This window comes from Streptomyces sindenensis (genome assembly GCF_014649035.1).
Lineage (GTDB): Bacteria > Actinomycetota > Actinomycetes > Streptomycetales > Streptomycetaceae > Streptomyces > Streptomyces sindenensis.
In genome coordinates this window covers 113877-169732 of record NZ_BMSG01000011.1, presented here as the reverse complement: position 1 = coordinate 169732, position 55856 = coordinate 113877, and the positions used below count along the sequence as shown (strand labels likewise).

Sequence of the window (55856 nt, the reverse complement as noted above, 5' to 3'; positions counted from 1 at the left end):
GGCGCAACGGCGTACGCCGGGTCACGTACGCGGTCCGGACCGTCAACGGCGTCCGGCAGAAGCCGCGGCGGGCCGCCGAGGAGCTGGTCCACCGGCCGGTCAGCCGCGTCGTGCGCACCGGCACCCGGGAGCGGCCCGACTCCGTCGCCGGGGCGGACGGGCTGAACTGGCCGGCGCTCGCCGCCTGCGAGTCCGGCGGTCGCGCCGACGCGGTCGACCCGAGCGGCACGTACGGCGGGCTGTACCAGTTCGACACGCAGACCTGGCAGTCCCTCGGCGGCAGCGGACGGCCCCAGGACGCGCCCGCCGCCGAGCAGACGTACCGGGCGAAGAAGCTGTACGCGCAGCGGGGGGCGAGTCCGTGGCCCCACTGCGGCCGTAGGCTTACCGGGTGAGCAGCACAGAGCCCGACGCCCTCCTGGGGCCCGCAGACATCCGCGACCTGGCCGCGACGCTGGGCGTACGCCCCACGAAGCAGCGCGGTCAGAACTTCGTCATCGACGCCAACACCGTCCGCCGTATCGTGCGCACGGCCGAGGTCCGCCCGGACGACGTGGTCGTCGAGGTCGGCCCCGGGCTCGGCTCGCTGACCCTGGCGCTGCTGGAGGCGGCGGACCGGGTGGTCGCCGTCGAGATCGACGACGTGCTGGCGGCCGCGCTGCCCGCCACGGTGAACGCCCGGATGCCGGAGCGCGCCGACCGCTTCGCCCTCGTCCACTCCGACGCGATGCTGGTCACCGAGCTGCCGGGCCCCGCGCCCACCGCGCTCGTGGCGAACCTCCCGTACAACGTGGCCGTGCCCGTCCTGCTCACCATGCTGGAGCGCTTCCCCGGCATCGAGCGGACCCTCGTCATGGTCCAGTCCGAGGTCGCCGACCGCCTCGCCGCCCGCCCGGGCAACAAGGTCTACGGCGTGCCGTCGGTGAAGGCCAACTGGTACGCGGACGTCAAGCGCGCCGGAGCGATCGGCCGCAACGTCTTCTGGCCCGCCCCGAACGTCGACTCCGGGCTCGTCTCGCTCGTCCGCCGCACCGAGCCGCTCGCCACCAAGGCGTCCCGCGCCGAGGTCTTCGCGGTCGTGGACGCGGCGTTCGCCCAGCGCCGCAAGACGCTGCGCGCGGCCCTGGCCGGCTGGGCCGGATCCGCGCCCGCCGCCGAGGCCGCGCTCGTCGCCGCCGGGATCTCGCCGCAGGCACGCGGGGAGGCGCTGACGGTGGAGGAGTTCGCCGCGATCGCGGAACACAAGCCGGAGGTGTCGGCATGAGCCGCTCCCAAGCCGGAGGCGCCGGAACGAGCCGTGCCGAAGCCGGAGGTGCCGGAATGAGTCGCTCCCAAGCCGGAGGTGCCGGAATGAGCCGCGCCCAAGCCGGGGGCGTCCCCGCGGGTCCTGTGCGTACGGCGGTCACCGTCCGCGTCCCCGCCAAGGTCAACGTCCAGCTCGCCGTGGGCGCCGCCCGCGCGGACGGCTTCCACGACCTGGCCAACGTCTTCCTCGCCGTCGGCCTGTACGACGAGGTCACCGCGACCCCCGCCGACGAGCTGCGCATCACCTGCTCGGGCCCGGACGCCGCGCAGGTCCCGCTGGACACCACCAACCTGGCCGCCCGCGCCGCCGTAGCGCTGGCCGAGCGGTACGGCATCGACCCCGCCGTCCACCTCCACATCGCCAAGGACATCCCGGTCGCGGGCGGCATGGCGGGCGGCAGCGCCGACGGGGCGGCCGCCCTGGTCGCCTGCGACGCGCTGTGGGGGACGGGCGCGAGCCGCGACGAGCTGCTGGCCATCTGCGCCGAACTGGGCAGCGACGTGCCGTTCAGCCTCGTGGGCGGGGCCGCGCTCGGTACGGGACGCGGCGAGAAGCTGTCCCCGGTCGAGGTCGGCGGCACATTCCACTGGGTCTTCGCCGTGGCGGACGGCGGCCTCTCCACCCCCGCCGTCTACGGCGAGTTCGACCGCCTCACGGCGGGCACGGAGGTCCCCGGACCGACCGCGTCGCCCGCCCTCCTGGCCGCCCTGCGCTCCGGCGACCCCGCCGCACTCGCGGGCGCGCTGAGCAACGACCTCCAGCCCGCCGCGCTCTCCCTGCGCCCGTCCCTCGCTCAGACGCTGACGGCGGGCACGGAGGCCGGAGCCCTGGCCGCCCTGGTCTCCGGCTCCGGGCCGACGACGGCGTTCCTGGTCCCGGACGGGGAGACGGCCGAGAAGGTGGCGGCCGCGCTGCTGACGTCGGGGACCTGCCGCAACGCGCGCGTCGCGGTGTCGCCGGCGCCGGGGGCGCACGTCATCTGAGCCTCCTGCCGGGCGTACTCACCCCGGATCTGAGTACGGTCGCGCTGCCGCGCCCCGCCCGCATCGCGCGACCGTACGCCCATGGGATCAAGCGTTCGTGAACTGGCCGGGGCGACGCCCGCCACCCGGGACCGTTACGTCGACCTCCTCCGGGTCGCCTCGCTCGGCGCGGTCGTGCTCGGCCACTGGCTGATGGCCGCCGTCACCCCGGACGGGGTGGGCAATCTGCTCGCCGTCGTCCCGGCGCTCCAGCCGCTGACCTGGCTGCTCCAGGTCATGCCGGTGTTCTTCTTCGTCGGGGGCTTCTCGCACGCGCTGTCCTACCGTTCCCTGCTCCGCAAGCGCCCGGAGGCCGCTTCGGGGGCCGCGGCGGACTCCGTCTACTCCGCCTTCCTGCGCGCCCGTCTCCAGCGGCTGCTGCGCCCGACCATGGTCTTCGTCCTCGTCTGGGGAGCTGCTGCGCTGCTGGTCCAGCTCCTCGGCGGGGGCGGCGGGCTGACCGGCGTCACCCTGCGGATGGTGACCCAGCCGCTGTGGTTCATCGGGATCTACCTGGCGATGGTCGCCTTCACCCCGCCGCTGCTGCGGCTGCACGAGCGGTACGGCTGGGGTGCGTTCGCCGGTCTCGCGGGCGCGGCGGTCGCGGTGGATGTCCTCCGGTTCGCCGCCGGAGTCCCGTACGTCGAGTTCCTCAACTTCGCGTTCGTCTGGCTCGCCGTCCATCAGCTCGGCTTCCTGCGCGCCGACGGCCGCATCCACCCGCGCCGCGCCGCCCTGCTCGCCGGGGGCGGCCTGGTCGCCGCCTGCGTGCTGGTGGCGTTCGGGCCGTACCCGCTGTCCATGGTCGGGATGCCCGGCGAGAAGGTCAGCAACATGGCCCCGCCCACCCTCGCCCTGCTGGCCCACGGCCTCTGGCTCGTCGGCGCGGTCGAGCTGCTCCGCGCCCCGGCGGCCCGCCTGCTGGAGCGCCCGCGCGTCTGGCGCACGGTGGTGGCGGCCAACGGGGTGGCGATGACCGCGTTCCTCTGGCACCTCACGGCGATGTTCGGGGTGTACGGGGCGCTCCTCGCCCTGGACGTCGACCTGCCCGAGCCCGCGTCGGCCGCCTGGTGGGCCCAGGTCCCGCTGCGCCTCGCCCTCGCGGCGGCCCTGACCGCGGCCCTGGTCGCCGCCTTCCGCACCTTCGAACGCCCGGCGACGCCTGCGCCGGGCACGGGCCGCGGCCCCCTCGCGGCGTCCGGAGCCCCCGGGGCCGGCCCCCTCGCGGCGCTCGGCGCGACGCTCTGCCTGCTCGGCGTCCTCGGCCTGTCCATGGTCGGCTTCGGCGGCCTGCTGGACGGCCGCACGGCCCTGCTGATCGCGATCCCGGTCAGCGCCCCGGCCGCCGTCGCGATGACCCTGGGCGGCTGGCTGCTGGTGGAACGGGCGGGGCGGGGCCCGGACCGGCGGTAGGGGCAGGGGCCCAAGTGGCCGAGACGGGCGGCGAGACCTCCGTGCGCCTCGCCGCCGCAAGCCCGGCTCATCGGCCTCCCGGCCCCGCCCTCACCAGCCCGTCATCACACCGCCCAGAAGCGGTGGCGCGGCCAGCAGGGCGAGCAGCTTCACCAGGAACGTCCTGCCGTCCCGGTCCGCGTCCTCCTTGCCGCCCGCGCCCCCGCCCGTACGGCAGACGACGAACGCGGCGACGATGCCCAGCGGGAACAGCACCGGCACCGACTCCAGGAGCGGCGGACGGGCCCCGCCCACCCAGCCCGCGGCCCAGGACCCGGCGAGGCCCGCCAGTACGGCGAAGAACACCTGGCCCGGGGCGAACCACCGCTTCTCCAGTGCGTCGACCAGTTCACCGAAGCGGGTGCCGGTGGTACGGGCCCGGGCGGCGCTGACGAGGAAGGCGGCCAGGACGGCCACTCCGGCCACGAGGAAGGCCCAGCGCAGCGCGGTCGCGACGACGGTCATCGGCAGAAAACCCCTCTCCTGATTCCCCGGCTACCAGCAGTTCTTGACGACGCCGTCGATGCCGAGGATCTCGGCGGCGATGGCGCCGATGCCGCCGCCCGCCTCCTCGAAGACCTCCATGAGCCCCTTCTTGAAGGTCTTGCCCTTCTTCTTCTTGGACTGGATCTTCTTGATCACCTTGTTCACGCCGCCGAGCTTGTCGATGGCCTTCTTCACCTTGTAGACCTTGGCGATGGCGAAGATGTTGGAGCCGACCGCCAGGGCGATGCCCCGCGCGCAGCCGCCCAGGTTGAACGCGTAGAGGACCGGCGTGCCGTCCGCCGTCACCGTGCTCCGGCCGTGCTCCTCCAGCCACCGCACCGTGGCCTCCTCGCCCTCGGCCAGGACCTCCTCGGGGATCGCGTCGATGATTCGCAGCGCCTCCTCGAAGGCGCGGGCCACCGCGTCGTCGTCCGCCGTAGCGCTTACCGGCGCCCCGTGGGCGGCCCGTTCTGCGGGAGCGGCCTGCGCCGAGGTCGCGGTGAGCAGAACGCTCGTCGCGGTCAGGCCCGCGACGGCGACGGCCGTACGGCGGAGGGAGGTGCGGCTGAGTATCGAGACAGACACGTGAGGTGTTTCCTTCTGGTGGTGCTCGGGAATGGTTGACGCCCGGTCGGACGGACCCCGGTCGGACGGACCCCGGTCGGGCGAACGCCGGTTGGACAGACCCCGGCCGTGCGAACGCCGGTCGGGCGAACGCCGTTCGGTGCGGGTCGAGTTGTAACGAACCGTCCTGAACGCCCGCAAGATCGATGGGAGGGGCGTGTCGCACCTGTCGCTTTTCGTGCGGATTCTCCGTCCTGGTGTCGGGGGAGTGCCCCCGACACCTGTCGGGGAGGGGCGAGCAGTCCCCTCCATCCCCTCGACCGCCCCCTCGGCCTCCCCAGCCTCCTCAGCCTCCTCAGCCGCCGGGGGCCGTTGCGGACCGGGGCAGTCGTGCCCTGACCCGGAAGCCGTCGCCGTCCGGACCCGCCTCCAGCGAACCGCCGAGCAGCGCCGCGCGCTCCCGCAGCCCCACCAGCCCGAGGCCCGGCCCCTCCCCGGGGACGGGCGCACCCGTCACGGTGGCCCCGTCGGTCGGCGGGCCGTTGGCGACCTCGACCAGCAGGGCGTCGTCCCCGAGCGCCAGCACCACCTCCGCCCGAGCCCCCGGAGCGTGCCGCACGATGTTCGTCAGCGCCTCCTGCACCGTGCGGTAGGCCGCGTACTCCGTCTCGGCCCCGAGCTCGGTGGAGGCCGGAACCCGGTCCGTGACCGACGCGTCGACGCCGCTCCCCGCGACCAGGGACGGCAGGTCCGCCAGGGCCCCGGGGCCGCCGCCCGCCGCCTCCTGCGCGCGCAGCACCCCCAGGGTGTCGCGCAGCTCGGTCATGGCGAGGGAACTGATCCTGCCGATCCGGACCCCGGCCCGGCGCGCCTCGGGCGTGTCCGCCGTGACGCTCAGCGCCCCCGCCTCGACGGCGATCCGGCTCACATGGTGCGAGACGATGTCGTGCATCTCGCGGGCCAGCCGGGCCCGCTCCGCCATCGCCGCCCGCTCCTCGGCCATCCGGTGCTCCCGGGCCAGCGCGGCCCGCGCCTCGGTCAGCCGGTCGGCCAGGGCCCGGCGGCTGCGGGCGACCCGCCCCAGCAGCGTCGGCCCGGCGGCCAGCAGCGCCGGCCCCAGCAGGCCCGCCGCGAGGACGGCCGGGGAGCCGGCCCGGCCCGCGCACCGGATCTCGTACGCCAACGGCGCGGCGGCGGCGACGAAAACCGCGGCGGCGGCCCCGCCGGCCAGCGCTCCACTGCGCACCAGCCGGGCCGCCGTGCCGAGCGCGAACATCGGGGCGAGCCAGAGGTAGCCGGTCATCGCCGCGGGCACCGTCGCCAGCACGACGAGCAGGGGGCGCCGACGCCGCACGACCAGGGCGCCCACCGCCAGCACGTAACCGGCCAGCGTCAGCCGGCCGACCTCGCCCACGACGGTCAGCAGCTCGGCCCCGGCGGCGGCGACCAGCGCCCCGTCCGTCAGGACCTGCCCGTTCCTGACCCGCCCGGCCCACCTGCCCTGCCGCAGACGCCGGAGCGGCCGCGGCCGGGCTATGGCCGGGCTCACCGGCCGGCCGCGTCCCGGCCGGCCGCGTCCCGGCCGGCCGCGTCCCGGGCGGCGGCCACATCCGTACGCCGCCCCCGGCGCATCCCGGACGCGATGACGGCGGCCTGAACCCGGTTGGCCGCACCCAGCTTGGCGAGCAGCGAACTCACGTGGTCGCGGACCGTGGTCCGGCTCAGGAAGAGCCGGCGGCCGATCTCCTCGTTGGACATCCCCGACGGCAGCAGCTCCAGCACCTCCCGCTCCCGCGCGGTCAGCAGCCGGGCCCCCGGCGGGTCCGCGGGCGCGGTCCCCTCCCCGGCGCTGCCCGGCAGCGAACGGACGACCCGCTCCGACAGCGCGCTGCCCCCCGCGGCCAGCAGCCGCACACCGGGGATCAGCTCGTCCACCGCCGCGTCCTTGAGCAGGAACCCGGCGGCCCCCGCCCGCAGGGCCCGCCGCACGTGTTCGTCCTCGCCGAAGCCCGTCAGCACCGCCACCCTCGGCGGCCGGTCCGCCGCCCGCAGACCGCGCAGCACCTCGATGCCGTCCGTGCCGGGCATGTGCAGATCCACCAGCGCCACGTCCGGCCGGTGCCGGCGCGCCAGCTCCAACGCCTCCCCGGGGCCGCAGACCGCCGGCACCCGGATGTCGTCGGCCGACTCCAGGATGCGCCTCAGGCCGTCGCGTACCAGCGCGTCGTCGTTCACCACCAGAACGGTCACCGGGACCGAACCCATAGATTTCCCCCGTCGATCGGCAAAAGAGCCCGCACGAGGCTATCCCGGCATCCGGTCGGTCCCGGACCGGGCCTGATCGGCAGGACGCCCCTGGACCGCACGACCGGGCCCCCTCCGCCGCGCCGTACCCTGGGAAGGTCGATCGATCCCCCGGACAGGAGTGAAATGGCCGTCAATCTGGTCAATGTCGAGCAGGTCAGCAAGGTGTACGGCACCCGTGCCCTGCTCGACGGTGTGTCTCTCGGGGTGTCCGAGGGCGACCGGATCGGTGTCGTGGGCCGCAACGGCGACGGCAAGACCACCCTCATCCGGATGCTCGCCAAGCTGGAGGAGGCGGACACCGGCCGCGTCACCCACAACGGCGGGCTGCGCCTCGGCGTCCTCACCCAGCACGACTCCCTCGACCCCAAGGCGACCATCCGCCACGAGGTCATCGGCGATCTCGCCGACCACGAGTGGGCGGGCAGCGCCAAGATCCGCGACGTGCTGACCGGGCTCTTCGGCGGGCTGGCCCTCCCCGGTTTCGAGCACGGCCTCGACACCGTCATCGCCCCGCTCTCCGGCGGTGAGCGCCGCCGTATCGCACTGGCGAAGCTGCTCATCGAGGAGCAGGACCTGATCGTCCTCGACGAGCCCACCAACCACCTCGACGTCGAGGGCATCTCCTGGCTGGCCGGCCATCTGCGCGCCCGCCGCTCCGCCCTCGTCTGCGTCACCCACGACCGGTGGTTCCTCGACCAGGTCTGCACCCGCATGTGGGACGTCCAGCGCGGCGTCGTCCACGAGTACGAGGGCGGCTACAGCGACTACGTGTTCGCCCGCGCCGAGCGCGAACGCATCGCCGCCACCGAAGAGGCCAAGCGGCAGAACCTCATGCGCAAGGAGCTGGCCTGGCTGCGCCGCGGCGCCCCCGCCCGGACCTCCAAGCCGCGCTACCGCATCGAGGCCGCCAACGAGCTCATCGCGGACGTGCCGCCGCCGCGCGACACCAGCGAGCTGATGAAGTTCGCCAACGCCCGCCTCGGCAAGACCGTGTTCGACCTGGAGGACGTGACCGTCCAGGCCGGGCCCAAGACCCTCCTCACCCACCTCACCTGGCAGCTCGGCCCCGGCGACCGTATCGGCCTCGTCGGTGTCAACGGCGCCGGAAAGACCTCCCTGCTGCGCGCCCTCGCCGAGGCCGCCCGCACCCAGGGCGAGGAGCAGCCCGCCGCCGGGAAGGTCGTCGTCGGCAAGACCGTCAGGCTCGCCTACCTCTCCCAGGAGGTCCACGAGCTGAACCCGAACCTGCGCGTCCTGGAGGCCGTCCAGCAGGTCCGCGACCGGGTCGACCTCGGCAAGGGCCGCGAGATGACCGCCGGTCAGCTCTGCGAGCAGTTCGGCTTCACCAAGGAGAAGCAGTGGACGCCCGTCGGCGACCTCTCCGGCGGTGAGCGCCGCCGGCTCCAGATCCTGCGGCTGCTGATGGACGAGCCCAACGTCCTCTTCCTCGACGAGCCCACCAACGACCTCGACATCGAGACCCTCACCCAGCTGGAGGACCTCCTCGACGGCTGGCCCGGATCGATGATCGTGATCTCCCACGACCGGTTCTTCATCGAGCGGACCACCGACAAGGTCATGGCCCTCCTCGGCGACCGCGCCCTGCGGATGCTGCCGCGCGGGATCGACGAGTACCTGGAGCGCCGGCAGAGGATGGAGGAGGCGGCGACCCCGTCCGCCGCCGCGCCCCGCTCCTCCGCGGCGCCCGCCGCCCCGGCGGTCTCCGCGCAGGCGTCCCGCGCCGCGAAGAAGGAGCTCCAGAAGGTCGAGCGGCAGCTCGACAAGCTCTCCACCCGCGAGACCACGCTGCACAAGCAGATCGCGGACAACGCCACCGACTTCGAGAAGGTCGCCAAGCTGGACGCCGAGCTCCGCGAACTCGTCACCGAGCGGGACGAGTTGGAAATGCGCTGGCTGGAACTGGCCGAGGACGCCTGACCGGACCCGTGGGGCCGGTGTGACGGGTGGTAGAACGGGGCGGCAGAGGCCGTACATTCGAGGGGGACCACACCGATGTCGCAGCCGCCACCACAGCAGGGCTTCGGTGCTCCGTACGAACCGCGGCCGGGTGTGTACGGCGATCCGGGGCAGCCGCAGCCCGGCCCGTACGGCCAGCAGTCCGGTCCGTACGGGCAGCCTCCGCAGTCCTCGTACGGCTGTCCGCCGCAGCCGCCCCCCGTCCCGTACGGCCGACCGCAGCCTCAGCCTCCGAACCGGCCTTCCGGCCGGCGCTCCCGTGGCCGGCTCGCCGGGCTCGTCGCCGCCGTGCTCGCCGGGGCCCTCGTGATTGGGGCGGGTGTCTGGTTCGTCGTCGGTGGCGATGACGCATCAGACGGCAGGAAGCCCGTCGCGAAGGAGAGCATCGCCCCGAAGCAGCCCGGCGCGGGGCCGAGCCGGAAGAAGACGCCCGCCGCGGAGGCCGCGGAGATCAACAAGGGGCGCAAGGAGGGCGAGGCGAAGGTCCGCTGGATCCAGAAGAACGGGGTGGACCTGCCGTTGGGGGCAGCCGCCCTCGGCCCCTGGGTCACCGGCGACACCGTGGTCAAGGCCATGCACCGCACGGTCTCCGGCTATTCCCTGGAGGACGGATCGCAGGAGTGGAGCCTGCGCCTGCCCACCGACGTCTGCGCGGCACCCACCGGGCCGACCGCCGACGGGAAGATCGTCATCGGGCTCCTGACCGACACCTCTGCGGATCGGACCTGCGACAAGCTTCAGATGATCGATCTGGCCACCGGTGAGGCCGGCTGGTCCGCGACCATCGATCGCGCGGTGCACAATGACGATCTTCGGTATGTGATCATGGCGATCAGCGGCGACGTCGTGACGATCGGGGGCCTCGGCCGTGCCGAGGCCTATCGGGTCAGTGACGGCAAGCACTTGTGGGGCAAGCTGCCCGGCCCCTGCAAGGTCGAGGGTTTCGCCGGCGGGGCTGTCATGCTCGCCTCTGTCATCTGCCCCGCGCAGTCGAAGGGCGCGATCGACACGGAGGTGCGGCGCATCGACCCGGTCACCGGCCGGACCCTGTGGACGTACAAGGTCAGGAAGGACTGGAACGTCGACGCGGTCTACTCCGTCGACCCGCCGGTGATCTTCCTGCGGAACGGCCCGTTGGTGGGTGGCACGTCGGCGATCGCCGTCCTGAACGACGACGGGACCGCCCGCTTCCGGCCGGTCTCCGGAGGCGACACCCTGGAGGGTCTGTGCCCCGGCAAGGAGCGCGAAGTGGGCTGGAACCTCGACATCTGCATGGGCGTGGCCGTCGACACCGACACGGACACGCTCTACGTCACCACGAAGCGCCGGCCCGTGGGCCGCACGAAGCGCCGGCCCGTGGGCCGCACGAAGAGCCGGCCTGTGGTCCGGTGGTTCACCAACGACGTCGTCGCCTTCGACATGAGCACCGGCAAGAGGAAGTGGAAGGTCCCGTCGCCGCCCACGCAGACCCTGATGCCGCTGCGGGTCGAGGGCGGCAAGGTGCTGATGTACCTGAGCCCGCCCGACCCGAAGACCAAGGACGTGGGGGGCGGCATCATGACCCTCGGTCCGCAGGGCGGCACCCCTCGACCGGTCCTGCGGCACCCGGCGTCGGCTGCGGCGACCGAGCGCACCTTCGACGAGCCGATCGTCCTCCATGCCGACGGACGCTCCCTCCTCATGATTCCCCAGGTCTACGGAGAGACCGACGAGGAGGAGATGGAGAGGCGGACGATGATCGCCTTCGGTGACTGACCATCACCTCCGCCAAGGCGTAACGACGGCATCACGAGGCGGTTCTCCCTTGGGAACAGGGGTTGGCCCGAATCGGTGCCCGATGCTTCGCGGGTGGTAGAAAGAAGCCCCGCCCGACTGTCGTAACACCGCGGAAGCCATGCCCGATTCGCTCCTTTCCGAGGGGGATTGACCCTCTTAGGAAATGCGGGGGAGACCGGATCGCGCACCGGGCCGCACGAAGGGGGACGTGCTGATATGAGCCAGCCGCCCAGCCAGCAACCGCCGCAGGGAGGCTTCGGGGCTCCGCAGGAGCCGCCGAACGGAGCTGCTCAGCCGCCGCAGGACCAGCCGTCCCCCGGCCAGCCGGACCTGGCCAAGCCGCCGCAGACGCCGCCTGCCCAGCCGCCCGCGCCCCCGGCCGGCCCGCCGCAGACGCCCCCGCCGGGCGCCCCGGCGTACGGCTACCCCCAGCAGCCCCCGGCGCAGCCCGGCTACGGCTATCCGCAGCAGCCCGGCCAGGCCCCCGGCCCGTACGGCCAGCAGGCTCCCGGCCCGTACGGCCAGCAGGCCCCCGGTCCGTACGGCCAGCAGTCCGGGCCCTACGGTCAGCAGGCCCCCGGCCCGTACGGGCAGCAGCCGCAGGCCGGGTACGGCTATCCGCAGCAGCAGTACCCCGGCGCCCCCGCCCCCGGCGGACCGGGCTCCGGTGGCGGGTTCCTCAAGGGGAAGACCGGCATCGTGGTCGCGGCGGCGCTCGCCGTGGTCCTGGCGGCCGGGGCGGGCACCTGGTTCCTCGTGAGCGACAGCGGCGACGAGGACCCGAAGAAGCCCGTCGCCACCGGCAGCAACGACCCCAAGGGCCCCAGCGAGTCGCCCACGGTCGACGAGGGCGACGGCAGCGGTGACGGGCGCGAGGCCGGCGACGACCTCAACGCCGGGCGCAAGCCGGGCGAGGCCAAGGTCGCCTGGCTCCAGAAGAACGACGTCGACCTGCCGCGCAACGGCTCGGCCGTCCAGGGCCCCTGGTTCGCCGGCGACGTGGTCGCCAAGGCCATGTACCGGGGCGTGTCCGGCTACTCCGTGGCCGACGGCAAGCAGAAGTGGAAGCTCGACCTCCCCGCCGACGTGTGCGCCACCCCCAACACCCCGACCGCCGACGGCAAGATCGTCATCGGGGTGAAGAACGGCACCACGGACCGGGCCAACTGCTCCGTCCTCCAGATGGTCGACCTCAACACCGGCAAGGCCGGCTGGAAGAAGGAGATCAAGAAGAACGGGACCTGGGACTTCCTGTCGGACATCGGTCTGGCGATCAGCGGGGACACCGTCGCCGTGGGACGCACCGGCAACTCCAACGCCTACCGGGTCAGCGACGGCAAGGAGCTGTTCGGCAACCCCGAGGGCAACTGCAAGCCCTTCGCCTTCTCCGGGGGCGACAAGCTGATCGCCGCGGCCAGCTGCCGCACCGACGACGTGAAGAACCCGCAGCACCAGGTCCAGGAGCTGGACCCGGCCACCGGCAAGCCCCGGTGGACGTACGCGCCGCCGCGCGGCTGGGAAGTCAGCAGGGTCTACTCCTCCACCCCGCTCGTCGTCCGGCTGGAGCACGAGGAGAAGAAGCAGTACACCATCGTCGCGCTCACCGAGAGCGGCAAGCTCCGCTCCCAGCTCGTGCCCGCCAAGGGCGCCAAGCTCACCGCCGACTGCGGCAGCCGCTTCGCGATCTTCGGCCAGAAGCTCGAAGGGTGCAGCGGCGTCGCCGCCGACGCCAACACCTTCTACATCGCGACCGAGGACGATTCGAGCGGCACCGGCCGGACGAACAAGGTCATCGCCTTCAACCTGAACACCGGGAAGCCCAAGTGGGAGGCGCCCGCCCCGGCCGAGCGCGTTCTCAAGCCGCTGGGCATGGAGGGCGGCAACGTCCTGCTCTACATGCGGCCGAAGTACGACACCGCGGGCGCCATCGTGACCCTTCCGCCGACCGGTGGCACCCCCAAGACGCTGCTCCAGCACCCGGCGGGCGCCGGCCGGGTCGAGAACGGCTTCTTCTCGGCCAAGGTCCTCTACCGGGACGGCCGTTCCTTCATCTTCAGCGAGCGTGTGAGCGCGAGCAACGACAAGGAAGAGCTGGAGCAGACGACGATGCTGGTGTTCGAGAAGTGACGGTCCGCCGGACATCTCCCTGCCCCGGCGCCCGGACATCGCCCGGCCCCGGCCCCGGCCCCGGCACCCGAACGCCGTCGGCCGCCCCCGGACTCCGAACGCCGCCGGCCGTCCCCTGCCACACGCGCCCCCACACCCACTCGTCCCCCGAGGTACGCACGCCATGACCCAGCCGCCGCAGCAGCCACCCAACCCCGACGAGCCGTCGAACACGCCCCCGGCGCCGCCCGCCGGTCCGCCCTCGGGCGGGTTCGGCGCGCCGCAGGACCCGCCGCCCGGCGGCTTCGGCCAGCCGACGCCGCCCGCGGACCCCTTCGGCAAGCAGCCCCAGCAGCCGCCCGCCGCCCCGCCGCAGCCGCCCGCCGCGCCCCAGCAGCCGCAGGACGCGCCCGCCGGGGGCTACGGCACCCCGCCGCCCCCGGCGCCGGGCGGCTACCCCACCCCGCCCGCGCCGCAGCCCAACGGCTACGGCTACCCCCAGGCCCCGCAGCCGGGGTACGGCTACCCGCAGGGACCCGGCGGCCAGCCCGGCCAGCCCGGCCAGCCCGGGATGCCGCAGCAGGCGTACGGCTACCCGACCCAGCCGATGCAGCCGCAGTTCGGGGCCCCGCAGCCGGGCGGCAACGGCGGCAAGAAGTTCTCCACCCAGATGCAGATCATCGTCGCCGCGGCCGTCGCCGTGGTGCTGATCATCGGCGCCGGGGTCATCTACTCCGCCACCAGCGGTGACGACGGCGGCAAGGGCGAGGCGTCCTCCTCCGGCTCCACCGGCGGCGAGAGCAAGGGCGGCAAGGGCAGCGGACTGGCCGGCGGCAGCGAGAAGGTGCCCGCCAACACCAAGTCCAAGGTCGCCTTCCAGGTGCCGCAGCCGGTGGTCAAGGACCTCGTCACGGTCGAGGGCTCCTGGCTCACCGACAAGACGTACGTGAAGTCCGGCATCAACGAGATCAACGGCTACGACCGCGACAAGGGCACCAAGCTCTGGTCCTTCCCGCTGGCCGGCGAGATCTGCTCCACGTCCCGGCACGTGAGCAAGGACTACAAGACGGCCATCGTCTTCCAGGAGTCGAAGCCGACCAAGGAGAAGAAGTACCCGGCGTGCAACCAGGTCGGCGTGATCGACCTGGCCGCGGGGAAGCTCCTGTGGAGCAAGAGCGTCACCTCCTCCACCGGCGGTGACCGGCCGGTCAGCTTCGACGAGGTCACGCTCAGCGGTACCACCGTCGCCGCGGGCGGCACCTCGGGCGGCGCGGCCTTCAAGCTGGACACCGGCGCCGAACTCTGGAAGCCGAAGACCGGCGCGGACGGCTGCTACGACCGCGGCTACGCGGGCGGCGAGGCCCTCGCCGTGGTCCGCAAGTGCGGTACGTACGACAGCCCGCAGCTCACCGTGCAGGCGCTGAACCCGACGTCCGGCGCTCCCCTGTCCTCGTACCAGATGCCCGCCGGCGTCGAGTACGCGCACATCGTCTCCACCAAGCCGCTGGTGGTCGCGGCCGACGTCGGCGACACCGCCGGCGACGGCAGCGGCATCTCCGACTTCTTCTCGATCGACGCGGCGACCGGCAAGCTGAAGGTCCGTATCCCCGCCGACGCGGAGAAGTACGCGGGCGACTGCGACTCCACCGAGGTCGAGAGGTGCCGGAACATGGCCGTCGGCAACAACCGGCTCTACCTGCCGACCGAGCGCCACGACGGAACCAGCGAGTACGGCGACACGAACGAGGTCGTCGCCTTCGACCTGGACACCGGCAAGCTCCTCGGCGGCCGGGCGGACGCGGGCGACCGCCACATCCTGACCCCGCTCCGGATGGACGGCACCAGCATCATCGCCTACAAGGAGGCCCCCTACGACAAGGGCGGCCAGGTTGTCTCCATCGACGGCGAGACCTTCAAGCAGACCACGCTGATGGAGAACCCGGACGACGAGGCGATCCGCAAGGCGGAGAAGCGCTTCAACATCAACTCGGCCGAACTGCTCTACTCCGACGGGCAGTTCTACATGGCCGCCAGGTCGGTCCACAAGCCCAGCACCGTCACCCCCGACGAGAAGGTCTACCTGGTCGTCGCCTACGGCACCGACTGATCACCCCGCCCCTCCCGGGGCGTCAACAGGCCCCGCCGGTCGATTTCCCGACCGGCGGGGCCGATCATTTTCCGCCCCGCTCGCTCGCGAGGTGATCACCGGCCGCAGGTCAACGAGGGCCGAAGGGCGCAGAATTCGGCATTCCCCGGATCTTCTGCCACGTAAGCGCCGCGCGGCGTCGGGCGAGCGTGTACCTTGCCGGGTCAGGAGTCCGGGGGGCCGGGCGTACAGGGCTTATAGGGGCTGAGGACCGATGGGCGTGCGGCTCATGGTGGTCGACGATCACCGTCTGCTCGCCGAGGCACTCGCCTCGGCGCTGAAACTTCGCGGGCACCGGGTGCTCGCGGCCGCCGCGCCGACCTCCGGTGCGGCGGAACTGGTCGTCAGCCGGGCCCCGGAGGTCTGCCTGTTCGGTACGGCCTCGCCCGCCGCCCCCGGCGCCTTCGACCCGATCGCGCGCATCGGCCAGGAGCGCCCGCAGGTGGCGGTGGTGGTCCTCGGGCCGGTGCCCAGCCCGCGCGGGATCGCCGCGGCGTTCGCCGCCGGGGCCGCGGGGTACGTCCGGCACGACGAGCGCATCGAGGGCGTCGAGCGGGCCATGCTCAAGGCGCGGGCGGGGGAGAGCGCCATCGCCCCGCAGCTGCTGCGGGGGGCCTTCGCCGAGCTGCTCAACCCGGCGGCCCAGCCCGACGACGAGGGGCGGCGGCTGCTGCGGATGCTCACCCCGCGCGAGGCCGAGGTGCTGGTGCGGGTCGCCGAGGGCGAGGGCACCCGGCTGATCGCGGCCGGCATGGACATCGCCCCGAGCACCGCCCGCACCCATGTCCAGCGGGTCCTGATGAAGCTCGGGGTCGGCTCCCGGCTGGAGGCGGCCGCCCTCGCCGCCCGTACGGGACTGCTGGAGCGCGCCGCGGCGACCGGGGGCGTGCCGTCACAGGGCTCCTACGCCTCCGACGGCCCGTCGCCGCAGGGCTCGTACGCCCCCGACGGCGCGCCCGGCGGAACGCGGCGGGGGCCGTACGTTCCCGGACAGCGTGGGTGACGTACGGCCCCTGAGCGCGGCGAGGGCGGCGACGGCGGCGGGTCAGCCCGCGTCGGGCCCCGGCTCCCGCTCCCGCGCTCGCTCCGGCTCCGCTTCCGGGGCCGCCGGGGCCTCGGCCGGGCGCAGCTTCATCCAGACCAGGAAGAACAGGCCGAGCGCCAGCATGGCGAGGCCGGTCCACAGGTTGATGTGGACGCCCTCGGCCTTCTTCAGATCGGCGTCGGACGGACTGAGCCCGGCGATGGTGACGATCACTCCGTAGACCACGAACAGGCCGCCGATGATCCGCCGGATGTCGAAGAGACGGGCCGCGGTCGCGGACTTGCGCTCCAGCTCGGAGACTTCCTTGTGCAGGTCGGACATGGTGAGTGCCTCCGATCAGAACGAGTAGGGGATGTAGCACGCGGCGGCGAGCACGATCGCGCCCCAGCCGAGCAGGGCCGGCTTGCGGTACCAGGCCCGGTCGGCCTCCTCCAGCTCCTCGTCGGGGCTCGGCGACTCGGTCCCGTACACCAGACCGGCCAGCTCCGCCTCCGGCTTCGGCGCGGTGAAGAGGGTGACGACGACCATGACGACCGCTCCGGCGACGAAGCCGACGATCGCGGAGACGAAGTTGGCGCCCTGGTCGGAGGGGATGTCGATGATCCCGCCCCGGTAGATCCAGAAGTAGTTGACCATCGCGGCGGCGGTACCGGCCACCAGGCCCCAGACACCGGACTTCATGGAAGCGCGCTTCCAGAACATGCCGATGATGAAGACGACGAACATCGGGACGTTGAAGAACGAGAACAGCGTCTGCAAGTAGCTCATGATGTTCGAGAAGCTGGCGGCGATGAACGCCGTGCCGATCGAGGCCAGCACGCCGATCGCGGTGATCAGCCGCCCGAAGCGCAGGTAGTACGTGTCCGGCTTGTCCTTCACCACGTACCGCTGCCAGATGTCGGTGGTGAACACCGTGTTGAACGAGGACACGTTGGCCGCCATGCCCGCCATGAACGCGGCGAGCAGACCGGTCACGGCGATGCCGAGGACACCGTTGGGCAGCAGTTCCTGCATCAGCAGGGGTATCGCGTCGTTGTAGGTCAGATCGGAGTCCGGGGTGCCGATCCGGGGCACGATCACGGCGGCGACCAGGCCCGGGATCATCACGGCGAAGACGATGAAGATCTTGGGGAAGGCGGCGATCAGCGGGGTGCGCTTGGCGGCGGAGAGGTTCTTCGCGGACAGCGCGCGCTGCACCTCGGCGAAGTTCGTCGTCCAGTAGCCGAAGGACAGCACGAAGCCGAGGCCGAGGATGATCGTCAGCCAGTTGGCGCCCAGCGGGTTGGCGTCACCGATGCCGGTGCCGCCCCAGGCGGTCATGAAGTCGCCGCCGTGCTGCCGCGTCAGCGAGTCGCTCATCGCGTCCCAGCCGCCGACCCGCTTCAGGCCGAGGACGGTGAGGGGGATCAGCGCGGCGAGGATGACGAAGAACTGGAGCACCTCGTTGTAGATCGCCGAGGAGAGCCCGCCGATCGTGATGTAGACCAGCACGAACAGGCCCGCGACGACGATCGCGACCCACTGCGGCCAGCCGAGGAGCGCCTCCACGACGATCGACAGGGCGTAGAGGTTGACGCCCGCGATGAGGATCGCCGCGAACGCGAAGAGCACGGAGCTCAGCAGGTGCGCGGACCTGTCGAACCGCTGGAGCAGGAACTCCGGCACGGAGCGCACCTTGGAGCGGTAGTAGAACGGCATCATCACCAGACCGAGGAAGACCATGGCGGGGATCGCGCCGATCCAGTACCAGTGCACCACCGCGACGCCGTACTGCGCGCCGGTGGCCGCCATCCCGAGGATCTCGGTGGCGCCGAGGTTCGCCGCGACGAAGGCGAGCCCGGTCACCCAGGCGGGCAGGGACCGTCCGGAGAGGAAGAAGTCGAGGCTCGTCTTCACGCTGGCACGGGCCATGAAGCCGATGCCGAGTACGACGGCGAAGTAGATCGCCAGGATGGCGTAGTCGAGCCCGTTCGTGGGGAGCCGAAGCCCTTCGGCCAGTGTCTGCATGGGGGGTACTCGCTTCGTATCGCGAACGTAACCCGACGGAACTTACGCCGCCATGTTCAAGAAATGAACAGTTTCGTTGGGGTTCTTTGTTCGATCGTGATCGAGCGCGGTCGAATGTCCGCGTATGCGACCCGCGCCCGCACGGAACCACTCGTGATCTACCGCACCTTCGACATTGACCGGACGTGTTTGCTCGTGATTTGTTATGTGCGATTATGTTGGAGGGATTGGGTGGAGGACCCTGGTGAAGAAGACAGTGACGACCCTGGCCGACGGGCGTGAGCTGATCTACTACGACGCCGCGGAGGACACCGTCCGCGACGCGGTCGACCGGCGCCCCCTGGGCCCCGTCTCGACCTCGTCCGAGATCCGCCGCGACCCGCTGCTCGGTGACGCGGTCGCCATCGCCTCGCACCGCCAGGCCCGCACCTACCACCCGCCGGCCGACGCCTGCCCGCTCTGCCCCACCCGGGAGGGCCGGCCCAGCGAGATCCCCGACGGCCACTACGACGTGGCGGTCTTCGAGAACCGCTTCCCGTCGCTCGCCGGTGACTCCGGCCGCTGCGAGGTCGTCTGCTTCACCTCCGACCACGACGCGTCCTTCGCCGACCTCACCGAGGAGCAGGCCGCACTCGTCCTTGCCGCCTGGACCGACCGCACCGCCGCCCTGGCCGCCCTCGACCAGGTCACCCAGGTCTTCTGCTTCGAGAACCGCGGCGCCGAGATCGGCGTCACCCTCGGCCATCCGCACGGCCAGATCTACGGCTACCCCTTCGTCACCCCGCGCACCGAGCTGATGCTCCGCTCGGCCGCCCGGCACCGCGAGGAGACCGGCTCCAACCTCTTCGACGACGTGGTCGCCCGCGAGGAGAAGGACGGCTCACGCGTCGTCCTCGCCACCGGTCACTGGATCGCCTTCGTCCCCTACGCGGCGCACTGGCCCTACGAGGTCCACCTGTACCCCCGCCGCCGCGTCCCCGATCTGCGGGAGCTGGACGAGGGCGCGCGGACAGAGTTCCCCCAGGTCTATCTGGAACTCTTGAGGCGCTTCGACCGGATCTTCGGCCCCGGTGAGCCGCCGACCCCGTACATCTCCGCCTGGCACCAGGCGCCGTTCGGGGGCGACGGCCGGGAGGACTTCGCCCTGCACCTGGAGCTTTTCACCATTCGCCGGACCTCCGGCAAGCTGAAGTTCCTCGCGGGGTCCGAGTCCGGCATGAGCGTGTTCATCAACGACGTGCCGCCGGAGGCCGCGGCCGAGCGACTGCGAGAGGTAGCGAGCCAGTGAGCAACCCCCAGAGCGTGTCCCACCCGTCCAAGAAGTACCTGGTCACCGGCGGTGCCGGATACGTCGGCAGCGTCGTCGCCCAGCATCTGCTGGAGGCCGGGCACACCGTGACCGTCCTCGACGACCTGTCCACCGGCTTCCGTGAGGGCGTCCCGGACGGGGCCGCGTTCATCGAGGGCCGCATCCAGGACGCCGCCCGCCATCTGGACCCCTCCTACGACGGCGTCCTGCACTTCGCCGCCTTCTCCCAGGTCGGCGAGTCCGTCGTGAACCCCGAGAAGTACTGGGTCAACAACGTCGGCGGCACCACAGCCCTGCTCGCCGCCATGCGCGAACACGGCGTCCGCACCCTCGTCTTCTCCTCCACCGCCGCCACCTACGGCGAACCGGTCTCCAGCCCCATCACCGAGGCCGACCCCACCGCCCCCACCAGCCCCTACGGCGCGTCCAAGCTCGCCGTCGACCACATGATCAGCGGCGAGGCCACCGCCCACGGGCTGGCCGCCGTCTCGCTGCGCTACTTCAACGTGGCCGGAGCGTACGGCAGTTGCGGCGAGCGGCACGAACCCGAGTCGCATCTCATCCCGCTGGTCCTCCAAGTCGCCCTCGGCAGGCGCGAGTCGATCAACGTCTACGGCGACGACTACCCCACCCCCGACGGCACCTGCGTCCGCGACTACATCCACGTCGCCGACCTCGCCGAGGCCCACCTGCTGGCCCTCACCGCCGCCGCCCCGGGCGAGCACCTGATCTGCAACCTCGGCAACGGCAACGGCTTCTCGGTCCGCGAGGTCATCGAGACCGTCCGCAAGGTCACCGGCCACCCGGTCCCCGAGACCGCCGCCCCCCGCCGCGGCGGCGACCCGGCCGTCCTCGTCGCCTCCGCCGCCACCGCGATCGAGCGCCTCGGCTGGCAGCCGTCCCGCGCCGACCTGGCCGGAATCATCGCCGACGCCTGGCAGTTCGCCCGCCGAGAGGACACGACCACCCCATGACCCAGCACGCCGAACCGACCGCGGCCGCCGCCGAAGGGCACCGGACCGACCCCGCCGCCACCTTCACCGAGTTGTACGGGGGCGTGCCCGAGGGCATCTGGGCCGCACCCGGACGAGTGAACCTGATCGGCGAGTACACCGACTTCAACGACGGCTTCGTCATGCCGCTCGCCCTCCCGCACACCGCCGTCGCCGCCGTCTCCCGCCGCGACGACGGCGTGCTGCGCCTCTACTCCACCGACGTCCCCGGTGGTGTCGTCTCGCTGCGCGTCGACGAACTCGCCCCGCACTCCGGCCACGGCTGGGCCGCCTACCCCGCCGGGGTCCTCTGGGCGCTGCGCGAGGCCGGGCACCCGGTCACCGGGGCGGACATCGCGCTGACCTCCACCGTGCCCACCGGCGCCGGGCTCTCCTCCTCCGCCGCCCTGGAAGTCGTCACCGCGCTCGCTGTGAGCGACCTCTTCCAACTCGGCCTGAGCGCCGCCGAACTCGCCGTCATCGGCCGCCGTGCCGAGAACGCCTTCGTCGGTGTGCCCTGCGGGATCATGGACCAGATGGCCTCGGCCTGCTGCACCGAGGGCCACGCCCTCCATCTGGACACCCGCGACCTCTCGCTGCGCCAGGTCCCCTTCGACCTGGCCGCCCAGGGCCTGACCCTCCTGGTCGTCGACACCCGGGTCAAGCACGCGCTCGGCGACGGGGCGTACGCGGAGCGCCGGGCCGGCTGCGAGGAGGGCGCCCGGCTGCTCGGCATACCGATGCTGCGCGATCTGCCGTACGCCGGTCTCGACGCGGCGCTCACCACGCTCGCCGACGCCGGGGCGGACGAGTCGGTCATCCGCTACGTACGCCATGTCGTCAGCGACAACCGCCGGGTCGAGCAGGTCATCTCCCTGCTCGACACGGGTGACGTCCGCGCCGCGGGCCCCGTCCTGAACGCGGGCCACGCCTCGCTCCGCGACGATCTCCGCGTCTCCTGCCCCGAGTTGGACCTGGTGGTCGAGGCGGCGAACGCGGCCGGGGCGCTCGGTGCGCGGATGACCGGGGGCGGCTTCGGCGGCTCGGCGGTCGTCCTGGTGGAGGAGGCGGCGGCCGGCACGGTGGCCAAGGCGGTCAGCGAGGCGTTCGCGGCGGCCGGACACGCGGCCCCGGGGATCTTCGACGCGGTCCCGTCCGCCGGAGCGCGCCGGCTGCGCTGAGCCCGGGGGCCCGGAAGCCGGCCGGGCCGGGCCCGAGGGCCTTCGTCCCGTCTCCGCGGCCCGGATCACAACTCCTTGACCAGGATGAACTCGGTGACGCCGGGCGGGTAGTCGGCGACCCGGCCGATCTCCACGTACCCCTGGCGGCGGTAGAAACCGGGGGCCTGGAAATCCCAGGTCTCCAGTCGCGAGCGAGTGCAGGCGCGTTCCGTGCGGGCGGTCCGTTCGGCCTCGGCGAGCAGTCGCGCGCCGAGGCCGAGGCCCCGGTGCGGGGTGTCGACCCAGAGCAGATCGACGTGCAGCCAGTACGCCCAGGTCCGCCCGGTCAGCCCGCCCGCCAGGGCCCCGTGCTCGTCCAACGCCCACACCTCCAGCGGAACTTCGTGCTCGGCGGAGGTGGAGAGCAGCGCCCGCAGCTCGGCCGACGCGGCGACGTTTTCCTCGTGCAGACGCCCGCTCAGCAGAATGCGACGTTCTTTGTCCACTTCTGTCTCAAGACGGAACATGAACACACCCTAAGACCCACCGGCAACGGCGGGTCCGGACACCGGGGGCGACCAGTTCGGCGAATCGCCTTCACCCCGTGGCCCCCGCCCGTACGCTGATGCACAGCACCGGTGGGGGCCGGTGTCGATTCAGGGGAGCGAGAAAGCCGGGTACGGCGTCCGGGGCAGGGCGGCAGGCGGTTCGACGACGGCGGTCGTCGGCGTGGCAGGCCGCAGTGGAGCCCCGGGCGCCGTACCCGCAGCTTTCCGACCCACCGATGGGGGTTCTGTGGCGCGTATCCGGGTTCTCGTGGTGGACGACCACCGCATCTTCGCCGAGTCGCTCGCGGCCGCCCTCGCGGCCGAACCGGACGTGGATGTCCTGGCGGCGGGCAGCGGCCCGGCCGCGCTGCGCGCACTGGAGCGCGCGGCCGCCGAGGGGCGGGGCTACGACGTGCTCCTGGTCGACGCCGAGCTGGGCGCCCAGTCGGGTGGCGGCGAGCCTCCCGCCGTCCCCGCGCCCCGGCAGGAGGAGACGGCCGCCGTCGACGGCATCGCCCTGGTCGCCGGGGTCCGTGCGGCCCGGCCGGGCGTGCGGTCGGTGGTGCTGGCCGAGAAGGACGACCCGCGCGCCGCCGCCCGGGCGCTCCAGGCGGGGGCCTCGGGCTGGGTGGCCAAGGACTGCTCGCTGCAACGGCTGCTGTCGGTGATCCGAGGCGTGCTGCGCGACGAGACGCATCTGCCGCCCGCCCTGCTCACCGGCGTCCTGCGGGAGCTGACCGCCGCCCGCAAGCACCGCTCCGAGAGCGAGCGGCTGGTGGAGTCGCTGACGCCCCGGGAGCGCGAGGTGCTGCGCTGCATGGTGGCCGGCCTGGGCCGCAAAGCGGTCGCGGAGCGGTTGTTCCTGTCCCCGCACACGGTGCGTACCCACATGCAGAACGTGCTGGGCAAGCTCGGCGTGCACTCGACGCTGGCGGCGGTGGCGCTGGCCCGTCGGGCGGGGGTCGGCCCCGTGGGCCCGGACCCGGCTGGGTCAGGTCGGGATGTTGTCGAACGGGGCGGTCAACTGGCGCAGTAGACCGGCCAGTTCGCCGCGCTGGGCGCGGGAGAGCTCGCCGAGGATGGCGCGCTCCTGGTCGAGGAGTCCGGCCAGCGACTGGTCGGCCTTGTCGCGCCCCTCGGCCGTGAGCCGGACGAGGACGCCGCGCCGGTCGTTGGGGTCGGGCAGCCGCTCGACGAGGTTCTTCTTGGTGAGCCGGTCGATGCGGTTGGTCATCGTGCCCGAGGTGACCAGGGTCTGAGTGAGGAGCTGCCCGGGGGAGAGCTGGTACGGGGGACCGGCCCGGCGCAGCGACGTGAGCACGTCGAACTCCCACGGCTCCAGGTTGTGCTCGGAGAAGGCTATGCGGCGGGCCCGGTCGAGGTGGCGTGCCAGGCGGGAGACGCGACTGAGCACCTCGAGTGGTTCCACGTCGAGGTCGGGGCGCTCGCGGCGCCATGCAGCGACCAGTCGGTCGACCTCGTCCTCCATGTCGATCAGTGTAGAGGGTCCCTCGACATGAAGTCTCTTGAATTCAAGTGTCTTGACATCAAGAGATATCGGCCGTGATCCTGTTCCCATGACCGCACCTGACCGGCCCTCCTGGGATCCGCAGCAGTACCTGCGTCACGCGGACCACCGGACCCGCCCCTTCCACGACCTCCTGGCCCGTATCGGCGACGGCCTCCCCGGCCGGCCCGCACCCCGCATCGCCGACCTCGGCTGCGGCGCGGGCAACGTCACCACGCTCCTCGCCGACCGCTGGCCGGGTGCCCGGATCACCGGCTACGACACCTCGCCCGAGATGCTCGCCGAGGCCGCCGCCCACGCCCGGCCGCCCCTCCTCGACTTCGCCGAGGCCGACGCCACGACCTGGGAGCCCACCGAGACGTACGGCCTGATCGTCTCCACCTCCGCACTCCAGTGGATCCCCGGCCACGCCGACCACTTCCCCCGCTGGCTCGACGCCCTCGCCCCCGGCGGCACGCTCGCCTTCCAGGTCCCCGGCAACTTCACCGCCCCCAGCCACACGCTCCTGGCCGGCCTCCGCGAGTCCGACCGCTGGCGCCCCCGGCTCCACGGCGTCGGCGACCGCACCGCCTCGGTCCTGGAACCCGTCGACTACCTCACCCGCCTGCGCGACCTCGGCTGTACGGCCGATGTCTGGGAGACCACCTACCTCCAGACCCTGCACGGCGACGACGCGGTCCTCGACTGGGTCAAGGGCACGGCCCTGCGCCCCGTCCTCACCGCGCTCGCCGACGACCCGGCCGCCCGCGAGGCGTTCCTCGCCGAATACCGCGACCTGCTCCGCGAGGCGTACCCGCCGGGCCCGTACGGCACGGTCTTCCCGTTCCGCCGCATCTTCGCCGTAGCCCGCAAGGAGAAGTGATGACCGCCCCCGCCTGCGGCCTCGCCGCCGTCGACCACGTCCAGCTCGCCGCCCCGCCCGGCTCCGAGGGCGCCCTGCGCACCTTCTACGCCGACGCCCTGGGCATGACCGAGATCCCGAAACCCCCGGTGCTGGCCGCCCGCGGCGGCTGCTGGTTCGCCGCCGGGCCGGTCCAGCTCCACCTGGGCGTCGAGGAGGACTTCCGCCCCGCGAAGAAGGCCCACCCGGGCCTGCGCGTCACCGGCATCGAGGGGTACGCCGCCCGCCTGGAGTCCCACGGGGTCCACGTCGCCTGGGACGACAACCTCCCCGGCCACCGCCGCTTCTACGCCCACGACCCGGCCGGCAACCGCCTGGAGTTCCTGGAGCCGGAGGCGTAACGGGGCCCGCTCTACAGCGCTGCGAGCGCCTCCGCCGAGATGTCGATGTCCACCGGGAACGGCACGCCCGTCTTCAGCCGGTCGTGATGGATCCCGGTCAGCGCGTACGCCTTCGTCACCGGGTCCAGCTCATAGACCCGCACGACGGGGTGCTGGTCGGTGCCGGTCATCTCGACCAGCCAGAAGTGCGGGATGCCGGCGGTCGCGTACTTGTGCGGCTTGGCCTCACGGTCGCGGGCCTCGGAGTCGGGGGAGACGACCTCGACGGCAAGGAGGACGTCGGCGGCCTGGTACCGCGTCACGTCGAGCCCGGTGACCGCCTCGGTCCGCACGACGGAGACGTCCGGCTCCGGAGCGTTCCGCCGATCCAGGACTACGGTCATCTCCCGGCGCACCCTCACCTCCGGGGACGCCGTGCTGCGCAGTCCTGTCATCAGCAGATCGATCATCGTGCTGTGAAAGTCTCGCCGCGGACTCACGAAAACCAGGCTCCCGTCGATCAGCTCGGTGTGCGGCGGGAGATCGGGCAGCGTGAACAGATCGTCCACGGTGTATCCGTCCTGCGGGGGCACCGGCCAGCGGGAGCTGTGCGCAGTGGTCGGCTCGGCGGTCATGGTTCCTTCCATGGACGCATCCTCTGCCCTCCCGACCACACTACGGCGGGAAATCCGCACGTGTCATCGCAACGGGTGACGACGTGCGGAAGGGTTACGTGATCAGCCGTGATCAGCTCTTCCGGTGCCCTATCAGCCGCGGCTTCGACTCCAGGTTCTCCAGCCCGTGCCAGCACAGGTTCACCAGGTGGGCGGCCACCTCGGCCTTCTTGGGCTTGCGTACGTCCAGCCACCACTGGCCCGTCAGCGCCACCATTCCCACCAGCGCCTGCGCGTACAGCGGGGCCAGCTTCGGGTCGAAGCCGCGGGCCTTGAACTCCAGGCCGAGGATGTCCTCCACCTGCGTGGCGATATCGCTGATCAGCGACGCGAACGTGCCCGTCGACTGCGCCACCGGCGAATCCCGCACCAGGATCCGGAAACCGTCCGTGTACGACTCGATGTAGTCCAGCAGCGCGAACGCGGCCTGCTCCAGCAGCTCGCGCGGGTGGCCCGCCGTGAGCGCCCCGGTCACCATGTCCAGCAGCTGGCGCATCTCGCGGTCGACCACCACCGCGTACAGGCCCTCCTTGCCGCCGAAGTGCTCGTACACCACCGGCTTGGACACCCCGGCGCGCGCCGCGATCTCCTCCACCGACGTGCCCTCGAAGCCCTTGTCGGCGAACAGGGCGCGCCCGATGTCCAGCAACTGCTCGCGGCGCTCCTTGCCCGTCATCCGGACCCGCCGGGCCCGGCGGGAGGGGGCGGAGGGCCTGCTCTTGTCGCTGCTCGTGCTGGGGTCGGTGGCCACGTCGTCAATCATGCCGCGTCGGCGGGGGCGGGCGTGCGCCGGGAGTCGATACGCGCGGCATCCGGCCACCGCACGTCATGGGCCCAGCCGAGCTTCTCGAACCAGCGGATCAGCCGGGCGCTGGAGTCGATCTGCCCCCGCATCACCCCGTGCCGGGCGCTCGTCGGGTCCGCGTGGTGCAGGTTGTGCCAGGACTCGCCGCACGACAGCACCGCCAGCCACCACACGTTCCCCGACCGGTCGCGCGACTTGAACGGCCGCTTGCCCACCGCGTGGCAGATCGAGTTGATCGACCAGGTCACGTGGTGCAGCAGCGCGACCCGTACCAGCGAACCCCAGAAGAACGCCGTCGCCGCGCCCCACCACGACATCGTCACCAGACCGCCCACCAGCGGCGGGATCGCCAGCGAGACGATCGTGAAGGTCAGGAAGTGGCGCGAGACCGCCCGGATCGCCGGGTCCTTGACCAGGTCGGGGGCGTACTTCTGCTGCGGCGTCTGCTCCTCGTCGAACATCCACGCGATGTGCGCCCACCACAGCCCCTTCATCAGAGCCGGCAGGCTCTCGCCGAACCGCCACGGCGAATGCGGGTCGCCCTCCGCGTCCGAGAAGCGGTGGTGCTTGCGGTGATCGGCCACCCACCGCACCAGCGGCCCCTCCACCGCCAGCGAGCCCATCACGGCCAGCGCGATCCGCAACGGCCGCTTCGCCTTGAACGAACCGTGCGTGAAGTACCGGTGGAAGCCGATCGTGATCCCGTGGCAGCCGATGAAGTACATCGCCACCAGCAGACCGATGTCGAGCCAGCTCACCCCCCACCCCCACGCCAGCGGCACCGCCGCGACCAGCGCGATGAACGGCACCACGATGAACGCCAGCAGCGCGAACTGCTCGATCGACCGCTTGTTGTCACCGCCGAGCGTGGCGGAGGGCAGCGGCGTCGCTGCCCCGGGCGGCGTCGCCGCTGTCCCGGGCGGCTCGGTCTCGTCGATCGCGGGAGGAGTGCTCGGCATGGGGGGATACCTCTGAGGGTGAGGGAGAAGGCTCGGACGGCCGTGGCTACGGTTCCGTAACCTACGGCTTGGTAAGTATGGCAGTGACGGGCCCCACAACACGAGAGGCCGCTCCAACCCGTCCCACGCGGTAGCCCGCCCGCCCCCGGGGTAGGGGTTAGGGCGTGTCCGGCGGATCATGACCGGGTCCGCGACGCCTGGCACGGCACCTCGCGGCGTTCCAGCGCCTTGCGATGTACCGCACCGGACGCCGCGGCCTGCCCGGTCCTGATCCGCCGGACACGCCCTACCGCCCGGTGCGCCCCGGGCGGCGCCGCGCCCCCTCGGGGCAACGGACACGCCGCCTGCGACGACACCTATCCTGGGAGGGTCGGACAGCGCGGTCCGCACCCGCTCGTCGGGGCGTGGCGACAGCACCGCTGCCAGCCGCAGGGCCCCGGACCCCGCCACCCGCTCCCACCGCCACGCAACGGGGGGACGGTGAAGCGAACGCACCTCCTCTTTCACTGCAAGGAGCCGCACACTGTGAGCAGTGCCGACCAGACCTCTGCCGCCAGCCCCGCGCTGCGCGCCGACATCCGCCGCCTCGGCGACCTCCTCGGCGAGACCCTCGTACGCCAGGAGGGCCAGGAACTCCTCGACCTCGTCGAACGAGTACGCGCCCTGACCCGCACCGACGGCGAGGCCGCCGCCGAGCTCCTCGGCGACACGGACCTGGAGACCGCCGCCCAGCTCGTGCGCGCCTTCTCCACCTACTTCCACCTCGCCAACGTCACCGAGCAGGTCCACCGCGCCCACGAGATGCGCGACCGCCGCTCGGCCGAGGGCGGCCTCCTGGCCCGCACCGCCGACCGCCTCAAGGACGCCGACCCCGAGCACCTGCGCGAGACGGTCAAGAACCTCAACGTCCGGCCCGTCTTCACCGCCCACCCCACCGAGGCCGCCCGCCGCTCCGTCCTCAACAAGCTGCGCCGCATCGCCGAGCTGCTGGAGACCCCGGTCATCGAGGCCGACCGCCGCCGCCTCGACCTCCGCCTCGCCGAGAACATCGACCTCATCTGGCAGACCGACGAACTCCGCGTCGTCCGCCCGGAGCCCGCCGACGAGGCCCGCAACGCCATCTACTACCTCGACGAACTGCACGCGGGCGCGGTGGGCGACGTCCTGGAGGACCTCGCCGCCGAGCTGGACCGCGTCGGCGTCGAACTCCCCGCCGGGACCCGCCCCCTCACCTTCGGCACCTGGATCGGCGGCGACCGCGACGGCAACCCCAACGTGACGCCCGCCGTCACCTGGGACGTCCTGATCCTCCAGCACGAGCACGGCATCACCGACGCGCTGGAGATGATCGACTACCTCCGCGGCCTCCTCTCCAACTCCATCCGCTACGCCGGAGCCACCGAGGAACTCCTCACCTCCCTCCAGGCCGACCTGGAGCGCCTCCCCGGCATCAGCCCCCGCTACAAGCGGCTGAACGCCGAGGAGCCCTACCGCCTCAAGGCCACCTGCATCCGGCAGAAGCTCGTCAACACCCGCGAGCGCCTCGCCGAGGGCACCCCCCACCGCCCCGGCTGCGACTACCTCGGCACCGCCGAGCTCATCGCCGACCTGGAGCTGATCCAGACCTCCCTGCGCGAGCACCGCGGCGGGCTCTTCGCCGACGGCCGGATGGACCGCACCATCCGCACGCTCGCCGCCTTCGGCCTCCAGCTCGCCACCATGGACGTACGCGAGCACGCCGAGGCCCACCACCACGCCCTCGGCCAGCTCTTCGACCGGCTCGGCGAGGAGTCCTGGCGCTACGCCGACATGCCGCGCGACTACCGGCAGAAGCTGCTCGCCAAGGAGCTGCGCTCCCGCCGGCCGCTGGCGCCCACCCCCGCCCCGCTCGACGCGGCCGGGGAGAAGACCCTCGGCGTCTTCCACACCATCAAGCAGGCCTTCGAACGCTTCGGCCCCGAAGTCATCGAGTCCTACATCATCTCCATGTGCCAGGGCGCCGACGACGTCTTCGCCGCCGCCGTCCTCGCCCGCGAGGCCGGACTCATCGACCTCCACGCCGGCTGGGCCAAGATCGGCATCGTCCCGCTCCTGGAGACCACCGACGAGCTCAAGGCCGCCGACCACATCCTCGACGAGATGCTGGCCGACCCCTCCTACCGGCGCCTCGTCTCCCTGCGCGGCGACGTCCAGGAGGTCATGCTCGGCTACAGCGACTCCTCCAAGTTCGGCGGGATCACCACCTCCCAGTGGGAGATCCACCGCGCCCAGCGCCGACTGCGCGACGTCGCCCACCGCTACGGCGTGCGGCTGCGCCTCTTCCACGGCCGCGGCGGCACCGTCGGCCGCGGCGGCGGCCCCTCGCACGACGCGATCCTCGCCCAGCCGTGGGGCACGCTGGAGGGCGAGATCAAGGTGACCGAGCAGGGTGAGGTCATCTCCGACAAGTACCTCATCCCCGCGCTCGCCCGCGAGAACCTGGAACTGACCGTCGCGGCCACCCTCCAGGCCTCCGCCCTGCACACCGCGCCCCGCCAGTCCGACGAGGCCCTCGCCCGCTGGGACGCGGCCATGGACACCATCTCCGACGCGGCCCACAGCGCCTACCGCAAGCTCGTCGAGGACCCGGACCTGCCCGCGTACTTCCTCGCCTCCACCCCGGTGGACCAGCTCGCCGACCTGCACCTGGGCTCGCGGCCCGCCCGCCGCCCCGGCTCGGGCGTCTCGCTGGACGGCCTGCGGGCCATCCCGTGGGTCTTCGGCTGGACCCAGTCGCGGCAGATCGTGCCCGGCTGGTTCGGCGTCGGCTCCGGCCTCAAGGCCCTGCGCGAAGCCGGTCTCGACACCGTCCTGGACGAGATGCACGAGCACTGGCACTTCTTCCGCAACTTCATCTCCAACGTCGAGATGACGCTCGCCAAGACCGACCTGCGCATCGCCCGCCACTACGTCGACACGCTCGTCCCCGACGAGCTGAAGCACGTCTTCGACGGCATCGAGGCCGAACACGCCCTCACCGTGCAAGAGGTCCTGCGGATCACCGGCGGCGAGAAGCTGCTCGACACCAACCCGGTGCTCCAGCAGACCTTCTCCATCCGCGACGCCTACCTGGACCCGATCTCCTACCTCCAGGTCTCCCTGCTCGCCCGCCAGCGCCAGGCCGCGATGCGCGGCGAGGAGCCCGACCCGCTGCTCTCCCGCGCCCTGCTGCTCACCGTCAACGGCGTCGCGGCGGGTCTGCGCAACACCGGCTGACCGTACGCCCGGTACGCACGCTCGAACGGGGCGGTCCTGCTACAGCGCGACGAACGTCGCCACCAGCAGGGCCGCCCCCGTCGTTCCCACGCCCCACGCCGTCCGCACCATCCGCAGACCGCCGCCGATCACGAACCCGGCCAGCAGCAGCGCGCCGGCGAGCGGCACCCAGGCATGGAGAAAGCCCGGCAACCCCGTGCGGACCACCGCGTCGGAACCGGGCTTCACCACCACGGGGAAACGATCCCCCTCACGCGCCGCGACGGACCGGTCCAGGGTCACCCGCGGGCGCTCCCGCGACGCCGCGTCCGGTGTGAACGACCCGGTGCACCTCTCCTCGCCGCACCCCGTCACCGTCACGGTCCCGTGGTCACGGCCCTTGGCCAGAACGATGTGGTGCGCGGTGTCCCACGACGACCACGCACCCGCGACCAGCAGCACCAGGACGACCAGCCCCATGGCCACCCGCCGCCCCGCTACCGCCGCCCGGTGGGAAGAGCTCCGTTTCATGGGGGCAGATCCTTGGCCAGACCCGCACCCCCGGTCAACCTATGGCCGAAAAACGCCCCAGCAGCATCAGAAATGTCAGGAGTCGTACGCGGCGGGGGAGCGGGACGAACCGGGCGCGGCCCTCAGGAGCCGACGGCCTTCAGAAGTCGACGGCCCTCAGGAGTGGACGGCCTTCAGGAGCCGACGGCCCTCAGGAGTTGTACGCGCTCTGCGCGCGCTCCAGGCCCTCCGCCAGCAGGCACTCCACCGCGTCCGCCGACCGGTCCACCAGGAACTCCAGCTCCTTGCGCTCCGTCGACGAGAAGTCCTTCAGCACGAAGTCCGCGACCTGCATCCGCCCCGGCGGCCGCCCGATCCCGAACCGCACCCGGTGATAGTCCGGACCCATCGCCTTCGTCATCGACTTCAGCCCGTTGTGCCCGTTGTCCCCGCCGCCCAGCTTCAGCCGCAGCGACCCGTAGTCCACGTCCAACTCATCGTGCACCGCCACGACATGGTCCGTCGGCACCTTGTAGAAGTCCCGCAGTGCCGTCACCGGACCGCCCGACAGATTCATGTACGACATCGGCTTCACCAGCACCACCCGCCGGCTCGCCGGACCCGGCGGACCGATCCGCCCCTCCACGACCTGCGCCTGTGCCTTCTGCGCCCGCTTGAACTTCCCGCCGATCCGGGTCGCCAGCAGATCGGCGACCATGAACCCGACGTTGTGCCGGTTCGCCGCGTAGTCGGGACCGGGATTGCCCAGGCCCACGATGAGCCAGGGGTCGGTGGCGTCGGACATCAGCGCTCGGTCTCCTCACATACGGCGTGCGGCACAGGACATACGGCTTACGGCTTACGGCACAGGCAAACGGGGCGGCGGCTCCCGGAAGGGAACCACCACCCCGTCAGTCAAGCAGGTGGAACAGAAGTGGCGCGGGGGGAGCGCGAGGCTCAGGCCTCGGCGGTCTCGCCCTCGGCGGCCTCGTCGCCGGACGGCTCCTCGGCCTGCGCGGCGACGACCTGGATCACGATGGCGTCCTCGTCACCGGCGAGCACGGAGCCCTTCGGCAGCGCGATGTCCTTGGCGACGATCGAGTCACCGGCGTCCAGGCCCGCGACGGAGACCGTGACGGACTCGGGGATGTGGGTGGCCTCGGCCTCGACCAGCAGGGTGTTCTGGACGAACTCCAGCAGGTTGGCGCCCGGCGCCAGGTCGCCCTCGGTGTGCACCGCGATCTCGACCTCGACCTTCTCGCCGCGCTTCACGGTGAGCAGGTCGACGTGCTCGATGGTGCCCTTGAGGGGGTGGCGCTGAACGGCCTTCGGGATGACCAGCGCGTCCTTGCCGTCGATCTCCAGACCGATCAGCACGTTGGCCGTGCGCAGCGCGAGCAGCAGCTCGTGGCCGGGCAGGGTGACGTGGACGGGCTCGGCGCCGTGGCCGTAGACGACACCGGGAACGCGGTCGGCGCGGCGGACACGGCGGGCGGCGCCCTTGCCGAACTCGGTACGGACCTCGCTGGCGAGCTTGATCTCGGCCATGTTGCACTCCTCGTCAGATACGGAGAGCCGTCGGGGGTGACGGATCTCGAACGGTCACCCGGCCCACGACAGACCTGCTACGAAGAGCGCGTCGATAACGGACCGCCGTACACATGGGTACGGCCTCCCTCGCCGAGCAACTCGCTGAGTCTACCCGGCGGGGAGGCCGCACCCCAAAGTGGATCACCGGAGGGTGATCGTCACTGCTGTCAGCCCTGCTCCTCGAAGAGGCTCGTCACCGAGCCGTCCTCGAACACCTCACGCACGGCGCGCGCGATCGTCGGCGCGATCGAGAGCACCGTGATCTTGTCCAGCTCCAGCTCGCCCGGGGTCGGCAGCGTGTCCGTGAACACGAACTCACTCACCTTCGAGTTCTTCAGGCGGTCGGCCGCCGGACCCGACAGCACACCGTGCGTCGCCGTCACGATGACGTCCTCCGCACCGTGCGCGAACAGGGCGTCCGCGGCGGCGCAGATCGTGCCACCGGTGTCGATCATGTCGTCGACGAGCACACAGACCCGGCCCTCGACGTTACCGACGACCTCGTGGACGGAGACCTGGTTGGGCACGTCCTTGTCGCGGCGCTTGTGCACGATCGCCAGCGGGGCGTCCAGCCGGTCGCACCAGCGGTCGGCGACCCGCACGCGGCCCGCGTCCGGGGAGACGACCGTCAGCTTGGTGCGGTCCACCTTGGCGCCCACGTAGTCCGCCAGGATCGGCAGCGCGAACAGGTGGTCCACCGGGCCGTCGAAGAAGCCCTGGATCTGGTCCGTGTGCAGATCGACGGTGAGGATCCGGTCCGCACCCGCCGTCTTCATCAGGTCCGCCACCAGACGGGCCGAGATCGGCTCGCGGCCCTTGTGCTTCTTGTCCTGGCGGGCGTACCCGTAGAACGGCACGATCACCGTGATGGAGCGGGCCGACGCGCGCTTCAGCGCGTCCAGCATGATCAGCTGCTCCATGATCCACTTGTTGATCGGGGCCGTGTGGCTCTGGATCAGGAAGCAGTCCGCGCCACGTGCCGACTCCTGGAACCGCACATAGATCTCACCGTTGGCGAAATCGAAGGCCTTCGTCGGCACGAGACCGACTCCCAGCTGATGGGCGACCTCCTCGGCAAGCTCGGGGTGGGCGCGGCCGGAGAAGAGCATCAGTTTCTTCTCGCCGGTCGTCTTGATCCCGGTCACAGCACAGTCTCCTCAGACGTGTATCTGGCGCTGCACGCACAGGTCCCGATGTGCAACGAGCCAGCCGAAATGGGGTGAGCATCTATCACGGTACGCCGTCACCGGCGTACCCGTTTCCGGTCAGCTTTGCCCGTCGGGCTCCCGCGACGACGCCTGAGCGGCCTGCGCGGCGGCGCTGCCCGGACGCTTCCGGGCCACCCAACCCTCGATATTCCGCTGCTGGCCCCGTGCCACGGCCAGCGAACCGGACGGCACGTCCTTCGTGATGACCGACCCGGCGGCGGTGTAAACGCCGTCCCCGACCGTGACCGGTGCCACAAACATATTGTCGGAACCGGTACGGCAGTGGGAGCCGATCGTCGTGTGGTGCTTGGCGACGCCGTCGTAGTTCACGAAGACGCTCGCGGCGCCGATGTTGGTGTGATCGCCGATCGTCGCGTCACCGACGTAGCTCAGGTGCGGGACCTTCGTCCCTTCCCCGATCGTGGCGTTCTTCATCTCCACGTACGTACCGGCCTTGGCCTTCGTGCCCAGCCGGGTGCCCGGCCGCAGGTAGGCGTACGGCCCCACGGACGCCCCGGGCCCGACCTCGGCCGAGAGCGTCACCGTGTTGTCGATGCGGGCGCCGGCGCCGACGAGGGTGTCCTCGATCCGCGAGTTCGGCCCGACCTCGGAGTCCTCTCCGAGATGCGTGGAGCCGAGCAGCTGCGTCCCCGGGTGCACGATCGCGTCCCGCTCGTACGTGACGGTCGCGTCGATCAGCGTGGACGCCGGGTCCACCACGGTCACGCCCGCGAGCATGGCCCGCTCCAGCAGCTGCTCGTTCAGCAGCCGGCGGGCCTCGGCCAGCTGGAGCCGGTTGTTGATGCCGAGGATCTCGCGGTGGTCGCCCGCCACGGACGCCCCGACGCGGTGCCCGGCCTCACGGAGGATGGACAGCACATCGGTGAGGTACTCCTCGCCCTGGCTGTTGTCGGTGCGCACCTTGCCCAGCGCGTCGCCCAGCAGCCGCCCGTCGAACGCGAACACCCCGGAGTTGATCTCGGAGATCGCCCGCTGCTCGTCGGTGGCGTCCTTGTGCTCGACGATCTCGGTGACCGCGCCGGTGGCGGGGTCGCGCACGATGCGCCCGTAGCCGGTGGAGTCCGGGACCTCGGCGGTCAGGACGGTCACCGCGTTGGCGTCGGCGGTGTGGGTGGCGGCGAGCGCGCCGAGCGTCCCGCCGGAGAGCAGCGGGGTGTCGCCGCACACGACGATCACGGTTCCGTCGACGGTCCCGCCGAGCTCTTCGAGCCCCATGCGGACGGCGTGCCCGGTGCCGTTCTGCTCGGCCTGGAAGGCGGTGCGCACGGGGGCGTCCCCGGCGTTCAGGTGGGCGGTGACCTGTTCACTGGCGTGTCCGACGACCACGACGAGGTGCTGGGGGTCCAGCTCACGGGCGGCGGCGACGACATGTCCGACGAGCGAGCGCCCGGAGATCTCGTGCAGGACCTTGGGGGTCTTCGACTTCATACGGGTGCCCTCACCCGCTGCGAGGACGACGACGGCTGCCGGGCTGGTTGCGCTCACGGATGTGCCCTTCGGCTTCGGGTGGTGGTCATCCGCAGGATACCGGGGGTGTTTCGACGGGAAACGGGGGCGGGCCCCGACCGGTGTGGTCGGGGCCCGCATGTCGAAGCTCCCCCATCAGGATTCGAACCTGAACAGACGGTACCAAAAACCGCAGTGCTGCCTGATTACACCATGGGGGATCAATTCCGAATGAACCGGACATTGCACCGGCTCACCGGATCGGCACCCAACACTATGCCGTACCAAGCGCCTTCTGTGCGACGGCGGAAGAGACGGAGGAGAGACGGCGTCCGGTGGCGCCGGACGCGGTGCCCGGTCGCTCGCGGCCGAACCCGGAACGCGCTGTTGCCGGTCCCCCGGAATTGAGATGCGTCCGCCCGTAGGCTGGATGCCATGACCGCAACGGGGGCAGACCGGGAGGCGGCGGGATCGACCACCCGCGGCTACTGGTGGTGGGAGCGGCGACGGAGTGTCGCCCTGGACGTGGGACTGGCGCTGGTATCGGCGCTGGAGTGTGGCCTGGAGGGGGTGGAGTTCGCCCGGAACACCGGGATCCCGGTGCCGGTGGGCGTGGTGTTCGGGCTTCTCGCCGGTTCGGTGCTGCTGGTGCGCCGGCGGTGGCCGATCGTCGTGGTGCTGCTGACGATCGCGATGACGCCCGCCGAGATGGGCTTCCTGATGGCCCTGGTCGGCCTGTACACGCTGGCCGCGTCCGAGGTGCCGCGCCGGATCACCGTCGTGCTGGCGAGCATGGCGCTGGTGGGCACGTTCATCATCACGTACGTACGGCTGCGGCAGAGCGTGGCCGAGCAGACCGACTTCGGCCCGGGGGACTGGTACGTCCCCCTGATGTCCGTCTTCATGGCGGTGGGCCTCACGGCCCCGTCCGTGCTCCTCGGCCTCTACATAGGGGCCAGGCGCCGTCTGATGGAGAGCCTGCGGGAGCGGGCCGATTCGCTGGAGCGGGAGCTGTCGCTGCTCGCGGACCGGGCCGAGGAGCGGGCCGAGTGGGCGCGTACGGAGGAGCGGACCCGGATCGCCCGGGAGATGCACGACGTGGTCGCGCACCGGGTGAGCCTGATGGTGGTGCACGCCGCCGCCCTCCAGGCCGTCGCCCCGAAGGACCCGGCGAAGGCTGTGCGCAACGCGGCGCTGGTCGGGGACATGGGCCGGCAGGCGCTGACGGAGCTGCGCGAGATGCTCGGGGTGCTGCGGACGGGGGAGGCGCTGACCGCGCCGGCCGCGGCGGGCCGGGTTCCCCTGGCGTCGGTACGGCAGGCGGCCGCGGCGGCCGCCGCCCCCGCCGCGACGGAGGACGGGCCCCGGCTGCACGAGCTGGAGGCGTTGGTGGCGCAGTCGCGGCAGGCGGGGATGGTGGTGGAGCTGACGGTCCACGGCGAGCTGCGGCCGTATCCGCCGGAGGTGGAGCAGACGGCGTTCCGGGTGGTGCAGGAGGCGCTGACGAACGTCCACAAGCACGCGGCGGGCGCGGAGACGTGGGTACGGCTCGCGCATCGGGAGGCCGAGGTCGCGATGCAGGTCGAGAACGGCCCGTCGGACGCGGCGGCGACGGATGCGGGGTTGCCGAGCGGGGGGAACGGGCTGGTGGGGATGCGGGAGCGGGTGCTGGGGCTGGGGGGCGTGTTCGTCTCGGGCCCCACGGAGGCGGGGGGCTTCCGCGTCTCGGCGGTACTCCCGGTGGGACCCGCCTGAGCCTGTCCGGCGCGGGGATGCTGCCCGCTTCTGCCCGTGGGGGGCACGCAGGGGCCGATGCCTTCAGCCCGTCCGGCGCCGGGAGGCTGCCCGCTTCTGCCCGTGGAGGCGCGTGGGGGCCGACGCCTTCAGCCCGTCCGGCGTTTGAGGACGGAACCCTCGTCGTGGGGAGCGGTGCCCCCTCGGTGTCCGGAGGAGCGATGGTGCCGGTTCGTCCTGGGCGACGGTTCCGTCCTCAAACGCCGGACGGGCTGGAGGTGGCCGGGCCCGTCCTCAAACGCCGGACGGGCTGTGCGTGGCCGGGGCCGTCCTCAAACGCCGGACGGGCTGGATCACGTGGCGCGGGCCGGAGGCGGCGACGGGCGGGCCGGAGGTGCGCCTCAGGCCGAGGTCAGGCGGGGCGGCTGCGTGCCCGTCACCAGCGTGGCCAGCGCCTCGTCGATGTCCTGGCCCAGGAACCAGTCCCCGGTGTGATCGATGCTGTACACCCGCCCCTCCGTATCGATCGCCAGCACCGCCTGCTCCTCCCCCTCCGCCCCCAGGGGGCTGACCTCCGTCTCCAGGGCCCGGCCGAGATCCCCGAGCGTCCGGGCCAGGTGCAGGCCGCTCAGGGGGTCGATCCGTACCGCCGTCGGCGCGATGTGGCGGCCCGGCGCCGCCGCAGTGATGCGGAGGCCGCCGAACTCCGCCCACGCCTCGACCGCGGCCGGGAACACGGCGTGCCGGTGGCCGGCCGGGGAGGCGTGGGAGCGCAGGGCGTCGGCCCACTCCTCCGCCTGGCGGATGTCCCAGCGTCCGGGCTGCCAGCCCGCCTCACGCAGGGCGGCATCGACGGCGACGGGGAAGCGGGTGGTGGAGGTGTGCTGCTGGCGGTCGTGCATCGGTGGGCGGTCAGCCCTTCTCGGCGGTGGTCGCGGCGCCGGTGGAGGTCAGGTCGACGGGGCGTACGCCGAAGTGGGACAGGAGCGGGGAACAGGACCGGCAGGGCGGTGCGTAACTGCCGTGCAGCGGGTCGCCGTCCTCGCGGATGCGCCGCGCGGTGATCCGCGCGTGCTTGAGCGCGCGCCGCGCCTCCCCGTTGGTCAGGGGCTTTCGCTGGGCTCGTTTGGAACGCCCGGTCTCGGCGGCGGTCAGCTGTCGGGAGAGCAGTATCGCCTCGGGGCAGCGCCCGGTGAAGCGTTCGCGCTGGCCGCTCGGGAGGGTGTCGAGGAAGTCCTGGACGAGCGGGTGCAGCACCGGCGGCTGGTCCCCCTTGCCCGCGGTGCAGGTCAGCGTCTCGCCGCGGACGGACAGCGCGGCGGCCACGGCGGGGAGGATCCCGTCGCGGCGGTGGATCAGTCGGGGCGTACGGCTGGTTCCGGTACTGCTCCAGTTGAGGCGTGGATCCCCTGATGTGACGGTTTGTGCTGAATGCATCGTGCTGACGTCCCTCCCTGCAATCCCCCGAGTTGCGGGGACAGCCTGCCAAATGTGCCGGGTGGTGGGGAAGCTGGGGCGGGAAAACGTGGCGCGTGTCGCCCGCGGGTGCGAGACCGTCGCCTCACCGTCACACGGATGTGACCGTTCGTGACGGAACCGGCGGGACGGGACCCCCTGTTGCCCCACCGCTTAGGCTGTGCGGAACACCGGACGCAGCAGGGGGCATCAGCCATGACGACAGGTCGGCTCGGGCAGCAAGCCGCGCCACCGAACGCCGCCTATGCCGGGCAGGTCGTGAATTTCCCGGATCCGGTCCGGGCATCCCGGCACCCCGGTGGGGTGCGGATGGACGGGAGCGGCCACCCGGTTCTCTCGCCGTACGCGCGCGCCGCGGCCGAGATCGCCGATCCGCCTCCGGGCTTCGGTATCGACGAGCTGCGCCTGACCGACTACGTGTCGGCGAACGCGGCGATGGCGGCGAGCGGACATGACCTGTGGGACACGATTCCCGCGGTGGCGACCCCGCACGGCTGGACGTGGCACCACGTGCCGGGCGGCCGGCGCATGGAGCTGGTGCCGGTCGAGGTCAAGGCGCTGCTGCGTCATCACGCCGGTCTCGCGGGTACGGACGTGGACCAGCACCGGCGTGGGACGCGCCCGTTGCAGGAGACCCGTCCTGCGCACTTCCGGCTGCCCAAGGGCGCCGGCGCGGTGACCGAACAGCAGGTTCAGGGGGTCGAGGAGGACCTCGGCTACCGGCTGCCCGGCGCGTACCGCTCCTTCCTCAAGGCGGCGGGTGGTTCGGCCCCGGTGGGCGCGGCGCTGGACGCGGAACTGGGGCTGCTGGTGGACCAGCCGTTCTTCACGGTGCGTGACGAAGCCGCGATGAACGACCTCGTGTACGTGAACAAGTGTCTGCGGGATCACTTCACCAAGGACTTCCTGGGCGTCGCGTTCGTCCAGGGCGGGATTCTCGCCGTGAAGGTGCGCGGCCAGGATGTCGGCTCGGTGTGGTTCTGCCCGTACGACGATGCCCGGGATCAGGACGGCTGGAGTGTCCAGGAGCGTGTGGAGCGGCTGCTGCTGCCCTGCGGTACGGACTTCGACGCCTTCCTGAAGCGGCTGGCGGGCAATCCGCCGGAGCTGGAGACCGTGGCGAACCTGATGGTGGACGGTGGCTTCGCGCGCGCCGTCCCGGTGGAGGGGTGAGCGCGGTGGTGACTTTCGCGCAGGCGCAGGAGCGGGCGGACGAGTGGGTCAACGGTGACGTGCCCGCGTACCAGCACCGCGAGGTACGCGTCCGTGAGTTCGAGCTGGGTTTCGTGGTCTGGGCCGAGGACCGGCCGGAGGGCCCCGTCTCGGACGGGGGCAGCCAGCGGCTGGTGATCGCCCGGGACAGCGGCGAGGCGACGCTGTGGCCGGGGCTGCCGGTGGGCGAGGTCATCCGGCGGTACGAGGAGGAGTACGGGGCTCCGACGGGTGCGCCGGCCGCTGCTCCGGAGCCGCCGCAGCGGGTGGATCTGAACCAGACGTCGTTCCTGCTGACGCCGCCGGAGTGGCTCCAGGAGGCGGCGGACAAGCTCGGGATTCCGGATCACCGTGCGGAGCGCCGGGATGCGGAGGCGGAGGCGGCCGCCGAGCCGTCCCCGGCGGCGTCGCAGGACTCGCCCGCGGCCCCGTCCCCTCTCCCGCCTCCGGCCGCCCCGTCCCCGTCGGTGTCGGCGTCGGGTCAGACCTCCGTTCCCGCCCCCGCCGATGCGACGCCGCCGCCCCCCTCTCCTTCTTCTCCTTCCGGGGAGTCCGGCGCGTCGTGGCCCGCCGCCGGCGGTGGACCGGCCTACGAGCCGACGGCTTCCGACGGTGTGCCCGCCGGGGCGACCCCGTGGGCCGGTACGGACACCAACTCCGAATCCGACGACGCGGCGGTCCCGCTGCCCGCGACGGTGTTCGCACCGCCGCTGTCGGGGACGGACGACGAGGAGGCCCTGCCGCCGGTCGTCCCGGCGGAGGCGCCCACCGCGCTGATGTCCGGGGGCAGCCAGCTGCCGCGTACGCAGGTGGCGCCGGCGCTCCGGCCGGAGCAGGGTGCCTCGGACGGGGCCGGTGACATCGCCGACGCGGCCACCAGCAAGGCCGTGGTGCCGCCGCGCGGGACGCGTGGGGGCGGTCCGTCGACCCCGCCGCCGCCCGGCGCCCCGGGCGTCCCCGGGACGCCCCCCGGCGCGACGCCGCCACCTTCGGGGCCGGGTGCGCCCGGCGCTCCCGCGGGCGGGTACGTCCCGACGCAGCTGGTCTCCCAGCTCGGCCCGCCCGGCGCCACCCCGCCCGGCCCGCCGCCGGGTTCCACCCCGCCGCCCGGTCCGCCCGGTCCGCCCGGCCCGCCCTCGCCCCCCGGCTCCACGCCGCCTCCCGGTGGCGGGGTGCACCACGCCGCGACGATGCTCGCCGACGGGAGCAGCATCGGTGCGGGCGTCCCGGGCGCGCCCAAGCCGCCGGGCCCACCCGGTGCCCCGGGTGCCCCGCAGCCCCCCGGGCCGCCCGGCCCGCCGCCGGGTGCCCCCGGTGCCCCGCAGCCTCCCGGCCCGCCCGGCCCGCCGCCGGGCGCCACGCCGCCTCCGGGTGGCGGGGTGCACCATGCCGAGACGATGTTCGCGGCTCCGGGCCAGGTCGGCCCGCCCGGCCCGCCCGGAACCCCGGGCGGTTCGCTGGGCGGATCCCCCGGTTCCGTACCGCAGCCGCCGGGCCCGCCCGGACCGCCGCCCGGCGGCCACACCCCGCCGCCCCCGGCGTACGGCTATCCGCAGCAGCCCGCCGGTCAGCCGACCGTTGGCCCCGGCTACCAGGCCGTGCTGCGGTTCCGGGCTCCGGACGGCAGCGAGCAGCAGCTGATCCGCCGCTCGGCGCCGGGCACCCCGCACCCCGAGTGGCAGATGCTGCACGAGCTGCGGGCGATGAACGTGCCGCCGCAGCAGGTCATCGAGCTCCACACGGAGCTGGAGTCCTGCGAGCTGCCGGGCGGGTACTGCGCGCGGATGATCCGGGAGACCTGGCCGCAGGTCCGGATCACCAGCGTCGCCCCGTACGGCACCGATCACGCCAGCCGGCAGCAGGGCATGCAGCATCTGCTGACGCACCAGGGCGAGCTGCACCAGGTCGCGGACGGCCCGGCGCGGCCCGCGCCGGTGCGGGCGCCGCTCCCGCAGATGCCGCCCGCGCCCGCGCTGCCGCCGGAGGCGGTCGCCGAGGAGCTGGCGCAGGCGTTCGGTCCGCAGGGGATCCTCCGGTTCGACCAGCGAGCGGTGTCCCGGCAGGGCGTGCCGGAAGTCGTCGCGCGCACCCTGGTATGGGCGGGGCTGCCCGCCGATTTCGGGCCGTTCTTCTGGGCGCAGCCCGGGCAGCCGGTGGTGCCGACACTGGCCGAGCTGGCCGCCCAGCGGCAGGTGCAACCGGCGTCGGACGCGGGGTCGTACCTGGTGATGGGTACGGACTTCGGCCGGGCGATCTGTGTGCAGTACGGCACGGCGAACATCGTGGCCGTCCCGGTGGAGGCGGGGCCCGGCGGGCAGCCGGTGCCGCCGCAGTTCGTGAACACCGGGCTGCCCGAGTTCGTGCGGTCGATGGCGCTGCTGGGCCGGATGTGGCGGCTGCGGTACGGGCTGAACCCGGAGCAGGCGGGCCGCTGGACCGTCGACTTCCAGGCACAGCTGGTGGCCCTGGACCCGGCGGCGCTGGCGTCGCCGGAGAGCTGGTGGTCGGTGCTGCTGGAGCAGATGTGGGACGGCTTGATCTGATCTGACCCGGTCTGCCGGCCCGGCCCGGCGGCCCGGCCTCCTGGCCCGGCCGAGGCGCCCGCACCCTTCCCGGGTCCGGGCGCCTCGCTGTGTGCCGGTTCGACCGGATCTGTGATGCCGGTCGCTTCCGGCCTGAATGCCGCTGATCGATTCCGACTTCCGGCCCCAATTGCCGCATCCTTGACGTATCGCGGTGGGTCGGTTGATCGGTGGACCGGTGGGTCGGAGAGAGGTTTCAGGGATGCGTGCTGGACCGGTGTCCGCGTTCGACGTCGTCGGTGTCCGGGGGAAGGGCTACCGCCCGGAGCAGGTGGACCGTGTGGTGGCCACCCTGACGGCCGAGCGGGACGGAGCGCTCGCCGAGGCCGCGCGGCTGACCGGCCGGGTGGAGGAGCTTCTCGCCGAGGCGGCCCGGCTGGCGGAGACCGTCGCGGCGCTGCCCGTGCCGGACTACGCCGAGCTGGGGGAGCGGGCGCAGCGGATCCTGGCCCTGGCCGAGGACGAGGCCCGGGCGCTGGAGGCCGAGGCCGTGGCGGCGGGCCAGGCGCTGCGGGACGAGGCGGAGACGGCGGGCCGGGCCGCGGCGGACGCCGCGCGCGAGGCGGCCGACGGGGTGCGCGAGGCGGCGGACCGGGCGGCGGCGGAGCGGGTCGCCGAGGCGGTCCGGGAGGCGGAAGGGCTGCTGGCGGCGGCCCGGCAGGACGCCGAGGAGGTGAGGGCGGCCGCCGCGTCGGCGATGGCGGCGACCCGTGACCGTACGGCGAGTGTGCTGGCCCACCAGGAGCAGGAGCACGCGGAGCGCCGCAAGGCGGCCGAGGCCGAACTGGCCGCCGAGGAAGCCGCGTTGGAGGCCCGGAACGCGGAGCTGACCGAGCGGGCCGAGGCGCTGCTCGCGGAGGCCGGCCGGCACCTCGCCGCCACCCAGGAGGCCGCCAGGCACGGCCAGGAGGACGCGGAGGCGCGGGCGGCGGAGCTGCTGGCCGAGGCCCGGGTCCGGGAGGAGCGGGTGGTCCGGGAGACGGAGCGGATCCTGCGGGAGCACGAGGAGCGCCGCGAGGAGGTCCAGGCGCACATGGCGCACGTACGCAGCTCGCTGGCGGCGCTGACGGGGCGGGTGACGTCGACCGAGGACGAGAACGAGAACGAGAACGAGGACGGGAACGCGGGGGCCTGAGCACCCGAGCGCCCGAGCGCCCGAGCACCCGACCGTCAGAGCACCTGAGGACCCGGCTCGGGGGCAGGGTGCTGCCTACGGCGAGCCGCCCCCTGGCGACGGCGGACCGCAGCGCCCGGGGCCGCCCCCGGTCATGCGTCACAGCCGGAGACCGCAGCGGCCGGACCGCTGCCGTCGGCAGGGGAGTTCGCGACCCGTGGCTCTTGCATATATCCGCCGGTACGAGCTGAATAAGTCATGCACCTCGCAGTTCCCGTTCTGCTTGCAAGGGAGTGGTCATGACCGTCCGAACACCGGACATTCTGTCGCCAGAGTTCGAGAGAGACCCGTATGCGGCGTATCGCCGTATGCGGCATGACACGCCGCTCCTGTGGCACGAAGCCACCAAGAGTTACCTCGTCTCGCGTTATGAGGACGTCGAGCGCGTCTTCAAGGACAAAGCCGGCGAGTTCACCACCGAGAACTACGACTGGCAGATCGAGCCCGTGCACGGGCGGACGATTCTCCAGCTCAGCGGGCGCGAGCACGCCGTCCGCCGGGCCCTCGTCGCGCCCGCCTTCCGGGGTGCCGACCTGCGGGACAAGTTCTTACCGGTCATCGAGCGCAATTCGCGCGAATTGATCGACCGGTTCCGTGGGGCCGGTTCCGTGGATCTGGTTGCCGACTACGCCACCCGATTTCCCGTGAACGTCATCGCGGACATGCTCGGTCTGGACAAGTCCGACTATGAGCGTTTTCACGGCTGGTATACGGCCGTGATCGCCTTTCTCGGTAATCTCTCCGGCGATCAGGACGTGGCGCGCGCCGGTGAACGCACGCGCGTCGAGTTCGCCGAGTACATGCTGCCGATCATCCGCGAACGGCGGGAAGCGCCCGGCGACGATCTGCTGTCGACGCTGTGCACCGCGGAGGTCGACGGTGTCCGGATGAGCGACGAGGACGTCAAGGCGTTCTGCAGCCTGCTGCTGGCCGCGGGCGGGGAGACCACCGACAAGGCCATCGCCGGCATCTTCGCCAACCTGCTCAGCCACCCGGACCAGTTGGCGGCGGTCCGCGCCGACCGGAGCCTCATACCCCGGGCCTTCGCCGAGACCCTGCGCTACACCCCGCCGGTACACATGATCATGCGGCAGTCGGCGGTGGACGTGGAGCTGAGCGGCGGCACCGTACCGGCGGGCTCCACGGTGACCTGTCTGATCGGTTCCGCCAACCGTGACGAGGCCCGCTACCGCGACCCCGATGTCTTCGACATCTTCCGCGAGGACCTGAGCGCCACGAACGCGTTCTCGGCGGCGGCCGACCATCTCGCCTTCGCGCTCGGCCGGCACTTCTGCGTGGGCGCTCTGCTCGCCAGGTCCGAAGTCGAGACCGGGGTGGGCCAGTTGCTGGACGCCATGCCCGATCTGCGGCCGGCCGACGGCTTCGATCCGGTCGAGAACGGGGTGTTCACCCGGGGGCCGAAGAGCCTGCCGGTCCTTTTCACACCGGTGTCGGGCTGACGGAACGCGGTCGTCCTGGGGCGGCCGGGCCGGGGCACGCTTCCCTGCCCGGCCCGGCCGCCCGCCCCGATCCCCGCTACTGTGCCGTCGGACTGAACCGGACCGGCAGCGCCGACAGCCCGCGCATCCAGATCGAGGGCCGCCAGGCCAGCTCCGCCGGTTCGACCGCCAGCATCAGGTCCGGCAGCCGTTCCAGCAGCGTCTCCACCGCCGTACGGGCCATCACGTCGGCCAGCAGCGGTGCGGGATAGGGACAGCGGTGCTCGCCGCCGCTGAACGACAGGTGTGCGGAGTTCTCGGCCCCGACGTACGCCTCCGGCCAGATCTCCGGGTCGGTGTTGGCGGCGGCGATGCCCAGGACCAGGCAGTCGCCCGCCCGGATGTGCCGGCCGCCGAGCTGGGTGTCCCGTACGGCCCAGCGGCCGATGAAGTTCTGCGTCGGGGTGTCCAGCCACAGCACCTCGTTGAGCGCCTCGCCGACGCTGAGCCGGCCGCCGGAGACGTTCACCGCGAAGCGTTCGTCCGTCAGGAGCAGCCGCAGCGTGTTGCAGATCCAGTTGGCGGTCGGCTGCTGTGCGGCGGCGATCACCGAGATCAGGTCCTGGACGATCTCCTCGTCGGTGAGCCCCGCCGCGTGCGTCACCATGCGGGAGGTGACATCGGGGCCGGGCACCGCCCGCTTGTCCTTGACCAGCCGGCGCAGCCGGTCGCCGACGCGCCCGTAGGCCGCCACCGGGTCGTCGCCCTCGCCGGCGTCGAGCGAGATCCGCAGGTCGTCCACCAACTGCTGGGTGTCCGAGCCCGATACCGGCATCCCGCACATCTGGACCACGGCCCGCATCGGCAGCGCGTGGACGTAGCTGCTCATCAGCTCCGTCCCGCCGCTCCCGGCGAAGTCCGCGATGAGCCGCTCGGCGATGCGCCGGCAGTCGCGGGCCAGCTCGAACTGGTCGACGCCTTCCAGCGCTTCGGTGATGACACCGGCCCTGCGCCGGTGCTCGTCGCCCTCGGTGAAGAGCACCGAGGGCTGGTAACCGACGAACGGCAGGAGCGGCCAGTCAGGCGGGATGCTGTCCCACTGGTTCCAGCGGCGCGAGTCCCGGGCGAACAGTTCGTCGTGTGTGGTGACGTAGGAGAGTTCGGCGTAGCCGAGGACCAGCCAGGCCGGTACGTCACCGTCGAGCAGGACCGGTGCCACCGCGCCGTGCTCCCGCCGCAGCGAGCGGTAGAGCTCGGTGGGCGTCTGCTGGTAGGCGGCTCCGGACAGGCGTACGGCACCGGGGGCGACCGGGCAGCCGGAGGGGGCGGTGGCGCCCGGGGCGAAGAGGGAGTCGAAGGAAGGGTCGAAGGACGGACCGGAATGCGGGTCGGCGGACTGGCCGGCGGACTGGCTGGAGGTGCTCATGGTGTCGTCTCCCGGGCGATGGCCATCGTGCGCAGATGGTCGACGAGCGTGATCAGGACGTTCTTGCTGGATGCCCGGACCCGGGCGTCGCAGTCGATCATCGGGACGTGCTCGGGCAGGGCCAGGGCCTGACGGATCTCTTCGAGGGGGTGGGCGACGTCGTCGTCGAACCGGTTGACCGCCACCACGAACGGGGTGCCGTGGTGTTCCAGCCGGTCGATCGCGTACCAGGAGTCGTCCATCCGGCGGGTGTCCACGAGGACGACCGCGCCGAGCGTGCCGGAGAACAGCCGGTCCCACAGAAACCAGAAGCGCTCCTGTCCCGGGGCTCCGAACAGGTACAGCACGATGCGCTCGTTGAGGCTGATGCGGCCGAAGTCGAAGGCGACCGTGGTGGTCGTCTTGGCATCGACGCCGCTCGTCTCGTCGACGCCGACACCTGCCTGGGTCATGACCTCTTCGGTGTTCAGCGGCCGGATCTCGCTCACCGAGCGGACGAGCGTGGTCTTGCCGACGCCGAACCCTCCGACCACGACTATTTTCAGGCCGGTCTCGGCCGCATCGGCCAGCGGGGTGCGCTGGGCGGGCAGCTCACAGCTTCCGGAGACCATGGAGCACCTCCTTCAGCAGTTCGGAGTCGGGGAGTTCGGCCGGCGATGCGGCCACGCGGGGGTGTCGGGCGGTGATCCGGCCCATGACATGGAGGTCGTCGAGCAGGATGCGGACCACGGTGACGGGGAGGGAGAGTTCGGCGGCGATCTCGACGACGGCGGTCGGGTGGCTGCACAGTTCGAGGATCCGCGCGTGCTCGGACTGCATGCCGGGGGTCGGCCGGGACTCGCTGACCACGAGGGTCACCAGGTCGAAGGAGTCCGCGGCGCGGCTGCGGCCGCCGGTGACCGTGTAGAGCCGGTCGGGGGCTCCGGTGTCGACGGGACGCCGGATCACGAGGTACTCCCCGGTACGGTGCCGCGTGGTGCGGCGCGCAGGTGCTCGCCGATCTGCTCGACCATCTGCGTCATCTGGTTGCCCACGATGCTGGGGTCGGCCTCCTCGGTGGCGACGACGGCCAGATGCGCGCCCTCACCGGCCTCGACGATGAAGAGCAGGCCGCCGTGGAACTCGGTCATCGAGTGGCGTACGCCGCCGGAACCGTCGCCGAACTCGATGGATGCGCCCTGCGCCAGCGCCTGCATGCCCGAGCAGATGGCCGCCAGCTGGTCGGCCTGGTCGAGGGTGAGGTGCTCGCTCCAGCAGAGCTTGAGCCCGTCGCGGGACAGGGCCAGGGCGTGCCGCGTACCGGGGGTCTGCTCCAGCAGCCTCTGCAGGAGCCAGGTGAGGCTGTTGTCCGTTGTCTGCATGATGAGTGACGGGACCGTGGCGCCGGGGAACCGGCCGACGGCCCGTACCTCCAATCTCGGATGTTCGGGCGAGCGCGTCCGGGTTGCTCCCGGACACCCTGCGGATGGCGTTCCTGGCTACGGCGCGGCGGACGGCGGCGGTACGGTCCCGGGGTCCGGCTGCTCCGCAGCCGCCGCGTTGCCCTGGGGCCGCCGGCCGCGCTGGAAGGCGCCGAACTGCTGGCCCGCGGTGCGGGGCGGGGTGGCCCGTGGCGTGTCGCCCCGCGGGTTCGCCGCGGAGGTGGGCGCGGGCGCTCCGCGGTGACGCCCGCGCTCGCGTTCCGCCTCGCCCATGGTGCGGCCGGGCGTGCGGACGGGCAGACCGCCGGAGGTGGCGGCGGGGGCCGCCGGGCGGGCCGCGGGCTGCTCGGGCTCGCGGGGACGGACGACGAGGGGGTCGGGTGCCGGGGGAGCGGGCGCGGGGGCTTCGGGGAGGGAGGGCGTCGCCGATGCGGGCGCTGGGGCGGGCGTCGGGGGCGGTGTTACGGGCGTGGGCACCGGTGCCGCGGGTTCCGGCGCAAGCGTGACGGCGGGCGCGGGCGCGGGCGTAGAGGCAGGCGCAGGCCCAGGTGTAGGAGTAGAGGCAGGGGTGGCCGGGGTGGCGGCTTCCCGGAGGGTCGGGGCGGCCGCATGGCTCTCGCGGGACTCCTGGGCGATCAGGTGCCTCGGCAGCAGGACGACCACGCCGGTGCCACCGCGCGAGGACGGCCGGTAGTTGACGCTGATCCGGTGCTTGAGCGCGAGGCGCCCCACCACGGCGAGGCCGAGGCGCGTGCCCTGGAGGGCCGCGAGGTCGGTCAGCCGCCCGGCGACGGAGTCCGCGGCGCGCCGCATGGCCGCGTCGGCCATCTTCAGGCCGCTGTCCTCGATGGTGACGACGATGCCGGTGCCGCGCTCCTCGACGTAGACGTGCACCTCGTCGATGGGCGGCGAGAAGTTGGCGGCGTTGTCCATCAGTTCGGCGAGCAGGTGCATGACGCCTTCGGCGGCGAAGCCGGAGATGGCGACGTTCGACGAGCAGTGCAGCCGGACCCGCTGATAGGCGGCGATCCGGCCGACCGCGCCGCGCAGGATGCTCTCCATGACGATGGGCCTGTTCCAGGCGCGGCTGGGCCGGCCGCCCATCAGCAGGGCCAGGCGGTCCGTCATCAGGCCGAGCTGCGAGGTGCTGTGGTCCAGCTTCAGCAGATCGCCGAACACCTCTTCGCTGTGACGTTCCTGCATGCTGCGCAGATCGGCGAGCATGCTGACGGACTTCGCCTGGACACGGCTGAGCGCCTTGGCGGACGCGGTCTGCGCGGCGAGGGCGCGGCGTTCGCTGAGCGCCAGCTCTCGCAGCACCGCCTCGACGGAGGCGCGCAGCAGCGGCTGCTCGGGGAGGTACACCTCGGCCTGCACCGTGGCACCGGACTCGCCCTCACGGAGCCGGACGGCCACGCTCGGCAGGGTCTCCTGGGTGAAGCGTTCCACCTCGGAGGTCAGGGCGTGCAGTTCGTCGCGGAGCCGGGTGTTCTCCCTGCCCAGCTCGTCGTGGATCCGGGTGCTCTCGGTGCGCAGGGCGGCGGTCTGCTGCTCCTGCCCCTCGACGGTGGCCGCGAGGGCGTGCAGCAGCTTGCGCTGGCGCTGCCCGCGCGGCAGCGGGATCCGGCCGAGGGCGTCGGCGGCCGGTACTCCGCCGCGTACGAGACGGAGCAGCGCGGGGAGCGCCACGTCGACGGTGTGGGCGGTGTCCGCTTCGAGCGCGGTCAGCGAGGTCTTGAGCCGTTCGGCCTCGGCGGTCCGGGCCGAGGCCGCGCGCTGGGCCCGCCGGGCGAGGGTGTGGGCGACGGTGAGGGTGGCGGCCAGGACGGCCCAGCCGGTGACCACCACCGCCACCGCCCAGCCGCGCGCTCCGGACGGAGCCAGGACCACGGCCAGGGCTCCGGCGACGGCGAGCACGGACAGCACGGCCACAAGCGGCGCTGTCGCCGTCCCGGGCGCTTTGGTCGGCCTCCGCCGCTGACTGGCTGGTACGGGTTCGGGCATGGATGCGGTCCCTCAGTTCTACCGAGCGGAAGGTGTGCGGCCGCTCCGAGAAGGTGCAGATCACCTGGCGAATCGGAGAAAAGCGGAAGCAGCCTTTCCTGTCAGGGTTCGACCACATCGTAGACATGCTTGTGCGGCGGTTGATCCGGTGAGCGGCATAGTCCGTAGGCAGAGTGATTTTGTCGAGAAGTGGCCAGCGGAACACGGGGGTTGTGGTATTCGCGCGGCGGTGCACGGCACTGACCGGCACGGAGCGGGAATGGGCCCCGGGGGAATGGTCGGGGCATATGCGTCATGTATGCCGCGAAGGGATGACGTTTCAGGTCCGAGGAATTCTTTTCGGCCAATCCGGAAAGCCTCGCCGGATCATATCGGGCGAGGCTGTGGTGCCGGTAGATCCGGTATCGCGTCGGTAAATACTCAGTGACACCAGTAAACCGAGGGGTGTCGAAACGTGCGGGGTGACGCGGCGCACCGCGTCAGCGGGCGGCGACCCCGGCGACGAACGCGCTCCAGGCGGCGGCGGGGACGACGAGGGCGGGACCGGTGGGGTTCTTGCTGTCACGGACGGGGACGACGCCGGGGAATCCGTCCGCCACCTGCACGCAGTTGCCGCCCTCCTGGTTGCTGTAGCTGCTGCTGCGCCAGGCGGCGGCGGTCAGATCGGGACGGGACACTCGCTGCACGGTTATCGGCCTCCAGTACGGATCGAATCAAGGCGAGTGACATCAGCGGCGGCAGTGCCATCGCCCTGAGCTGATCGTAAGTGAGGACGAACCGTTCGACCTCGTCCGGTTCCTCGGTCAACTGGCCGTAGTGCGCGCCTTCCGTGTAGGCGACCTCGGTGCCGTCCGGCATGACCAGCACGGTGAGGGAACCGCCCAACGAGCCGTGCGCACCTTGGTCGAACGGCAGCACCTGAATGGTGACGTTGGGCTCCTCCGCCATCCTGAGCAGCTTCTCCAACTGGCCGCGCATCACCGCCGCTCCACCGACCGGACGCCGGAGCACGGCCTCGTCGAGGATGATCCACAGCTCCGGCCGGTCCGGGCCGGTCAGCCGCACCTGTCGGTCGAGCCGGGCCGCAAGGCGTTCCTCCAGATGCTCGGCGTCCCGCAGCGTCTGCCCCACGCTCAGCAACGCCCGCGCGTACTCCGGGGTCTGCAGCAGGCCGGGCACGACGTGCGAGGCGTACTCGCGAATCACCGCCGCACGTGCCGAGTGCGCGATGAACGCCTGCGACCAGTCCGGGAACGCCTCCCGGTACACATACGGCCAGAGGTCGACCAGTAACTCGTCCGCCACCAGTTCTTTGTCCAGGACCCGGGTCAGCTCCAGCGTGGGCTTCGCACCGGTCGCGCGCTCCAGTTGGGCGATCCGGCTGCTGACCACATGGGCGAGCGCGCCCACTTCGGCCTGGGTGAGTCCGGCCGCGACGCGGAGCTTGCGCAGGCGCGATCCGAAGAGCGCGGCCATGGAAGCCTGCGGGTCAATTGCTTTGGCCATGGCGATACTTCCGTTCCTTACGGCCTGCGCGATAAGGCGCTGTCACCTTTCGAGGCTAGGCCGCGCCGCCGACTCTTGAGTACGGAACGTCACGGAACTCGCACGTGTGGGTGACGTGAGAAGAGTCGAGCGAGCGGATGGTCAGCATGACCGGCAAGAGGACGACCGCGGCGGCGAAGACCGGTGCCCGGGAAGGGGCCCCGCCCCACCCGCGCGGCTTCGGGCTGACGGCCAACGGCTACGGGAGCCTGTCGCGCCAGTTCCCCCCGACGCCCAGGGGAGCGCGGCTCGCCCGTCGCACGGTGGTGCGGCAGTTGGGGCAGTGGGGGTTCGGGCCGATGACGGACGCGTCGTGCTCGGTCGCCCTCGTGGTGGCGGAGCTGGCGGCCAACGCGGTGTGCCACGGGCGGCTGCGGGGCCGGAACTTCCACGTCCGGGTGGACTACGAGGGCCCGGCCGCCCGCTTCCGTATCGAGGTCTCGGACGCCCTGCTCGGCCGGACCCCCGAGCAGGCGACGCTCGCCCCGGAGGACGAGGAGTCGGGGCGCGGCCTGTTTCTGGTGGAGTGCCTGGCGACGAAGTGGGGGTGGGAGCCCCGGAACCCGATCGGGAAGACCGTGTGGGCGGAGGTGGCGGCGGACCCGCCCGCCTAGGGGGGCCGGGCGCACGGATGACGGTCAGGAACCGCCGACGGGCCGGGGCCCGGTCCAGCCGGTGGCGTCGACCACCTCCCGTGCGATGTCGGCGACGAGCCGTCCGTCCGTCGCCACGCGCACGGTGTCCGCATGGGCGTGCTGGTCGAGAAGCCGTGCCTTCCGGAGACTTGCCCGCAACTCGTGCTCCAGCTCCGAGCCGAGTTCGCGTCCGGTCAGCCGCTCGTGGGCGGTGGCGTCGGAGGCGGTGAGCAGGACTCGTACGATCCCCACTCCTGCCCCCATGGCACGTTCGAACATGCCCGTCGTCTCCGGCAGCACGCTCATGGTGTTCGTGTAGATCAGGCGCCGGTGGCCGAGCCGGGCGTAGTTCGCCCACACGGCCGTCAGATTGGCCTCGGTGATCTTCGCGCGCCGGGGGTCCCCGTCCGGAGCCGGGTGGACCTGCCCCATGAAGTCGCCGTCGATGACCGTGTGAGCGACGGCCTCGGCGCGCAGCAGCGCCGAAACCTCCCACCCCACCGTCGTCTTCCCGACCCCGGCTCGTCCACCGATGAGCAGCACTTCCGCGTGATCCATGGGGGCAGCGTGCCGGAGGGCGCCCCGCCACGCGATCCGATTTCGGCTGCCGCCGCCCGCGGGCGCGGTGTCAGCCGCCGTTGTGCATGATCTGGATGAGGTTGCCGCAGGTGTCGTCCAGGACGGCGGTGGTGACGGGGCCCATCTCCGTGGGCTCCTGGGTGAAGCGGACGCCGAGCTTGCTGAGCCGGTCGAACTCCGCCCGTACGTCGTCCACGGCGAAGGCGGCGGCCGGGATGCCGTCCTCGACCAGAGCCGTCGTGTACGGCTTCACGGCCGGGTGCTTGTCCGGCTCCAGGAGGAGTTCGGTGCCGTCGGGGTCCTCCGGCGAGACCACGGTCAGCCAGCGGTCCTCGCCGCCGAGCGGGACGTCGTGCTTCTTCACGAAGCCGAGGACGTCCGTGTAGAAGCGCTGGGCCTTCTCCTGGTCGTCGACGAAGACGCTGGTCAGGTTGATCCTCATGGGGTGCCCTCCGGGGTTTTCGGGGTCCGCGGTGTCTTCGGTCCGAGCCATCGGCCGACGATGTGCTCAAGAGGTTCGGTGTCGAGGTCGTGGAACTTGTACCGGCCCTCGCGGCGCGTACTGACCAGGCCCGCCGACTCCAGGACGGCCAGGTGCTGGCTGACCGCCTGCCGGGACAGGCCGAGGCCGTGTCGGGTCACCAGCCGTCCGCATATCTCGAACAGCGTCTGGCCGTTCCGGTCGGTCAGCTCGTCGAGGATGCGCCGCCGGGTGGGGTCGGCCAGGGCCTTGAAGACATCGTCCGCCATGACTCCACGATAGGCAAGTGGTGACTTGCCTATCAAGCGGGGGCTCGCCTCGCTACGAAGCGGCGCCCTGCCGGCCCTGCGTGCCGGCGGTCTCGGGCGCGTCCGCCGCCTCGGTGATGACCGGGAAGCGGCGCGGGGCGAGGGTGATCAGGGCGAGCAGGGCCAGGGCCGCGGCCCCGGCCGCCCCGACGTAGACGTAGTCCACCGCCGCGTCCACCGCCCGGCGCACGTGGTCCGTCGCCGCCGCCGAGAACGCGCCCGGGTCCTCCAGCGCGCGGGTCACCGCGTCCAGGTCGCCGGGGAGCCCGTCCACCGGGGCGTCGAGGAGGCGGGCGGCCAGGACGCCGTTGGCGACGGCCCCGAAGAGCGCCGCGCCGACGCTCTGGCCGACCTGGCGGCAGAAGAGGACCGATGCCGTCGTCGTACCGCGCTCCGCCCAGCCGACCGTCGACTGCACGCCCACGATCAGCGGCAGTTGGAACAGGCCGAGGGCCGCACCGAGCAGCAGCATCAGCAGGGCCGGGTGCCAGGGCTCGCCGGGGTAGGGGAGGAGCGGGAAGGCCAGCAGGACCAGCAGCGCCGCGCTCATGCCGATCGTCGCGGTCCGCCGGAAGCCGATGCGGTTGTAGACCCGGTCGGACAGGGCCGCCGAGACCGGCCAGCTCAGCGTCATCACCGAGAGCACGAACCCGGCGGCTATCGGGCCCAGGCCCAGCACCGACTGGGCGTACGTGGGCAGGAAGACGGTCGGCGCGACCATCAGCAGACCCATCGCGCCGAGCGCCAGGTTGACGGAGGCGATGGTGCGCCGCCGCCACACCCAGCCCGGGATGACCGGCTCCGCCGCCCGCCGTTCGATGACGACGGTCAGCGCGGCCAGCACCGCGCTCGCCCCGAACAGGCCGAGCGAGGGCGCCGAGAGCCAGGGCCAGGCCACCCCGCCCTGGACGAGGGCGGTGAGCAGCAGGCTGCCGGTCGCGAAGACGGCGAGCGCGCCCGCCCAGTCGACGCGGGGCCGGGCTGCGGGCCGGGGCCGGGAGGGCTCGTGGAGATGGCGGACGACCAGCCAGAGGGCCACGGCCCCCACCGGGAGGTTGATCAGGAAGATCCACCGCCAGTCGGCGTACCCGGCGAGCAGCCCGCCGACGACCGGCCCCGCCACCGCCGACGTGGCCCACACCGTGGACAGCTTCGCCTGGATGCGCGGGCGTTCCTTGAGCGGGTAGAGGTCGGCCGCGATGGTCTGGACCGTGCCCTGGAGCGCACCGCCGCCCAGCCCCTGGACGATGCGGAAGGCGATGAGCGCGGCCATGTTCCACGCGGCCGCGCAGAGGACCGAGCCGACCAGGAACAGGATGATCCCGGCGATCAGGACCGGCTTGCGGCCGAAGGTGTCGGAGAGCTTCCCGTACAGGGGGAGCGTGACGGTGACGGCCAGCAGATAGCCGGAGAAGAGCCAGGAGAAGACCGTGAGCCCGCCGAGGTCGCCGACGATCTGGGGGACCGCGGTGGAGACGATGGTGCCGTCGATGGCGGCCAGCGCCATGCCGAGCATGAGCGCCGCCACGACGGGGCGGCGGCCCCGGGGGGTGGTGACGGCGGGCAGCGCGCCGCTCTCGTCGCTGCCGCTTCGGGCCGTACCGTCCGAGTCGCCGCTCACCGGGTTCCTTCCCTATGCACGTATCTCCCGGGGCACTGTCTCATCCAGGGGCGCCGAGGGGGAGCCCCTGACCTTTCTCCGCCAGAGGGACGAGTTCCCCTAGGGGGCGCCCCCTCATCGTGGCCAGGGCCTGTTCCTCCCGGCGGAGGACGTGGCGGCGGGGGCTCTTTCCTTAACCTCTTCTTACGTCGCCGCTACGGCTCACCGCAGGGGGGCGGGTGGGGAAAACCCCACCCGAAGACTGCACTGAGCACCATCGCGCCGGGGGCGGTCCGGAACTGAGAATCGGAACGTACCCAGCGACGTTCAGTCATCGACCGACATAGGAGAAAACCGTGACAACGGCTGTGACCATTCCCAGGCACGGGGGCACTGGAGGGCGTACGGCTGTCGCGGCACGGGCGCGACAGGTCGTGAAGGCGTACGGCACCGGTGAGACCCGGGTCGTCGCGCTCGACCACGTCGATGTGGACATCGCCCGCGGCCAGTTCACGGCGATCATGGGCCCGTCCGGCTCCGGCAAGTCGACCCTGATGCACTGCCTGGCCGGGCTCGACACGGTCACGTCGGGCGAGATCTTCCTCGACGAGACCGAGATCACCAAGCTCAAGGACAAGAAGCTCACCCAACTCCGGCGCGACCGGATCGGGTTCATCTTCCAGGCGTTCAACCTGCTCCCGACGCTCAACGCGATCGAGAACATCACGCTGCCGATGGACATCGCGGGCCGCAAGCCCGACGCCGCCTGGCTCCAGCAGGTCGTGGAGACGGTCGGGCTCGCCGAGCGCCTCAAGCACCGCCCCACCCAGCTCTCCGGCGG

The 55856-nt window shown here is 72.2% G+C and carries 52 protein-coding genes and 1 tRNA gene (2 of these 53 cut by a window edge); 23 read left to right on the top strand and 30 right to left on the bottom strand.

Annotation, left to right across the window (positions count from 1 at the left end; genetic code table 11):
- From IE145_RS15250 to IE145_RS15235, 4 genes are all read left to right on the top strand, one after another.
- Positions 1 to 395 carry the 3' end of a resuscitation-promoting factor gene (locus IE145_RS15250; protein WP_189525621.1) on the top strand. 925 nt of this gene lie to the left of the window's left edge, so the window shows 395 of its 1320 coding nt (coding positions 926-1320); its start codon lies beyond the left edge, outside the window; the stop codon is at positions 393 to 395.
- Positions 392 to 1264, top strand: coding sequence for a 16S rRNA (adenine(1518)-N(6)/adenine(1519)-N(6))-dimethyltransferase RsmA (gene rsmA / locus IE145_RS15245; RefSeq protein WP_189525595.1), 873 nt, complete (start codon positions 392 to 394; stop codon positions 1262 to 1264). Before IE145_RS15250 ends, rsmA begins: the two co-directional genes overlap by 4 nt.
- 86 nt (positions 1265 to 1350) lie before the next feature.
- Positions 1351 to 2289: a 4-(cytidine 5'-diphospho)-2-C-methyl-D-erythritol kinase gene (locus tag IE145_RS15240; protein ID WP_189525594.1), complete on the top strand. Its 939-nt coding sequence runs from the start codon at positions 1351 to 1353 to the stop codon at positions 2287 to 2289.
- A gap of 81 nt (positions 2290 to 2370) precedes the next feature.
- Positions 2371 to 3741, top strand: coding sequence for an acyltransferase family protein (locus IE145_RS15235; RefSeq protein WP_189525593.1), 1371 nt, complete (start codon positions 2371 to 2373; stop codon positions 3739 to 3741).
- A gap of 90 nt (positions 3742 to 3831) precedes the next feature.
- Here IE145_RS15235 and IE145_RS15230 read toward each other — a convergent pair whose 3' ends face one another.
- From IE145_RS15230 to IE145_RS15215, 4 genes are all read right to left on the bottom strand, one after another.
- Positions 3832 to 4245: a hypothetical protein gene (locus tag IE145_RS15230; RefSeq protein ID WP_189525592.1), complete on the bottom strand. Its 414-nt coding sequence runs from the start codon at positions 4243 to 4245 to the stop codon at positions 3832 to 3834.
- Between the two features lie 30 nt (positions 4246 to 4275).
- Positions 4276 to 4851, bottom strand: a complete 576-nt coding sequence (locus IE145_RS15225) for a hypothetical protein (RefSeq protein WP_189525591.1) — start codon at positions 4849 to 4851, stop codon at positions 4276 to 4278.
- 334 nt (positions 4852 to 5185) lie between these two features.
- Entirely contained in the window at positions 5186 to 6379 is a 1194-nt protein-coding gene (locus IE145_RS33750) for a sensor histidine kinase (protein ID WP_268246818.1), read from the bottom strand.
- On the bottom strand, positions 6376 to 7095 hold the full coding sequence (locus IE145_RS15215) for a response regulator (protein ID WP_189525590.1): 720 nt from the start codon (positions 7093 to 7095) through the stop codon (positions 6376 to 6378). The genes IE145_RS33750 and IE145_RS15215 overlap by 4 nt, the downstream gene beginning before the upstream one ends.
- A 165-nt stretch (positions 7096 to 7260) precedes the next feature.
- Here IE145_RS15215 and IE145_RS15210 point away from each other — a divergent pair, with 165 nt between their 5' ends.
- The 5 genes from IE145_RS15210 (at position 7261) to IE145_RS15190 (ending at position 16145) form a co-directional block, all read left to right on the top strand.
- A complete protein-coding gene (locus IE145_RS15210) occupies positions 7261 to 9075 on the top strand; it encodes an ABC-F family ATP-binding cassette domain-containing protein (protein ID WP_189525589.1) in 1815 nt (604 codons plus the stop codon).
- Positions 9076 to 9150: 75 nt separating this feature from the next.
- Positions 9151 to 10869, top strand: coding sequence for an outer membrane protein assembly factor BamB family protein (locus tag IE145_RS15205; protein ID WP_189525588.1), 1719 nt, complete (start codon positions 9151 to 9153; stop codon positions 10867 to 10869).
- Positions 10870 to 11106: 237 nt separating this feature from the next.
- Positions 11107 to 13017, top strand: coding sequence for an outer membrane protein assembly factor BamB family protein (locus IE145_RS15200; protein WP_189525587.1), 1911 nt, complete (start codon positions 11107 to 11109; stop codon positions 13015 to 13017).
- A gap of 163 nt (positions 13018 to 13180) precedes the next feature.
- Positions 13181 to 15103, top strand: a complete 1923-nt coding sequence (locus IE145_RS15195) for an outer membrane protein assembly factor BamB family protein (RefSeq protein ID WP_189525586.1) — start codon at positions 13181 to 13183, stop codon at positions 15101 to 15103.
- A gap of 253 nt (positions 15104 to 15356) precedes the next feature.
- A complete protein-coding gene (locus tag IE145_RS15190) occupies positions 15357 to 16145 on the top strand; it encodes a helix-turn-helix transcriptional regulator (RefSeq protein ID WP_189525585.1) in 789 nt (262 codons plus the stop codon).
- Positions 16146 to 16187: 42 nt separating this feature from the next.
- On the opposite strand, the gene IE145_RS15185 is transcribed toward IE145_RS15190, so the two are convergent.
- Both IE145_RS15185 and IE145_RS15180 read right to left on the bottom strand, forming a co-directional pair.
- Positions 16188 to 16508 carry a hypothetical protein gene (locus IE145_RS15185; RefSeq protein WP_189525584.1) on the bottom strand — a complete coding sequence of 107 codons (321 nt, stop codon included), beginning with the start codon at positions 16506 to 16508 and terminating at the stop codon, positions 16188 to 16190.
- 15 nt (positions 16509 to 16523) lie between these two features.
- On the bottom strand, positions 16524 to 18194 hold the full coding sequence (locus IE145_RS15180) for a sodium:solute symporter family protein (RefSeq protein ID WP_189525583.1): 1671 nt from the start codon (positions 18192 to 18194) through the stop codon (positions 16524 to 16526).
- 244 nt (positions 18195 to 18438) lie between these two features.
- Here IE145_RS15180 and galT point away from each other — a divergent pair, with 244 nt between their 5' ends.
- The 3 genes from galT to galK are packed head-to-tail and all read left to right on the top strand — an operon-like array spanning position 18439 to position 21676.
- Positions 18439 to 19482, top strand: a complete 1044-nt coding sequence (galT, locus tag IE145_RS15175; RefSeq protein ID WP_189525582.1) for a galactose-1-phosphate uridylyltransferase — start codon at positions 18439 to 18441, stop codon at positions 19480 to 19482.
- Positions 19483 to 19496: 14 nt separating this feature from the next.
- On the top strand, positions 19497 to 20477 hold the full coding sequence (gene galE, locus IE145_RS15170; protein ID WP_189525619.1) for a UDP-glucose 4-epimerase GalE: 981 nt from the start codon (positions 19497 to 19499) through the stop codon (positions 20475 to 20477).
- The gene (gene galK, locus IE145_RS15165; protein ID WP_189525581.1) at positions 20474 to 21676 is read left to right on the top strand and encodes a galactokinase; all 1203 of its coding nucleotides are present in this window, start codon (positions 20474 to 20476) and stop codon (positions 21674 to 21676) included. Before galE ends, galK begins: the two co-directional genes overlap by 4 nt.
- A 65-nt stretch (positions 21677 to 21741) precedes the next feature.
- Here the strand turns inward: galK and IE145_RS15160 are convergent, their stop codons facing one another.
- Complete coding sequence (locus IE145_RS15160) at positions 21742 to 22182, bottom strand: GNAT family N-acetyltransferase (protein WP_189525580.1); 441 nt, start codon at positions 22180 to 22182, stop codon at positions 21742 to 21744.
- Between the two features lie 268 nt (positions 22183 to 22450).
- Here IE145_RS15160 and IE145_RS15155 point away from each other — a divergent pair, with 268 nt between their 5' ends.
- Positions 22451 to 23239 carry a response regulator transcription factor gene (locus IE145_RS15155; RefSeq protein ID WP_189525579.1) on the top strand — a complete coding sequence of 263 codons (789 nt, stop codon included), beginning with the start codon at positions 22451 to 22453 and terminating at the stop codon, positions 23237 to 23239.
- On the opposite strand, the gene IE145_RS15150 is transcribed toward IE145_RS15155, so the two are convergent.
- Complete coding sequence (locus IE145_RS15150; protein WP_189525578.1) at positions 23195 to 23692, bottom strand: MarR family winged helix-turn-helix transcriptional regulator; 498 nt, start codon at positions 23690 to 23692, stop codon at positions 23195 to 23197. The genes IE145_RS15155 and IE145_RS15150 overlap by 45 nt on opposite strands.
- A gap of 88 nt (positions 23693 to 23780) precedes the next feature.
- On the opposite strand from IE145_RS15150, the gene IE145_RS15145 reads away from it, so the two are divergent.
- On the top strand, positions 23781 to 24593 hold the full coding sequence (locus IE145_RS15145; RefSeq protein WP_189525577.1) for a trans-aconitate 2-methyltransferase: 813 nt from the start codon (positions 23781 to 23783) through the stop codon (positions 24591 to 24593).
- A complete protein-coding gene (locus IE145_RS15140; RefSeq protein WP_189525576.1) occupies positions 24593 to 24973 on the top strand; it encodes a VOC family protein in 381 nt (126 codons plus the stop codon). The genes IE145_RS15145 and IE145_RS15140 overlap by 1 nt, the downstream gene beginning before the upstream one ends.
- An 11-nt stretch (positions 24974 to 24984) precedes the next feature.
- Here the strand turns inward: IE145_RS15140 and IE145_RS15135 are convergent, their stop codons facing one another.
- From IE145_RS15135 to IE145_RS15125, 3 genes are all read right to left on the bottom strand, one after another.
- Entirely contained in the window at positions 24985 to 25587 is a 603-nt protein-coding gene (locus tag IE145_RS15135) for a Uma2 family endonuclease (protein WP_189525618.1), read from the bottom strand.
- 112 nt (positions 25588 to 25699) lie between these two features.
- A complete protein-coding gene (locus IE145_RS15130; protein ID WP_189525575.1) occupies positions 25700 to 26389 on the bottom strand; it encodes a TetR/AcrR family transcriptional regulator in 690 nt (229 codons plus the stop codon).
- A complete protein-coding gene (locus IE145_RS15125; protein WP_189525574.1) occupies positions 26386 to 27390 on the bottom strand; it encodes an acyl-CoA desaturase in 1005 nt (334 codons plus the stop codon). The genes IE145_RS15130 and IE145_RS15125 overlap by 4 nt, the downstream gene beginning before the upstream one ends.
- A 525-nt stretch (positions 27391 to 27915) precedes the next feature.
- Between IE145_RS15125 and ppc the strand changes: the two genes are divergently transcribed.
- Positions 27916 to 30645 (top strand): phosphoenolpyruvate carboxylase, encoded by a 2730-nt coding sequence (gene ppc / locus IE145_RS15120; protein WP_189525573.1) that lies wholly within the window; start codon positions 27916 to 27918, stop codon positions 30643 to 30645.
- A gap of 39 nt (positions 30646 to 30684) precedes the next feature.
- On the opposite strand, the gene IE145_RS15115 is transcribed toward ppc, so the two are convergent.
- From IE145_RS15115 to IE145_RS15090, 6 genes are all read right to left on the bottom strand, one after another.
- The gene (locus tag IE145_RS15115; RefSeq protein ID WP_189525572.1) at positions 30685 to 31155 is read right to left on the bottom strand and encodes a hypothetical protein; all 471 of its coding nucleotides are present in this window, start codon (positions 31153 to 31155) and stop codon (positions 30685 to 30687) included.
- A gap of 190 nt (positions 31156 to 31345) precedes the next feature.
- Complete coding sequence (gene pth / locus IE145_RS15110) at positions 31346 to 31939, bottom strand: aminoacyl-tRNA hydrolase (protein ID WP_010059751.1); 594 nt, start codon at positions 31937 to 31939, stop codon at positions 31346 to 31348.
- A 152-nt stretch (positions 31940 to 32091) separates the two neighbouring features.
- Complete coding sequence (locus IE145_RS15105; RefSeq protein WP_189525571.1) at positions 32092 to 32682, bottom strand: 50S ribosomal protein L25/general stress protein Ctc; 591 nt, start codon at positions 32680 to 32682, stop codon at positions 32092 to 32094.
- 209 nt (positions 32683 to 32891) lie between these two features.
- Positions 32892 to 33869 carry a ribose-phosphate diphosphokinase gene (locus IE145_RS15100; protein ID WP_189525570.1) on the bottom strand — a complete coding sequence of 326 codons (978 nt, stop codon included), beginning with the start codon at positions 33867 to 33869 and terminating at the stop codon, positions 32892 to 32894.
- 120 nt (positions 33870 to 33989) lie between these two features.
- The gene (gene glmU / locus IE145_RS15095) at positions 33990 to 35438 is read right to left on the bottom strand and encodes a bifunctional UDP-N-acetylglucosamine diphosphorylase/glucosamine-1-phosphate N-acetyltransferase GlmU (protein WP_189525569.1); all 1449 of its coding nucleotides are present in this window, start codon (positions 35436 to 35438) and stop codon (positions 33990 to 33992) included.
- A 109-nt stretch (positions 35439 to 35547) separates the two neighbouring features.
- A tRNA-Gln gene (locus IE145_RS15090) sits at positions 35548 to 35620 on the bottom strand.
- A 214-nt stretch (positions 35621 to 35834) separates the two neighbouring features.
- Between IE145_RS15090 and IE145_RS15085 the strand changes: the two genes are divergently transcribed.
- Positions 35835 to 37154 (top strand): sensor histidine kinase, encoded by a 1320-nt coding sequence (locus IE145_RS15085; RefSeq protein WP_189525568.1) that lies wholly within the window; start codon positions 35835 to 35837, stop codon positions 37152 to 37154.
- A gap of 380 nt (positions 37155 to 37534) precedes the next feature.
- On the opposite strand, the gene IE145_RS15080 is transcribed toward IE145_RS15085, so the two are convergent.
- Both IE145_RS15080 and IE145_RS15075 read right to left on the bottom strand, forming a co-directional pair.
- On the bottom strand, positions 37535 to 38035 hold the full coding sequence (locus IE145_RS15080; protein ID WP_189525567.1) for an SUKH-3 domain-containing protein: 501 nt from the start codon (positions 38033 to 38035) through the stop codon (positions 37535 to 37537).
- A gap of 10 nt (positions 38036 to 38045) precedes the next feature.
- Entirely contained in the window at positions 38046 to 38570 is a 525-nt protein-coding gene (locus IE145_RS15075) for a YwqJ-related putative deaminase (RefSeq protein WP_189525566.1), read from the bottom strand.
- 234 nt (positions 38571 to 38804) lie between these two features.
- On the opposite strand from IE145_RS15075, the gene IE145_RS15070 reads away from it, so the two are divergent.
- The 4 genes from IE145_RS15070 to IE145_RS15055 all read left to right on the top strand — a co-directional run bounded on the left by IE145_RS15070 (position 38805) and on the right by IE145_RS15055 (position 45037).
- Positions 38805 to 39782, top strand: a complete 978-nt coding sequence (locus IE145_RS15070) for an SMI1/KNR4 family protein (RefSeq protein ID WP_189525565.1) — start codon at positions 38805 to 38807, stop codon at positions 39780 to 39782.
- 5 nt (positions 39783 to 39787) lie between these two features.
- Positions 39788 to 42364 carry an SUKH-4 family immunity protein gene (locus IE145_RS15065; RefSeq protein WP_373296589.1) on the top strand — a complete coding sequence of 859 codons (2577 nt, stop codon included), beginning with the start codon at positions 39788 to 39790 and terminating at the stop codon, positions 42362 to 42364.
- A 241-nt stretch (positions 42365 to 42605) separates the two neighbouring features.
- Entirely contained in the window at positions 42606 to 43538 is a 933-nt protein-coding gene (locus tag IE145_RS15060) for a coiled-coil domain-containing protein (RefSeq protein WP_189525563.1), read from the top strand.
- A gap of 347 nt (positions 43539 to 43885) precedes the next feature.
- Entirely contained in the window at positions 43886 to 45037 is a 1152-nt protein-coding gene (locus IE145_RS15055) for a cytochrome P450 (protein ID WP_189525617.1), read from the top strand.
- A 76-nt stretch (positions 45038 to 45113) separates the two neighbouring features.
- Here IE145_RS15055 and IE145_RS15050 read toward each other — a convergent pair whose 3' ends face one another.
- The 7 genes from IE145_RS15050 to IE145_RS15020 all read right to left on the bottom strand — a co-directional run bounded on the left by IE145_RS15050 (position 45114) and on the right by IE145_RS15020 (position 51343).
- A complete protein-coding gene (locus IE145_RS15050) occupies positions 45114 to 46442 on the bottom strand; it encodes a cytochrome P450 (RefSeq protein ID WP_189525562.1) in 1329 nt (442 codons plus the stop codon).
- Positions 46439 to 47053, bottom strand: a complete 615-nt coding sequence (locus IE145_RS15045; protein WP_069740653.1) for a GTP-binding protein — start codon at positions 47051 to 47053, stop codon at positions 46439 to 46441. Before IE145_RS15045 ends, IE145_RS15050 begins: the two co-directional genes overlap by 4 nt.
- The gene (locus IE145_RS15040) at positions 47034 to 47390 is read right to left on the bottom strand and encodes a DUF742 domain-containing protein (protein WP_006125149.1); all 357 of its coding nucleotides are present in this window, start codon (positions 47388 to 47390) and stop codon (positions 47034 to 47036) included. Before IE145_RS15040 ends, IE145_RS15045 begins: the two co-directional genes overlap by 20 nt.
- Positions 47387 to 47803, bottom strand: a complete 417-nt coding sequence (locus IE145_RS15035; RefSeq protein WP_069744710.1) for a roadblock/LC7 domain-containing protein — start codon at positions 47801 to 47803, stop codon at positions 47387 to 47389. The genes IE145_RS15040 and IE145_RS15035 overlap by 4 nt, the downstream gene beginning before the upstream one ends.
- Positions 47804 to 47920: 117 nt before the next feature.
- Positions 47921 to 49867, bottom strand: coding sequence for an ATP-binding protein (locus IE145_RS15030; RefSeq protein ID WP_189525561.1), 1947 nt, complete (start codon positions 49865 to 49867; stop codon positions 47921 to 47923).
- 479 nt (positions 49868 to 50346) lie between these two features.
- Positions 50347 to 50466 carry a DUF397 domain-containing protein gene (locus IE145_RS15025; protein WP_189525560.1) on the bottom strand — a complete coding sequence of 40 codons (120 nt, stop codon included), beginning with the start codon at positions 50464 to 50466 and terminating at the stop codon, positions 50347 to 50349.
- Complete coding sequence (locus IE145_RS15020) at positions 50429 to 51343, bottom strand: helix-turn-helix domain-containing protein (protein ID WP_189525559.1); 915 nt, start codon at positions 51341 to 51343, stop codon at positions 50429 to 50431. Before IE145_RS15020 ends, IE145_RS15025 begins: the two co-directional genes overlap by 38 nt.
- A 167-nt stretch (positions 51344 to 51510) precedes the next feature.
- On the opposite strand from IE145_RS15020, the gene IE145_RS15015 reads away from it, so the two are divergent.
- Positions 51511 to 52026 carry an ATP-binding protein gene (locus IE145_RS15015; protein WP_189525558.1) on the top strand — a complete coding sequence of 172 codons (516 nt, stop codon included), beginning with the start codon at positions 51511 to 51513 and terminating at the stop codon, positions 52024 to 52026.
- Positions 52027 to 52050: 24 nt separating this feature from the next.
- Here IE145_RS15015 and IE145_RS15010 read toward each other — a convergent pair whose 3' ends face one another.
- From IE145_RS15010 to IE145_RS14995, 4 genes are all read right to left on the bottom strand, one after another.
- Complete coding sequence (locus tag IE145_RS15010) at positions 52051 to 52605, bottom strand: AAA family ATPase (protein WP_189525557.1); 555 nt, start codon at positions 52603 to 52605, stop codon at positions 52051 to 52053.
- Between the two features lie 70 nt (positions 52606 to 52675).
- Complete coding sequence (locus IE145_RS15005) at positions 52676 to 53068, bottom strand: VOC family protein (RefSeq protein WP_069740665.1); 393 nt, start codon at positions 53066 to 53068, stop codon at positions 52676 to 52678.
- Positions 53065 to 53376 carry an ArsR/SmtB family transcription factor gene (locus IE145_RS15000; protein WP_189525556.1) on the bottom strand — a complete coding sequence of 104 codons (312 nt, stop codon included), beginning with the start codon at positions 53374 to 53376 and terminating at the stop codon, positions 53065 to 53067. The genes IE145_RS15005 and IE145_RS15000 overlap by 4 nt, the downstream gene beginning before the upstream one ends.
- A 52-nt stretch (positions 53377 to 53428) precedes the next feature.
- The gene (locus IE145_RS14995; protein ID WP_189525555.1) at positions 53429 to 55036 is read right to left on the bottom strand and encodes an MFS transporter; all 1608 of its coding nucleotides are present in this window, start codon (positions 55034 to 55036) and stop codon (positions 53429 to 53431) included.
- A 335-nt stretch (positions 55037 to 55371) separates the two neighbouring features.
- Here IE145_RS14995 and IE145_RS14990 point away from each other — a divergent pair, with 335 nt between their 5' ends.
- A protein-coding gene (locus IE145_RS14990; RefSeq protein WP_189525554.1) for an ABC transporter ATP-binding protein crosses the window boundary here: on the top strand, positions 55372 to 55856 show its 5' portion. Its footprint extends 304 nt past the window's final position; 485 of the gene's 789 nt are visible here — the first part of the coding sequence; it begins with the start codon at positions 55372 to 55374; its stop codon lies off the right edge, out of view.

Excerpts from the sequence above, each read along its gene's own strand:
- IE145_RS15135 (WP_189525618.1), bottom strand. The coding sequence starts at position 25,587 with ATGACCGCCGAGCCGACCACTGCGCACAGCTCCCGCTGGCCGGTGCCC.
- IE145_RS15015 (WP_189525558.1), top strand. The coding sequence starts at position 51,511 with ATGGTCAGCATGACCGGCAAGAGGACGACCGCGGCGGCGAAGACCGGT.
- IE145_RS15075 (WP_189525566.1), bottom strand. The coding sequence starts at position 38,570 with ATGCATTCAGCACAAACCGTCACATCAGGGGATCCACGCCTCAACTGG.
- IE145_RS15185 (WP_189525584.1), bottom strand. The coding sequence starts at position 16,508 with ATGTCCGACCTGCACAAGGAAGTCTCCGAGCTGGAGCGCAAGTCCGCG.
- IE145_RS15005 (WP_069740665.1), bottom strand. The coding sequence starts at position 53,068 with ATGAGGATCAACCTGACCAGCGTCTTCGTCGACGACCAGGAGAAGGCC.
- IE145_RS15045 (WP_069740653.1), bottom strand. The coding sequence starts at position 47,053 with ATGGTCTCCGGAAGCTGTGAGCTGCCCGCCCAGCGCACCCCGCTGGCC.
- IE145_RS15145 (WP_189525577.1), top strand. The coding sequence starts at position 23,781 with ATGACCGCACCTGACCGGCCCTCCTGGGATCCGCAGCAGTACCTGCGT.
- IE145_RS15235 (WP_189525593.1), top strand. The coding sequence starts at position 2,371 with ATGGGATCAAGCGTTCGTGAACTGGCCGGGGCGACGCCCGCCACCCGG.
- IE145_RS15190 (WP_189525585.1), top strand. The coding sequence starts at position 15,357 with ATGGGCGTGCGGCTCATGGTGGTCGACGATCACCGTCTGCTCGCCGAG.
- IE145_RS15195 (WP_189525586.1), top strand. The coding sequence starts at position 13,181 with ATGACCCAGCCGCCGCAGCAGCCACCCAACCCCGACGAGCCGTCGAAC.
- IE145_RS15035 (WP_069744710.1), bottom strand. The coding sequence starts at position 47,803 with ATGCAGACAACGGACAACAGCCTCACCTGGCTCCTGCAGAGGCTGCTG.
- IE145_RS15115 (WP_189525572.1), bottom strand. The coding sequence starts at position 31,155 with ATGAAACGGAGCTCTTCCCACCGGGCGGCGGTAGCGGGGCGGCGGGTG.
- IE145_RS15030 (WP_189525561.1), bottom strand. The coding sequence starts at position 49,867 with ATGCCCGAACCCGTACCAGCCAGTCAGCGGCGGAGGCCGACCAAAGCG.
- IE145_RS15070 (WP_189525565.1), top strand. The coding sequence starts at position 38,805 with ATGACGACAGGTCGGCTCGGGCAGCAAGCCGCGCCACCGAACGCCGCC.
- IE145_RS15125 (WP_189525574.1), bottom strand. The coding sequence starts at position 27,390 with ATGCCGAGCACTCCTCCCGCGATCGACGAGACCGAGCCGCCCGGGACA.
- IE145_RS15140 (WP_189525576.1), top strand. The coding sequence starts at position 24,593 with ATGACCGCCCCCGCCTGCGGCCTCGCCGCCGTCGACCACGTCCAGCTC.
- IE145_RS15160 (WP_189525580.1), bottom strand. The coding sequence starts at position 22,182 with ATGTTCCGTCTTGAGACAGAAGTGGACAAAGAACGTCGCATTCTGCTG.
- IE145_RS15230 (WP_189525592.1), bottom strand. The coding sequence starts at position 4,245 with ATGACCGTCGTCGCGACCGCGCTGCGCTGGGCCTTCCTCGTGGCCGGA.
- IE145_RS15205 (WP_189525588.1), top strand. The coding sequence starts at position 9,151 with ATGTCGCAGCCGCCACCACAGCAGGGCTTCGGTGCTCCGTACGAACCG.
- IE145_RS15085 (WP_189525568.1), top strand. The coding sequence starts at position 35,835 with ATGACCGCAACGGGGGCAGACCGGGAGGCGGCGGGATCGACCACCCGC.
- IE145_RS15130 (WP_189525575.1), bottom strand. The coding sequence starts at position 26,389 with ATGATTGACGACGTGGCCACCGACCCCAGCACGAGCAGCGACAAGAGC.
- IE145_RS15215 (WP_189525590.1), bottom strand. The coding sequence starts at position 7,095 with ATGGGTTCGGTCCCGGTGACCGTTCTGGTGGTGAACGACGACGCGCTG.
- IE145_RS15000 (WP_189525556.1), bottom strand. The coding sequence starts at position 53,376 with ATGGCGGACGATGTCTTCAAGGCCCTGGCCGACCCCACCCGGCGGCGC.
- IE145_RS15240 (WP_189525594.1), top strand. The coding sequence starts at position 1,351 with ATGAGCCGCGCCCAAGCCGGGGGCGTCCCCGCGGGTCCTGTGCGTACG.
- IE145_RS15055 (WP_189525617.1), top strand. The coding sequence starts at position 43,886 with ATGCGGCATGACACGCCGCTCCTGTGGCACGAAGCCACCAAGAGTTAC.
- IE145_RS15060 (WP_189525563.1), top strand. The coding sequence starts at position 42,606 with ATGCGTGCTGGACCGGTGTCCGCGTTCGACGTCGTCGGTGTCCGGGGG.
- IE145_RS15210 (WP_189525589.1), top strand. The coding sequence starts at position 7,261 with ATGGCCGTCAATCTGGTCAATGTCGAGCAGGTCAGCAAGGTGTACGGC.
- IE145_RS15050 (WP_189525562.1), bottom strand. The coding sequence starts at position 46,442 with ATGAGCACCTCCAGCCAGTCCGCCGGCCAGTCCGCCGACCCGCATTCC.
- IE145_RS15105 (WP_189525571.1), bottom strand. The coding sequence starts at position 32,682 with ATGGCCGAGATCAAGCTCGCCAGCGAGGTCCGTACCGAGTTCGGCAAG.
- IE145_RS15020 (WP_189525559.1), bottom strand. The coding sequence starts at position 51,343 with ATGGCCGCGCTCTTCGGATCGCGCCTGCGCAAGCTCCGCGTCGCGGCC.
- IE145_RS15080 (WP_189525567.1), bottom strand. The coding sequence starts at position 38,035 with ATGCACGACCGCCAGCAGCACACCTCCACCACCCGCTTCCCCGTCGCC.
- pth (WP_010059751.1), bottom strand. The coding sequence starts at position 31,939 with ATGTCCGACGCCACCGACCCCTGGCTCATCGTGGGCCTGGGCAATCCC.
- galK (WP_189525581.1), top strand. The coding sequence starts at position 20,474 with ATGACCCAGCACGCCGAACCGACCGCGGCCGCCGCCGAAGGGCACCGG.
- IE145_RS15200 (WP_189525587.1), top strand. The coding sequence starts at position 11,107 with ATGAGCCAGCCGCCCAGCCAGCAACCGCCGCAGGGAGGCTTCGGGGCT.
- IE145_RS15150 (WP_189525578.1), bottom strand. The coding sequence starts at position 23,692 with ATGGAGGACGAGGTCGACCGACTGGTCGCTGCATGGCGCCGCGAGCGC.
- IE145_RS15010 (WP_189525557.1), bottom strand. The coding sequence starts at position 52,605 with ATGGATCACGCGGAAGTGCTGCTCATCGGTGGACGAGCCGGGGTCGGG.
- IE145_RS15180 (WP_189525583.1), bottom strand. The coding sequence starts at position 18,194 with ATGCAGACACTGGCCGAAGGGCTTCGGCTCCCCACGAACGGGCTCGAC.